Genomic DNA, 57,671 nt, shown 5'->3' on the forward strand with positions numbered 1-57,671 from the left:
TAGACCATCCAGTGTTTTGTGATCATGGAGATATGATCAAAGATATACTTACTAGTGAATTATTAACTATAGATCATGCATTTTTAGAGCAAAGACTCAAAGACGTTAAAAATGAAGCAATGTTTTTTGGTAAGAAAGCTGAAATACAGGAATTTTGCTTGGGACTTAGAAAAATTGTATTAGGGAATGATAAAACTATAGAATTACTAGATAATCAATCTTTTGCAAAAGATGAAGTAATAGCAGCTCTTAAGAAGATAATTGATATAGCTGAAGAGTCTTATAATACAGAGCAAAATAATTTTAATTCTTTACTGATGCAATTAGGCTTTAATGTTGGTGGTAATATTTTTGCTAAGCATCAGTTAGTACAGGTGATAAGAGATAAAACATTACTTAAAGAAGAACAGATAAACTATATACTAACTCACCTTGAAGTATATGAGAAATTAAGCGTAGATCATGCATTTTTAGAGCAAAGATTCAAAGACGTTAAAAATGAAGCAATATTTTTTGGCAAAAAAGCTGAAATACAGGAATTCTGCTTGGGGCGTAGAAAAATTGTATTAAGTGGTGATAAAATCATAGAATTACTAGATAATCAATCTTTTGCGAAAGATGAAATAGTAGCGGCTCTTAAGAAGATAGTTCAGATATCAGATAGCCCATCTTTAGCAGATAAAACTAGTTTTGATGCTTTACTAATAAGGTGGCCCAATTTGTCTAGACTAAAAATCAGAAATTATGAGATATAATTTGCGTTATAATATTAGCCAATAATTTTTGTTAAATACACCTGTTCTGGAGTTAAATATTCCAAGGATTGGTGCATCCTTTTACTATTATAAAAAGTTATGTAATCTGTTATAGCATTTTTTACCTCCTTGACAGTATTTAAAATTATCAAATATATTTTTTCTTGTTTTAATGAACGCCAAAATCTTTCAATAAATACATTATCTAAAGCCCTACCTTTACCGTCCATGCTAATCTTGATTTCACGTTTAACAAGTTCGTAGATGAAATTTTTTGACGTAAATTGAGAACCTTGATCGGTATTAAAAACCTCAGGTTGACCGTGCTTTTCTAGGGCTTCTTCTAGTGCGTCGATGCAAAAATCACTTTCTAAGCTAATAGAAACCTTCCAGCTCAGAATATAACGGCTAAACCAATCAATAATGGCTACTAGATATACAAATCCTTGTGCCATTCTAATATAAGTTATATCGGTGCTCCATACCTGATTTGTCTTAGTAATTTCAACGCCTTTTAAAAGATAAGGATATACCTTATGAGCTTGGTTGCGCTTGCTTAAATTCATTTTAGGATAAATGGCTTCTATTGACATTATTCCGTAATAACGACTTACCGCTTTGCGACCAATAACAATTCCAAACGGTACAAGATGCTTGGACATTCTTCTGGCCCCGAAATACGGATGCTCTGTATAGATTTCATCAATTACTTTCATTATTTCTAAGTCTCTTGTAGTTATTCCTTTTGCCTTGTAATAATAAGTAGATTTATTAATTAAAAGTAGATCGCATTGCCTAACAATGCTTAGATTTATACAATTATTATCAATCATACTTTTCCTAGTTTCCAAGTCCAAACAATGTAGATTTTTTTTTCAGCCAGTCACGCTCAACGCTTAACTGTCCTATTTGTTCATATAATTGTTTTATCAAATCTTGATTGTCTGGATCTTTTGTTGCCGGCTTAACTTGAAAACCACTAACTAAATTTTCTATACCTCTTTTTTTCCATGCTTGTATTTGAGTTGCATGAACCCTAAGGTGGCCCAATTTGTCTAGACTAAAAATCAGAAATTATGAGATATAATTTGCGTTATAATATTAGCCAATAATTTTTGTTAAATACACCTGTTCTGGAGTTAAATATTCCAAGGATTGGTGCATCCTTTTACTATTATAAAAAGTTATGTAATCTGTTATAGCATTTTTTACCTCCTTGACAGTATTTAAAATTATCAAATATATTTTTTCTTGTTTTAATGAACGCCAAAATCTTTCAATAAATACATTATCTAAAGCCCTACCTTTACCGTCCATGCTAATCTTGATTTCACGTTTAACAAGTTCGTAGATGAAATTTTTTGACGTAAATTGAGAACCTTGATCGGTATTAAAAACCTCAGGTTGACCGTGCTTTTCTAGGGCTTCTTCTAGTGCGTCGATGCAAAAATCACTTTCTAAGCTAATAGAAACCTTCCAGCTCAGAATATAACGGCTAAACCAATCAATAATGGCTACTAGATATACAAATCCTTGTGCCATTCTAATATAAGTTATATCGGTGCTCCATACCTGATTTGTCTTAGTAATTTCAACGCCTTTTAAAAGATAAGGATATACCTTATGAGCTTGGTTGCGCTTGCTTAAATTCATTTTAGGATAAATGGCTTCTATTGACATTATTCCGTAATAACGACTTACCGCTTTGCGACCAATAACAATTCCAAACGGTACAAGATGCTTGGACATTCTTCTGGCCCCGAAATACGGATGCTCTGTATAGATTTCATCAATTACTTTCATTATTTCTAAGTCTCTTGTAGTTATTCCTTTTGCCTTGTAATAATAAGTAGATTTATTAATTAAAAGTAGATCGCATTGCCTAACAATGCTTAGATTTATACAATTATTATCAATCATACTTTTCCTAGTTTCCAAGTCCAAACAATGTAGATTTTTTTCAGCCAGTCACGCTCAACGCTTAACTGTCCTATTTGTTCATATAATTGTTTTATCAAATCTTGATTGTCTGGATCTTTTGTTGCCGGCTTAACTTGAAAACCACTAACTAAATTTTCTATACCTCTTTTTTTCCATGCTTGTATTTGAGTTGCATGAACCCCGTACTTACTGCTTATTTGTGCTATTGTCATTTCAGCTTTTATTGCTTCTATAACAATTTTTGTTTTTTCCGTCGCACTATATTGCTTCGCTTTTTTAGACATATAATTTCCATTTCCTTGTTGTGAAATTATATCTCATTCTTCATTTTTAGCAGTCCAGTTTTTGGGTACCATTATATGCTGCCATCGTGTTTTTGGTAGAACATTGCTAGCCTTACTCACCCATTGATCCGTTTGTTTCTTACCACAACGAGAACAAAACCTACCTTTACAGCTGAATGCTACCGATTTATTGCGGTTACAATCACGGCAGCTATAACGTTTAAATCCTAAATATTTCGTTCCACACGATATAACTTTAGTGACGTTGAAAATAATGCCGTATCTTAGCTTGCCGTATTTTTTAGCGAAATCGAGACCAATTACCACGGTCTAGAAAAATATGTTTTATAGATATTCCTTTACCGACTATTTCCATAAATTACTTATAGTTAATGTTTTCTTACCAAGGAATCTTTCTTCCTTTGCGTTCTAAATCAAATTCTTTACAATCAGGGCAATAGTAAACAGAATTATACTTATGATTGGGAGATATTTTTCGCAACATTATCCAGAAAGCCTTGGCTATTTCCTTATCTCCTTCGGAAAAAATCTTTTTGATCCTGCTGTAAGGAATTGCTTGCTCTTTAGAAATGGCCTTAAGAGTTTTTACCGCTAATTCATTGACCAAATGCTGCTCAGAGTGCAAGTTACTCATAACTCAATTATATATTATCTTATGTATGTCTAACATTCAGTCTTTATAACTCAAGTTAAAACAAATCAAATACCAGTATTATAATCCTCCATAAATATTTATCGGTCAAGAGTATCTTCTTTTAAGCTGCCACCGATAGGTGGCTTATCTTGTCCTAGAAGATTTAAGGCTACAGTGGGCCTTGGCATTTGATGAGCGAGATCCTGTTAAGATTAGGCAAGTATTTGATAGGTTAAGGGAGGCAGCAGCTAGTGTTAAAGATTATGAGCATCAGTTTTTTAACCCATATTTTGCAACTAGATATATTGATTCTATTTTATCAATAGAAGAAATAGGATACAAACTATATGACAGAGCAAAAGGTGTTTTAAATCAGGAGTGCATAAATGATGACCCTGGATTACTTGCAAGCATGAAACATTTTGAAATCATGATTAGCAGCTGGCAAAGAAACAGACTAGAGCAATTGGCGAATGGTATCATAGATAGCAAAGATTATGATAATGGATATAAAGAAAAGGCCAAAGAATATCTTGAGGATACCCAAAGAGTATTAAATCAAAGAATAAAATTCTTGGAAAGCATAATTGATTCAGAAGATTTCCATCAAATATTGTTACTTAAAAAAGACTTAAATAACAACGGCAAGAATTGTATGTTAAAGCATATGGAATCACAATATGCCGTATTACAATTACAATTGCACCATGTAAATGGTTTAATTGAATTTATCAATAATACCAGGAATGCAGATATATGCATAAGCAGCAAGGGTAATTTAAGTGAATTAACAAAAGGAGTTAATAGCTCGGGATTCAAAATCCATGATGAGGAACTAGCTCAAATAAGGAATTTAGGTGAAGATTCTTTTTACAGATTAGATGAATTACCTATTGTTAGTGTAAATAGTCCAACAACTAGATCGGCAATAGGCCAAGTTGCCGGTTTATTTGCTAGCAGTGCCTTAAAATTCAGTTTTACCAAGAAGTCAGTTCCTACTTCAAATGATTTAATAGATACTGGTATTTTTGATATTACGAAGGTTGTTTTATCGCAGCAGGAAGAATCTGATCATTTATTGGATATACTTTCATTTGGATTTGGAAGTACGACAAAGAGTTTAAAAATCCTGCGCAAAGTGGCTCAGTACGTATCTGAAAGTATTAGTGGGAAAGTAAGTAAGAGCGGATTATTTGAATCACCTACTATGCAGATTACCAATGATGTTAAAGTTTTTGCAGAAAAGCTTGGAAATATTATGCCCAAGGGAATACTAAAGAGTGTTACTGATGAACCTGCTCTAGCCGGTAATGATATAAACGGACATGAGAATATCAACGGAATACACCACTATTTTGGTAAATATACACTAGATGCTATTAATTCCATATTAAAATTGCGGATAAAGGATGCCGGAATAGCCGATGTCAAGGTAGTAAGTAATAATTATTCATTTATAGATAGTAGTAATAATAATATGGATAAGTTATTAGTAGAATTAAGTGCAATAAATGCACCGGTGATACTTGCTCCTTTGAACTTATTTAACAAGCATGCTGCCGGGTTAATGTTTACAAAGCAGGAAAGCGGTACTATGCTTTACTATATTGATCCAGAAAACCAGCAGATACCATCTGCCTTAGCACAGATATTCAGAGAATATCGATTAGATACCAAGCAATTAACATTAGAAACTCAAAAGTATGCTAACTGCGGTCCTGAGGTAATAGAAGACTTCATGTTTTGTTTGACAGGACAAAGGCTATCTCAGGAGGAGGCTATTTCATACCATTCATTATTGGTAGAGCGTGAATTACTTAACAGTGACGCTCTAGAAAATCAATATAGTAATCTGGTAATAAATCCGGTAAGCAAGGATTTAATACCGGAAGATATGGGTATTATGGAATTTATTTGCAGTTCTTCTGATTATATGGACAATATAGGTTATATAGGGACAGAAGAATCATCTGGATCAGATTTACTGGTTGATTTTGCAATAGATATCATAGTCTAGTTTAGCACTAAGTTAGATCAAAATAAAATATTTAAAAACTACAGTAAGTATACCATTATTCCATAAAATATGTAATAAAGGTAGAGTATAATAAATAAGAAACAATTAGAGATTTATGAAAAACATGTTAAAGCAAGTAATATTCCAATTGATATTGATTATTACTTTATTACTTGGAACAATATTTGCTACATCAAATATAAATAGCGAAGCTTTACAATTTAGAGCCATTATAGGACAAAAACTGAAAACTAAGGTTGATGAGATATTTACAAGTACCCCAAAACTTCTGGAAACATATAATAGAACACAAAACACTGAATTATCAACGATAAGTAATTTACCTGAGTATCAGAATTTGCTAAATAGCAAAGAGCTTAAAGTATTAAATCATTCTCCAGAGATGCAGGAAGCCCTAAAAGAAGTAATAAACGAGATAAGTACGTTAATAGTTAGTACAAATCAGCAAATAGCTGGGATAAATTCACAAATAAGCAAACTTGAGAAAGAACTACAAGGAGGGAATCAAACAAATATATCAGTAAGTGAGATTAAAAGGAATATTTATGCTCAAGAAGCTGTAGTAAGAGGATTAAAGGTAGGAATCAATAATGCCATACAATCACTAAATCAACAAAAGCAGTTGTATTTTACCGATCCGGAAATTGCAAAAAATGTAGGTGATTTTACGCCAATACAAAAACCGGATACATTAACAACTGATACCATATTAACCGATCTGATAAGTCTCGATCAGATAATTGATACAAGAATGACATCAGTTAACTTAGATGGTTATTCAGTTTCAGCTGGTGATGAAATTACGGCAGAAGATGAAGTATGGATTAAAGGCTTAAAATCACATGCAAAACAAAGTCAATATAAGTTAGTACAAGCTTATAAATCAGATCAGCAAGGTGTAGTTGTAGGCCTGGATCTTATGGGTAATTCGGTAGGGCTTGCCTATGCATTTATTCAGGATAATGTAAAAAGCAATGATGCAAAAGAAAAGATAAATAACCATATTGCAACTGTTTATGGGTTTTATGAATTGAATAAAAATATATTTATAGATACGCAAGCTAGATATGGAAAAAGTTATGTTAATAAATCAAGGCATAATATGAACTTAAGTGGAGATATTTCGTATGCAAGAACTGAGGGGGATCTATATGGTGGTAAACTGGAATTATATTATGATCATATAACCCAAGGAAAGATTCACGTAATACCAAGCATAGGTATTACATATGATGAGTTACATATAAGGAAGTATCAAGAAAAAGGAGCTGGTTTTAACAGAGGAGTAGCAGCAAGAAAGGTAGATAAAACCACTGGGTTACTTGGCATAAAGGTAAGCAAAGCAATTGAACTGGATTCATATTTAATAATACCTGAAATACATGTGAAATATATGAATACGCTTAGTTCCAATAACGATAACACTACAATAACAATTTTAGATGGTACAGAGCCACTTATTACCCCATCAAGTAAATTACAGAAAACACTTTACAAAGTAGGTGGTTCATTAAAAATAAAAAGATCAAGGCATGTAAATATAGAAATAGGATATGATTTTGGTAAAAGTAAAAAATACTATTCACATACCGGATATATTAGCGCTATACTTCCTTTTTAGTAAAGGTGGATATTGATAATCTCGAGAGTCTTTTGAATTCATTGTGTAAATTCAGCCATAAGTACCTTAAATTCTATCCTCAAATTTTATCAAAAAATGAGCCATGGCTTCATTCCAATTTTGGATGGGCATACTCCATTTTCGCGTAATGTAATCTATAGTCAAGTACAAAGTCTTAAAAACCGATTCATCACTTGGAAAAACCCGCTTATTTTTTGTTACTTTTCTTAGCTGGTTATTCAAGGATTCTATGGTATTGGTAGTATAAATAATTTTACGGATTGCTTCAGGATATTGTAAAAATATCATTAAATTATCCCAATTATTATACCAGGATTTGGCTATCTGAGGATAATTTTTACCCCATTTAACTTCAAAACTTTCAAGAGCTTCTTGTGCCTCCTCCTCAGTAATAGCCTGATATATAGGCTTTAGATCAGCTGCCAATTTTTTACGATCTTTATATGAGACAAATTTTAAACTATTTCTGATTTGGTGCACAATACAGAGTTGATGCTCACACTTTGGATATACTGCCGATATAGCTTCCGACATACCAGTCAAATTATCGCTGCAGGCAATGAGAATGTCTAATAAGCCTCTGTTCTTCATTTCGGTTAAATTATTTAACCAGAACTTAGCTCCTTCATTATCGCTGATCCATAACCCAAGAATATCCTTATGACCCGATAAATCAATTCCTAACGCTATATATACAGCCTTATTGATAATTCGCTTATCCTGTCTTACCTTAACTACTAAACAATCAAAAAATACTATTGGGTATACAGACTCTAAAGCTCTACCTTGCCAAGATTTAACTTCATCAATTACATCGTCAGTTACTCTACTAATTAGAGATTCACTTACTTCAGCTCCGTATAATTCCTCTAATTGAATCTTGATATCTGATATACTCATACCTTTAGCATACAAGGATATTATTTTTTCATCTAAACCGTCTATTCGGCTTTGCTTCTTTTTGACAATTATAGGTTCAAATTGTCCCTTCCTGTCTCTTGGAACATTAAGTTCTATCTGACCGTTATTGGTTATTAAATTCTTTTGATAACTACCATTTCGTGCATTTTCTACCTCAGATCTACTATAGCGTTCGTAGCCTAAATGGCTTTGCATTTCTGCTTCTAAAGCATGTTCTAAAATACGTTTGCTAAGTTGTTTAATTAAACCTTCTTTCCCAAGTACATTTGATAAATCCGCATCACTTTCTATTAGCATATCTATTGCTGCATTTAGTTTGTCAGTTTGTATATTTTTAGTCATTTATCTCTCCTTAAATTATAATTTATAATGGTACCCAAAAACTGGACTGCTAAAAATGAAGAATGAGATATAATTTCACAACAAGGAAATGGAAATTATATGTCTAAAAAAGCGAAGCAATATAGTGCGACGGAAAAAACAAAAATTGTTATAGAAGCAATAAAAGCTGAAATGACAATAGCACAAATAAGCAGTAAGTACGGGGTTCATGCAACTCAAATACAAGCATGGAAAAAAAGAGGTATAGAAAATTTAGTTAGTGGTTTTCAAGTTAAGCCGGCAACAAAAGATCCAGACAATCAAGATTTGATAAAACAATTATATGAACAAATAGGACAGTTAAGCGTTGAGCGTGACTGGCTGAAAAAAAAATCTACATTGTTTGGACTTGGAAACTAGGAAAAGTATGATTGATAATAATTGTATAAATCTAAGCATTGTTAGGCAATGCGATCTACTTTTAATTAATAAATCTACTTATTATTACAAGGCAAAAGGAATAACTACAAGAGACTTAGAAATAATGAAAGTAATTGATGAAATCTATACAGAGCATCCGTATTTCGGGGCCAGAAGAATGTCCAAGCATCTTGTACCGTTTGGAATTGTTATTGGTCGCAAAGCGGTAAGTCGTTATTACGGAATAATGTCAATAGAAGCCATTTATCCTAAAATGAATTTAAGCAAGCGCAACCAAGCTCATAAGGTATATCCTTATCTTTTAAAAGGCGTTGAAATTACTAAGACAAATCAGGTATGGAGCACCGATATAACTTATATTAGAATGGCACAAGGATTTGTATATCTAGTAGCCATTATTGATTGGTTTAGCCGTTATATTCTGAGCTGGAAGGTTTCTATTAGCTTAGAAAGTGATTTTTGCATCGACGCACTAGAAGAAGCCCTAGAAAAGCACGGTCAACCTGAGGTTTTTAATACCGATCAAGGTTCTCAATTTACGTCAAAAAATTTCATCTACGAACTTGTTAAACGTGAAATCAAGATTAGCATGGACGGTAAAGGTAGGGCTTTAGATAATGTATTTATTGAAAGATTTTGGCGTTCATTAAAACAAGAAAAAATATATTTGATAATTTTAAATACTGTCAAGGAGGTAAAAAATGCTATAACAGATTACATAACTTTTTATAATAGTAAAAGGATGCACCAATCCTTGGAATATTTAACTCCAGAACAGGTGTATTTAACAAAAATTATTGGCTAATATTATAACGCAAATTATATCTCATAATTTCTGATTTTTAGTCTAGACAAATTGGGCCACCTTAATTTTTTTATTATAACTTATGAGAATTTACACAATCAATTGCACAGAACCAATCTCGAGCCTATGGTTCCGGTTTAAGGTTCGCAACGTGTTCCATATTCCCCGCCAGATTTGTTTGATTTATTTTTGATAGATTAATATACCAAATCAAGACGTAATTTCTTTACGCATTAAGATCTATTTATCGCTTCTTAGCGATTTAAGAGAAGTGTTTTATGGAAACAAAGCTTCAGCTATTTCGTATGAATCATGACCTTTCCAATGATTCTTTTAAAACAATCAATAACGTATGTACTCCGGAATTATGCATTCAAAATTTTAAAAATGGTATCGAGACTACAATATTTTTAGATACAAATATTATTTCAAATATTAGAAAATTTACTTTTAAAGAACCATCTCTCGATAGCAGAGTTTGTTTTATAATAGAGCAAATAATAGAAATTTTTAGCAAGCTCTTAAATGTCTATATCTCACCAGGCTTAGCATTTTATGAGTCATGTGACGCTCTAAAAGAGAAAAATATTATGGCTTTCAATATATTTCTTGAGCAATATCTTCCTAAATATGTAGATGCCTATAATTCCTTGGATTACCAACCATTGCAAAAGCAAGAAAGCTTTTATTTACTACATGATTGGGCTTCAATATTTCTTATACAATATGTAAGAAATAAATATTCACATTTATCGCCTTTGGAAAAGTTTAAGAAATTTTTAGATTTAGTACAAGAGCATTTAAGTTTTATAGACGGATTAATATGTGAAATAGCTAAATACTCATTTGCGGATACAAATAAGCTTTCTGAAACTCATAAAAAAATTATAAGAAATTTTATAAAAAGTGGCGATATGAAGAAACAATCTTTGAATGCTGCATATGATTTAATTTTTATACAAGTAATAGCAATGTCCAATAACAAGAAGTTATCTGATGCTTATTTTGGTAAGATAGATAGCTGGGGATTAACAGCTGATCAAGGAATAATAGAGCTTGCTAAACTTATATCTTTTAGTAATAAGGGGCTATTTATATGCGCTGATTTAAATGAATCTGAAAAACTTAGAGATTATCTTGACGAATGTTATATTCATTATAATCTAGTTATGCTACAGCGCTATTCTAATACAATAACTCAACAAAAAAATTTTGATATTGATAATATAATAAATAAATCAGAGAATCTTATTCTAAAACTTGAAAATGCAGCAATATAATAGTATTTAAAGAAATTTGTGAACCTGAATAATATAGCCTTCAAAATCATTAAGCATAGCTCTCCTGAATTTAAGAAAGCTGTAAAATTACGTGAGGAGATCTTGCGTAAACCTTTGGGACTAACTTTTTTGCCTGAAGAATTAGAAGCAGAAAAAGATCATGTTCAAATTGAGGGATTTCAAGATGATGAAGTCGTTAGCACTGCGGTTCTGATTCCTGAAGGTAAAACCTATAAGATTCAGAGGGTCGTTGAAAAAAAAGGCCTGCAAGATTCTGGTATAGGATCGTAAATGATGGAATTCTGCGAATCTTATGCAAGAGACAAAGGATTCATTCTATCTATTGTCATGTAGGAGATTCGGCTGTTAACCTTTATCTCAAAAACAATTACGCTTCTGAAGGTGATTATTTCGATAAGGACACAATCCCGCATCTTAAAATGAGGAAAGTTTTATGAATCTATATTTTATGGCTGGAGCAAGTGGTAGTGGTAAAACAGCTATCATGCCTCATTTAAAAGAACTTTGGGGCAAGAGGATTGCCGTATATGATTTTGATGAGATTGGAGTACCAAAAGATGCTGATACAAAATGGCGTCAAGAATCTACTGAAAAATGGCTGCAGAAACTGTTAAGCGATAACCAAGATGCCTGCCTACTTGGCCAAATGGTACTTGGCGAAATATTTGCCTGCCCGTCTGCTACGCAGCTTAGCAAGATCAATTTTTGCTTTTTGGACGTAAGTGACATAGAACGTATCAAGCGTCTAAGGAAACGAGGTACATATGGAGCTGATCAAAATATGCTAAGCTGGGCTGCATGGCTTCGTATGCATCTTTTCGATCCGCATTGGCATCTACAGGCCATAAAAGAGAATTCCTGGAGCGCTTTAAACTGGAGTGCTTTAGATGACCTTAGTTCCTGGACTCAGAAGGCTAATATCAAGATCATTGATACCAGCAAAGACGATGTAGCTAAAACAGCAAAGAAGATTGCAGGCTGGGTGCAAAGTAGATTAAAATAATAACTCACGAAAAAGGCTATACCACCAATAGCCGGCGAAAAAGCAGCAGCACTAATTGGAAGCTTTTGCATCAGACTTATAAATTTCTCCGCCACAAGGTCAGGATCAAAATTTTGCGCCTTACCCTCAGGGGATTTAAAACCAGAAACTACAAAATTGAATTTTGCAACTTCCATAATCTGCTTAACATTGGGTAGTAGTACTTTAGCCTTTGAGGTTTCGTCGCTCGGGTCTTTAGAGCCGGTTATCGTACCGTCATTGTCTCAAATAATTATTTTATTATCCATATCAATACCGCCTATATTTAATGCCATAGCTTGAGTTGTGAATAATATGATTGTTAAAAAAATTATTAAAAGTCAGTAATTCTGCTTAAATTTACTACATTTTATTATAAGTAAGAGAAATGTAATAAGGTTGGAAGCATAAATATTTATGCTTCCAACCACTGTACCTAAAATTTCTCTTAGCCTCCCTCTGTTTCGTCATAGTAATGACTAACTAGCTTGACGTATACATCTAGCTATTGTAAATTATGAAAAAAAATTACATTTGGTATTACAAAATTTGAGCTCACTATTGATAAATAAGATTACGGCAGATAAGGGTTGCACTAAAAAAAGCTTATTAAAACAAGCTAATTGGTCGGAAATTAAAATGTACCAGGGTAATAAGTTATGTAGTCTTATTAAGACTTTTTCTTTTCTAGCTGGGGTTCAAGAAGAGAAACTGAAATTACTATTAGAAAATGCCCAAGTAAAAAAATATAAAAAAGGTACAGTGCTTTTGCTTGAAGGTGATTATCCTTCAGCTTTTTACCTTATTTTAAACGGGTGGATAAAACTGTCAAAGATATCCTTTGAAGGGGAAGAATCTGTTGTTCAACTGTTTAGCTCCGGTAATACTTTGATAGAATCTTCCATGATTCTTAATACTCCGTCCCAGGTCAATATTCAAACAATGTCATCTACTACTTTAATAAGTATTCCGGTTGCAGCTCTTAAAAAACTAGCAGAAAATTGCCAATTTTTTGCTCTAAATATATTAAATTTATTATCTAAGCAGTTAGAAACACTTACCTCTCAAATCGGCAATATACGGCTTAAAGCTGCAGAAGAGAGAGTTGGTTGGTTTCTTTTAAATCTATTTTCTAATAATTATGCTCTCTCAAATGTATTACAGTTGCCATATAATAAGGGGATTATAGCATCTTATCTTGGGATGAAAGCTGAAACTTTCTCTAGAGCATTGAATGATCTAAAGAAAAAGGGTTTTCAAATAAAAAGTGACGTGGTAATAATGCCTAATATAAAGTCTTTATGTAGCTTTTGTGATGTTAGTATATATCCTCGCTGTCCTCGTTATAATAAGAGTGAATGCCCGTTATTACAGTAGCTCGGATTATTAACTTTATTAATGTTAAATTTTAATTATAAGGCAATTTAGGTGATGACTCTAAAAATCCTCGAGCTTTTATAATAAATTCTCTAGGCTGGTGTAATAAATTAAAATCCAGTTCCCTTTTTTGATCTGGCAAAGGAAACAATGTCTTACACTGAGTAAAGTTTTGTAAATAATAAGTACCTAGGAAATTGCGTGCCTCTAGGTCAATTATTATTTGATTAATATCATCCTCATTTAAGATACTTGTATGTACAGTAGTTCTTACCTCAAAAGGTGTATTACTGCTACATAAATAATCCAGGGTTTGGAAAACAGCTTTTTGATTTTTACATTTTGTTATTTGCAAAAATTTACCTGCTGGAGCTTTATAATCTAGGGCTATATAATCTATCAGCTTTTGCTCGCATAAACTTTTTATCATAGTTGGATTTGTCCCGTTAGTATCTAATTTGATTTTAAAGTTTAAAAACCTAACCTTTTCCAAGAATAATTTTAACCCGGGATATAGAGTACATTCTCCTCCTGATACTACCACTCCTTCTAATAGTTTTTGTCTACTCTGGAGAAAGTGCCATATTTCGTTTACATGTTTCTTCCCTTTATTTGTTAAAACGATGTCCGGATTATGACAATAAAGGCATCGAAAATTACATCCGATAAACCACAAAATACATGCACTAAGATTTGGAAAATCTTGAAGCGTAAAAGGGGTAATATCATAAATCGGCGGTTTTTTATAATAAGTAGTTTCTATTGGCATTGATGTGGGTTATCTCCTGAATTTAATTAGAGAAGCTTTGCTTAAAATAGACTCTTTGTTCGTGTTCCCCTTTTTTGCCCACATTAAAACTATCTACAGGGCGGTAGTATCCCATAACCCTTGTCCAAGTAAGGACTTTCTGACCGCAATAAGGACATTCCAATTGATTACCGGAGAGATAACCGTGTTTGTTACATGTAGAAAAAGTGGGAGAAACAGTAATATATGGTAATTTATAATTCTCAATTACAGTTTTTACAAAATTTTTACAGGCAATAGGAGACGTAAAATTTTCATTCGTATAAAGATGTAAAACAGTACCGCCGGTATACTTACATTGTAATTTATCCTGTTTTTCTAAAGCCTTAAATGGATCATCTGTAAAATGAACAGGAAGTTGGCTACTATTTGTGTAATAAATATTTTCGGAATAACCGGACTGGATAATATCAGGGAAGTATTTTTTATCTTCTTTAGCAAACCGGTAAGTAGCTCCTTCTGCGGGAGTTGCTTCAAGGTTGTAGAGGTTACCGGTTTCTTCTTGATATTTTTTTAGTTCCTTACGCATAAATTCCAGAATTTCTAAACACAACTCTATACCTTGCTCAGAAGCAATATCATAAGCGCTATCACTGAAATTTATTAACATCTCATTCATACCATTAACACCTATAGTACTAAAATGGTTTCTAAAATCTTTTAAGTATCGAGCTGTGTAAGGATATAATCCACGATTGTACATTTCCTGAACAAATTTACGTCTTTTTTCCAATACGGATTTACATAAATTCATTAAATACTTTAATTGATCAAAAAGTCCCTTTTTATCCTTTTTAAACTTATACCCTAGTCTTGCCATATTAATGGTGGTTACACCGATTGAACCTGTCATTTCTGCTGAGCCAAATAATCCGTTTCCACGTTTTACTAATTCCCTTAAATCCAGTTGAAGGCGACAGCACATACTTCTTACAGAGTCAGGGGAATAAGCTTCCGGATTAGGAATTTTGTTCCCTTTATCATCTAAAACGTATTGACTGCCGATAAAATTCTGAAAATAAGAACTACCCATTTTAGCAGTATTATCAAACAGAGCTTTAGCGGCTTTCGAATCCCAATCAAAATCTTCGGTAATATTTACTGTAGGTATAGGAAACGTAAAAGGCTGTTTATTACTATCCCCTTCCGTCATTATTTCGTAGAAAGCCTGATCTATAATTTCTATTTCAGGCTGAAAGTTTTTATAAGTTAAGTCCTTCAGAGAGTTTACATTTCTTGCATTGGCTCTTGTTAATACTTCTTTATCATCTTGTAAGTTTTCAAACAAATGCTCGTTATTAATGCAGGGAATTTGCTCCTGAAGGTCTTTTGGAATCTTGAAATCCAAGGTAATATTAGTAAATGGGCTTTGTCCCCATCGGGTAGGCATATTTAAGTCATAAATAAATTTCCTTAATAACCTTTTTACCTGATAAAAATTAAGATTATCTTTAAATACATATGGGGCAAGATAAGTATCAAAAGAACTAAGCGCTTGGGCACCTGCCCATTCAGACTGTACAACGCCTAAGAAATTTGCTATTTGACCTAATGCTTCATTAAAATGCTTTGGCGGACGACTTGAAACCCTACCTAAAACACCATTAAATCCCTCATTTAAAAGAACCCTTAAACTCCAACCAGCGCAATATCCCGTAAGGCTGTCAAGGTCATGAATATGAATATCTGCCATGCGATGTGATAACATTTCTTCTTCTGAATAAACATTATCTAACCAAAAATTTGCTATTATTTTTCCGGCCGTTTGATTAATTAATGACGCATTAGAATAACTTACGTTCGCATTAGCTTTGATTCTCCAATCTTCTTTATTGATATATTCTTCTATGGTTTCCTTACAGCTAATTTTAGTATCCGTTGCTGTCATATTAATTAGATTTTGCTCGTTTTGAAAATGAATAAAATATTCCAAAACTTTAAACAACTTCGCTTTAACTAAATTGTGGTAAATTAATGTTATATTATTTTCTGTTTCTTTTTGCTTTTTTAAGCTTGAAATTAAACTAATAAAGAACTTCTTGGGTATCCTGGTTTTAGCACTATAAAATGCTTCCTGTAAGCTATTGTATATTGAAATCGGTAAATGATTAATTAGAGATTCTTTGGTTATTTTCTTATTATCAAAGACATTCATTACGGCCTCATTAAATTACTTTCAAATTCTATTGAATACCCATCTATTAAATTCCGAACCAATTTAGCAACTATGTAAAAACAAAAAATTGATTTAGATCAAAGATTAAATAAATCTAATCCTATATTTTTATTAATAACTAAGTTGTATTAATTATTTTTATGAAAACGTTAAAACCATTAACTCTTTCTGGCCAACAAGTATTACCGTTAATTGAGGGAGGTAAAGGAATCTCAGTTAGTAACGGTCAAAGTGCCGGAGCTTGGGCATCCAGCGGAGCGGTGGGAACTTTTTCCGGCGTATACGGAGATTATTATGATGAAACGGGGAAGTTTATACCATTGATTTTTAGAGGAAAAACTAGGAGTGAACGAAGTATAGAGCTAACTAATCATGCTATAAAAGCAGCTATATCCCAAGCTAAGATAGCGTACGATCTGTCAGGAGGAGCAGGACGTATCCATATGAATGTATTATGGGGGATAAGCTCAGTTGAGTATTTTCTTCAGGAAGTGTTAAAAAATACAAAAAATTTAATTCATGGAGTAGTGTGCGGAGCTGGTCTGCCGTTTAAGTTGGCTGAAATAGCTTCTCAACACAAAGTTTTCTATTACCCTATAGTTTCTTCGGCGAGAGCTTTTAACCTATTATGGAAACGATCATATATAAATTTTAGGGAATGGCTTGGCGGAGTAGTATATGAAGATCCTTGGAAGGCTGGAGGGCATAATGGAATAAGTAATAACGAAGATTGTGACCTTCCTGAAAATCCTTACCAAAGAGTTGTAGCTATTAGGCAAATTATGAGGGAATGTGGTTTGCACGATATTCCGATTATAATGGCTGGTGGGGTGTGGTTTTTGAGGGATTGGGAAAATTGGATTAATAACACCGAAATTGGACCAATTGCTTTTCAATTCGGAACTAGAGCTTTACTAACGGTGGAAAGCCCTATTTCTGATAGTTGGAAACAGAAACTTTTAGACTTAGATCCTGCTGAAATTAAGTCTAATCACTTTAGTCCGACAGGATTTCATTCATTGGCTGTAGTAAATAACTTTATAAAAGAACTTCAAGACAGGTCGCTTAGGCAAGTATATTATTCCCTTACGCCTACCGAGGAACGAAAAATGGCTGTTGTGATTAACAAAATTAAGAATAAGGCTATTTATTTAACTGAGGAAGATAATCAAAAAGCTAATTGCTGGATAAAAGCAGGGTTTAACAAAACTATGGTTACTCCGGATTCAAGCCTAATTTTTATTACTCAGGAAAAATATGATGAAATAAGAGAGACCCAAATAAATTGTACTGGCTGCCTAGCTTATTGCCGTTTTAGCAATTGGTCTGAGAAAAAAGAACTGGCAGAAGGTAAAATTCCTGACCCACGTTCTTATTGTATCAGGAGAACTTTATACAATATTTCCCATGGAGGAGATATACAAGAAAATCTGATGTTTTCTGGAAAGTTAGCCTATTTATTTGCGCAAGATCCTTTTTACAAAAATGGTTTTATTCCTACTGTTAAAGAGCTAATTAATCGAATATTAACGGGTAATTAACGTTATAGTATATCTTAAAAGTCAGCAAATATTCTAAAATTACATATAATAACTATACTTAAATTTAATAGACTACTAAGTAAAATGTTCAATTTTGTTAAATTCTTAAAAACTATACCTCCATACTCCTATGGAATATGTTTATTAGGTATGATTTCAGGTATGACCTTTAATTTAATTTCTTTTACTATACCTTATAACTTGGCTGAAGCTAAATACTCTTCTACTTTTGTAGGGTTAATATTCTTGACCTCCTTACCATACTGTTTAAAACCGATTTTAGCCCCATTTATTGACACATATTCAATACCTTTTTTGTGTAAGAGACTTGGTCATAGGAGAGGGTGGGCTCTTGCAATTCAAGCATGCCTATTAATTTCTATATCAGTATTTTTAATAATTGAGCCTACCTATAATCCCCTTATAACTATTATTGTTATGCCAGTTATATCTCTTTGTGCGGCTCTCCAGGATATTGTTTTAGACGCTTATCGGATAGAACATGCCAAAACTGAACAGGAGCTCTCCCTTATAAGCACCTTTAGCATTACAGGATTCCGTATAGGGATGTTAATAGGGAGTGCAGGAGGATTATATATTTCCAGTATATTAAATTGGCATTATGTTTATTTATGTGCTTTCGTAGTTATTCTACTTGGGCCAATAATCATTTTACAGGTTACAGAACCTGGTATATTAAAACGTAAAACCGCAACCAGTTTATTATCTTCTACAGAATATCTCCAAGTAATTAAGGATAGTTTTAGATTATTAAAAATAAAAAATCCAAAATGGTTTTTAATAATTTTATTTATATTATTGTATAAATCGAGCGATACAGTGCCGGCTGCTATGAGTTCACTAGTACTTATAGATTTGTCTTTTACCACTACCGAGATAGCGGGCATATCTAAAGCATACGGCCTTTTATTAATGATCATGGGCGGTGCTATAGCGGGTATAATAACAGCTAAAGTAGGAATTGTGAAAAGCGTTTTTATATGTGGTATTTTTCAGTTGATGTCACCACTTATGTTTGCAATATTATCCATAATGGGTAATAATATCTTAATAATGTTTCTAACTATTACTCTGCAGAACTTTACTTCAGGCTTAGGAGGTACTGCGTTAGTAATATATTTTTCCATTCTTTGTGATAAGCAGTTGGTAGCTACACAATTTTCTATCATTTCTTCTTTCAGCTCATTTTCACGTATACTCCTTTCTTTCTTATCTGGAGTGGCTGCGTCATACTTGGATTGGACTACTTTTTTTATTTTCAACATTTTAATAAGTGCAATGTTTATACCTATATTTTTATTAATCTATAACTTAACTGTGTGTAAGAAAGTGGAAAATAGCTGATTACAATTTACATCTATGCAGGATTTAGAAGTAACAAGCAATGATATTACACTTAAAGACGTTAATCTTAATAATATAGTTATCAACGATAATAATGGTAAGAAGCAGGTTTTACATTTAAAAGGAAAAAGTTTAGTAAAAAGAAATATTAATTTTATATCTGAAAAAGGTGTTATCGTAAAAGGATCAAATGTCCAAATTAAAGGAGATATAACAGGTGCAATTATAAAAAATAATAAAGGTTATCTAAATAGCACTATCTGATATAAGGGACAGATAATATTTTTAGAACAAATAGTTATATTTCCTAGTATACTATCTTACCAGTTTTATTAGTAATAATATATATATAATAAATCTGGGGTAGGCTTATTCTTAAGAGCACTCCAATATGCCAGAGGAAATACTAAAAAAATTTAGGACTTCTCTAAATTTTTTGCTCAGATTTTTCGAAAAAACCACAACTTAGATTGAATGGCGGAGAGGAAGGGATTCGAACCCTCGACACATTGCTGTGAACACGCTTTCCAGGCGAGCGCCTTAAACCACTCGGCCACCTCTCCGAAGGGGGTTGTTTTTAGATCTTATGCAGAAAAATACACTAAAGACAAATTTTAATCAAGTAATACAATTCAAAAAGAAGCAAGAAGAAGTTGAAAGTTTAACCTTCTCAAGATTTTAGGTATGTTTGTTGAGATAAGTAAAACATTAATATAAAAAACAAGGTATTGAATAGGTATAAAAAATAATAAAATTTTTTATATGTAATCTGGTAATGATTGATATAAATAAAAGATGAGTTGTAGAGTCTTTTGAATCAATTGTGTAAATTCAGCCCTAAGAGCCCTGTTGTAAATAGAGAGGTAAGGGGATAAAATCATTGTTCCTAAGTAAAGATAGAATACTAGATTTATGAACCTATTTAAGCATCCACATTTCAAATATGAGATATAATCATCTGGGCGGTAAGATGGTACTGTAAGTATGGTATAAGTTATTGCGATTTAGAGGAAATGCGAATGTTTAAAAAAGGAAAATTCGACTTCTGGAAATATGGGCAGGGTATTTTCGGTGAAATTAGTATTATTACTGACAATTTACTTGCATAAATAAGCTTTAGGTTTTAGAGTTGTTTGTTAGGTATAGGAAAAAGATACTCATTAGCTGCCTATTAAATACTTTAACATTTTAATTCTCTATAACAAAAAATGCTTTATAGTTTCATCCATAAATTTATAAATATTTTTTCCGAGCTTACTCCTAATAAAGCAGTGTGTGAAGAATTTATAAACAAAGATGACTTACATAGAGAACCTACACGTGATTTTTATGAAGATTTAGGTAGGCCGTACTAAGAACGTATCCACAAATGGAGTTAATAGGATGACAGGGGAAGTAAGACCACTAAAGTTATTACCATTGTCATTATAAGGCTACTTCATCTTTGAAGTCCTCAGAAATAATAACCCTACCTCTGTAAAAACCTGTAAACTCATCTTTTATACGATCCCCCGCCTTATTTGTGGAAGTTATAGGTTGTTCCATTTTTTAAGCTGTTAATATTTAATTTGTAACATTAAAGAAAATAATTTAATAAATATTTATAATTTGCTTATATTCCAACTAATAAGGGGTTATTATATAATGGCGTCATTGACTGATTTTTAAATTATGGATTATTCAACATCCTGTAAATACTCACTAAGATTAACAGAAAAACTTAAATCATTAGATATTCAAAATGTGCTAGATTTCGAGTTAATTAATAAAGCTATTTACTTCGCTAGGAAATATCATGGTGACCAAAAAAGGAAATCAAGGCGAGTTATATTACACCCACCCTTTAGAAGTAGCTTATATGATATCCGACTACAATTTAAAAACGGATGTAATAGTAGCTAGTATATTGCACGACACCGTTGAAGATACAGAAGTTAGTGTAGAGATGATACAAGGTACTTTTGGCGAAAGGATAGCAGAAATGGTTGATAGGCTTACCCGTGATAGACCAGATGGAACAAAGTTAACTGTAGAGGAGGTTTTAAATAACTCTTATAAAGTAAAGGAGAGGGAAGTGCTGCTAATAAAACTATTTGATAGGTTACATAATATGCAGACTTTAGGATGTATATTGCCAGAAAAAGCAAAAAAAGTAACAGAGGAAACGCTTAATTTTTTTATTATAACTGCTATGTATATGGGCTACAAAGACTTAGAAAAAGTAATTTATGAACTTTGCTGTAATAATTTATCTATTGATTCTTCTTTTGATAAGGATTTTCAATTCAGTGAATGTAAGTCTTATTTAGATTCCTTAGAAGTATCGCATAGTCACCAGACTGTTTCTCAAGTTTTTCAAAATGTAATAAACCAAGTAAAAAACAGAAAGTAATAGGCAGGGAGATCAAAAGTATACCATACACATCAAAAAAGTTGGTTGTATAAACTAGCCCAAACGATGTTATGATATAGAGCGTTATATGTGCAAGTGCTGTAATCATGCTAGCATAACGGAATCTTTTAAAAATTGGAAAGTGCATTAAAAATATAGCTTTTGCAGGTATTGTAGAATGTCCAAAAACAACCCCAATTATTTGAATAATTAAAATTATTGAAGGCGATTCTGCTTTTGTTAGTAAAAAAGGAACTAGACAGAGAAATGGAATATAAATTATTAATTTCACTTTTAATAAAAATAAAGGATGTATTTTCTCTGTAAGTCGAATAAATATGAATAAACCAACTAAATTAAATATTGATACGAGGAAATTATGATTAATTAGTTCTGCGCTTGTATAATGAAACTGGTTTTTTAGTATTGTGGTACAATAAACATAAGAAAAATAAAAACAAAATGGCCACCCACAGAAAATTAAGAAGTAAGCTAGAGAAGTTTTAAAAGATACTTTTTCTAAGTATGCCGCATTAGTTTGTAGTGCTGAGCCATTTTCAATCGTTCTTTCAAGCATGTTACGTAACTTACGTGTTGCATCACTAAATTCCGGGGATTCACGTAATGTTACTCTTGCAGCAGAACCAATTAAGGCAATTGTTGCTCCGATCCAAAAAATAACTCTCCAGTTTATATCAAGAGATAGTACAACTTGTGCTACCATTAATGAGACAGACATTCCAACAACTCCGGCAAAACCTATATATCCCACTGCTTTGTACCTTAAAGGTGGATCTATCAACTCTGCAGTATAGAGTTCAGCGCCTATAGATTCTCCTATGGAAGACATTCCCTGTAAAGCTCTACAAATTGTAATAACCCATGAAGCAGCTATTCCTATTTGAGCATACGTTGGCACATTTGCCATAATTATACACGAGATTGCCATAACCATCGTTGTTATAATAACGGTATGCTTTCTTCCCACTTTATCACCAATATATCCAAACAGTAATGCTCCTATCGGCTTTAGAGCAAAAGTAGAACAAAATGTGAAAGCAGATAAAAGAGAATTAGTAAACGGATCAAATTTTGGAAAAAATATTTCGTTTAGTACAACAGCCATATGGACAAATAACATAAGGTCAAAATATTCCAAAAACGTACCTATTTGTAAAAGAAATATAGCTCCTTTTTGTTCTTTATTTAATCTTCTCATATAATAATCCCCAAGTTAATTATATATTAAAAAATGCAAGTAAACCCTGACGGTTCTTTGTAAGACCTCGTTGTTTTGTGAAGTGCGTTAAAACCTATATTATTTTATAAACATTTCCTAGTTAAACCAGCTATTAGAGCTATTTTTCAACTCTTTATTGTACTAGTCATGATAAATTATTGGGATTACTTGTTATTTTAATTTAGAATGTTTTAACATAGGCGATAATTTCTAGTTAATCTGATTTTAGAAATTCTAGATAATTGAGCATATAGGACAGATTTAAGATTCACTTACTGAATCTTAATACCTGATTACTCATGCCTTTAACATCCAAAGATATTACTTTTTCATCTAAACTATCTATTCGGCTTTGTTTCTTTGTAACAATTACAGGCTCCAATTTTTCTTTCCTGTTTCTTGAAACATTAAGTTCTATATGGCCTTTATTGGTTGTTAAATTCTTTTGATAACTACCTTTCCTATATCAGACCTATTATAGTGTTCGTAACCCTAAATGGCTTTGCATTTTTGCTTCTAAAGTACGCTCTAAAATACGTTTGCTAGGTTGTTTAACTAAACCTTCTTTCCCAAGTACATTTGATAAATATACATCACTTTTTATGAGAATATCTATTGCTGCATTTAGTTTTTCGGTTTGTATATTTTTAGCCATTTATTTCTTCATAAATTATAATTTATAAGAATTTACACAATCATTTGGGCAGAGCCGAATGGCATAAGTTTTTTGTTATAAGTTAGAGCCTTCATCTGAGCTTTTGGGTGAATTAAGTTTTAAATAATTAGTGCTCTAACGCTAGAAGAAGCAACTTATTAGTAGGGTTGTTTATTAACATCTCCTAATTTTTCCAACAGGGAGTTTTGTTTAAGCCTTTTCGCAAGAAGCTTAGGCTCAAATTTTTTAATATCATATTCTTGGGAAGCACAGGAAAAAATATATCCTTTATCATTATCAACTTTTTGTATACATTGTCCGCATATACCTTTCATCATACATTGCATCGGGGCTAATATACCACAAACAAACTCACTATCTTTAAATAACTGCTGCTCATATCTTTTTATTTCTTCTAGCATTTTGTTTGTAACATAAGCTATAATGTAAGCATTTTTTGACATTTTTGCTTCGTTGATCTTATTCATTAAATTGTTAATATTTTTATTACCATTGCTATTATTAGATAGTATGAACGTATAAGCCTCATCTGCTGCAGCCTTTATTTTCTCTATATAAAAAATGTCATTTTGCTGGTTATAGACAGCAAAAAATGTTACTTTTGACCCTTGATTCTTGATTTCCTGAGCAATTGGTAAGAGGGCTATATTTCTGATTCCTTCACCTATTAAAATAACATTTTGGGATGTTGGAATATAAGTTTTAGAACCAGTTGGTCCCATAAGTACGATTTCTTCTTCTGCCTTAAAATTACTGCATAACCCCGTTGATTTACCTGTTTTTAATATAACAAAGTAAATTAATCCTTGGTTTTTATCTACTTTATAAGGGCTCAAGGCAAGTGGCTTGGTAAGTTTATCCAGTGTCTCTGCAACATTTTGTAGCCTAAAAATCTGGCCTGGTTGATAGTTTTTAGCGGCTAGAGGGGATTTTACTGTTATATCTAACATGTTTAGGGCAATTTCCTTTACAGAGTAAATTTTGGATTTTAATTGCTGATCTAAAACTTTGGCGAACCGTTGAAAAGAAAAATTTGTACTCGGGTTAGATTTATTTAGCTGTTTTGTTATTTCCTTATAGCCATTTTTAGCGCTCGCAAGAGCTTTAACAACACTTCCTGAGTATTTCTGATTGCAATCACCGAAGTGGCTAAATCTACGATCATCGCTAGTAAATCCATTTATATCTAGGAATTCATTATCTTCTGTGCCAATTGCAACCAATACCGTTTTTGCATTTAAAGTAACAATATTTTTTCCCTGATCCAAAAATTCTATCTGCTTTACATAATCATATTGGTCTGCTTTAATTTCCATGGGAGATAAATTTAGCAGAAATTTTACGCCTATAGCTTTAGCATGTTCTATTTCTTCATGATTCCTTTCGTAGGCTGGAGACTCTTTGATGTCTTTTCTATAACAAATTGTTACTCCTCCAAGTTGCTGAATAATATCAAGTTTCTCTCCTATAGATTTAGCTTTTTGAAATAATTTTGCATGATTAACAAATTCTTCTGCAATTATTTTTTCCTCTTCAGATAGTTTACCTGGATTTACCGGTTTATCCTTATATGAATTTAAGAATTTTTCTACTTGGGCTTGGTAGTAATGAATTGCTTCTACAGCACTATCAATAGCGGTCAGGCCGCAACCTATTATTACTACTGGCATCCTAAGAAGTAAATTACTATTGCTTTGCGCTAGATAGCTACCGCCTTGTTGCAAATTCATTAGAAAATCAGCAGCACTTTTTACTCCTTTAATAAAGTAAGAAGCTGAATTTACATATTTTGGTTTTCCTGCTCCAAGGCATAATGCTATATGATCAAACCCAAAATCAAAAGCTTGCTTTGTAGTAATGTTACTGCCAAGCCTTACACCACCAAGTAGTTTAAAATTATCTATTCTTCTTTCCAAAATTAATCTGATCAAAGTGAGGTTATTTTTATCCCATCTATTGGTAATACCATATTCTACAACCCCTCCAAAACCTTGAGGAGACCTTTGGGATAAAGGCATTTTTATTTGTTTGTAATCTTTTACCGGTTTTGTTAAATCAATTTCTAGATCTGTGATTTTTAAGCCGTCAATTGCAGTAACGTTATGTCCTTCGTTCAACAAATAATGAGAAAGAGCAAAGCCTGCAGGCCCTAAACCTGTGACCAAAACATTATAATTAGTAGGTTTTTTAGGCAAAGGGGATTCAATATTTAATGGATTCCATTTTGTTAGTAAAATATATATTTCGACTCCATAAGGAAGATTTAAAACATTATCTAAAATCTTTGATTCGATAAGAGGAATATTAACAGAGTCCTGTTTTTGGAAAATACAGGATTTTATGCAATCATTACAAATCCTATGCCCAGTTGCAGCCACGAGCGGGTTATCAATTAAAATGACGCTAAGTGCTCCAATATTAAATCCTGCTGCCATTAACTCATTCATTTCAGAAATTTTTTGATCTAATGGGCAGCCATCTGCTTGCTGGCTTTCTTGTTTTGCGTTTTTTATACCAAAACGGCAGGAATCTTTTTGTTGATGATGACAATATATACAATATTTTGCGTTAGAAAGGGCATTCTCTAAATTAATCTCATTATCTCTATAATCAAAGCCAAGATAAATATCCTTAGCTAGCATTTGGATTCTATTTTCACGAATTAGATTCTCCGGATCTGTGGGCCTTGGGATAGTAAATAAAGGTAGGCCACTATTATTTAATATCATATAAATGGCATAATCTGCTGCAACCTTTAACTCCGATTCAAATTTTTCAGATGTGCTTAGCCACTTTATTACGTTTTCTGCAAAACTTTCCTGAGTGATTCTGCCAATTAATCCTGTTAATTTCTGTGATATTTCTGAAAAATTTATTTCCTTATTATTATGGGTATAATAATTTTTAAACACCCGTTGGACAAATTTTCTCTTACATTCATAAATTATATTAAAATCCTTCTGACTCTGTTTGAGAGTAAGATTTTCTGTTTCTATAGAAAATAATTCAGCTACGAAATCATCGAGGTATGGGGCTAACTCTAGCAAAAATTTAGAGTATTCAGTAGAGGAACTAGGTAGAGCAGGGGAGTTTCTGTACTCAGTTAATTTTTTATGTAAAATTAGGTTTTTTTGCTCTAAATAAGAGAGAAAAATTTTGTCGATTTTTTTTAAACCTTTTAGAGAATTTAAATCGCTAAAATTTACTGCAAAATTCAATTTCATATTAAGTATAGTATAACTTTTAGGATATGAATTAGCTAAACCGTTATCGTTTATTTATAGTTTATAATATTTTTGGTATGCTTGATGTTTAGCGTGCTTTATCCAATTTGATCTAAAGGATAATACAGAAGGGTAATTACAATCTATGGGCAAAGACTGGTTATCAGTTTAGCAAAACAGCTAGCTAGAGGAAGTAGAAAAACTAAACATATCATTTTAGCCTACCAAAATTTTAAAACAAATGCATAACACACAGCTATTTTTTACAACATCCAGGTAAACTGTAAGATAAACTAGGCTATAGACTAGAATTTATCCATTCCTGAAGCGCATTTTTGGGCTGTACCCCAACCTTGGTGGCGATTTGTTTACCTTCTTTAAAGAGTAACATCGTCGGAATTCCTCTTACACCAAATTTAGATGGTGTTTCCGGGTTTTCATCGATATTCATCTTAACTATCTTTACCTTACAATCCATCTCTTCCGATAATTGATCAAGAATAGGCGAAAGCATACGACATGGACCGCACCATTCTGCCCAAAAATCAATTAGTACGGGTAATTTCGAGTTGATTACTTCAGATTCAAATTCATTATCTTTAATTTGTTTGGTCATAATAATTATATAATAGTTCTATTAATTGTTTTTTGACAATTTTTCTTTTAAATTACTAATTAAAGCATCAATTCCATTATTAGAAATAACATTATCAAACTCAGTTTGCTGAGAGTTTAATATGCTAACACCTTCGGTTATTATATCCCCTACTTTATAAGGGTTTTGTTTAGCATTTGCAAGTTTATGAACTAAGTAGTCAACTGCTACCGGTGAGTCAGAGTCTTTTTTAAAAATCTCCATACTGACTAAAAATACATTATCATCAACTTTGTTTACTTTTTTAACAACTGCTTTTACGTCGCTGTAGTTTTTTGAAAGATCAGCATATGCTTGGACAATAAATTTCGAATAAACTTCTGTAAATTCCTTTATTTTTGCATCAGAAAGGCTTTTTTTATGCCGCCCTAAAGTATATTTAGCCATCCAGTCAAGGTGTAAATTAGTGCGTATTAACGTACTTGAACGTTTGACTTTCTCGTCTGCTGGTAAATTTGCGTCATTTACAATATTATATCCATCAGTAATTAAGTTATTAACATAAACTTTTAGTTTTTCTGCATCTTCATCAGCATATGCCAGCGGATTGTAAACTAAAATAGATATACATAGCAAAATTCTATTAATGACTTTCATAACTACACCTAAATTTATGTAAAACTATATTATCCCTTTTAATTTTTAATGTACATCTTTATTTAAAGGTCTGGCATTTATACCCTGCAGGGTATATTATTTTCGCTTCTCTTTGATTAAAAATGGCTTCCCTAACTGCAATATATGGATCTGAAGAATTTTTCGAAACATAATCTGTAAGAGGCATAAGTTTATAACGCATATCTATAATTGATACACCGGTTACGGTAAGCATAAAATTCTTATCTAGTGAATAAGTAAGAGGATTTAGCAAAAAATCTGAAATTAAAGGGTCTGATACATCTCTAGCATTAATTCCGCCATAGAAAGGCAGTACTATATATGGCCCGGGGCCTGTACCGTAATATGCTAAAGTGCTACCTAGAGTTTGTTGTGGAGGTTTTAGGCCAAATTTGCTTGCTACATCAAACATTCCGGCTATGCCAAAAGTTGAATTTATTGTAAAACGCCAAAAACTCTTGAGTATACCTTCAGAATTTCCTTGAAGGGTATAGTTTACTGTAGATAAAGGTTCTGATATATTATCAACAAAACTTCCTACACGATTTTTTGTATAGTCATTTGTAAATCTACCATATATTTTAGCAACTGGTCTTAATAAAAACGTATCGACCACACTATTAAAAGCAAAAATTTTACGATTTAATTTTTCGTAAGGGTCGTAAACACTGCACTTACCGTTAAATTGATTGTAATTGTATTTATACTCGCTATCCTCACTTTCCTTGGCGAAGACTTCTCCTAGTGCAAAGTTCAGGATTAATGCTGTTTGCAGAAAATATTTTATAAACCGCTTAGCTGTAATTGAACCAATACTCAATTTTATGAAACTCATATAGCTTTTAATTTTAGTTTGGTGCGGATTATAACAGTAGTTTTTCAATAATTATATTATTTTTTTTATTTAGTTTAGTTTTTTACCAACGAATATAACATAGCTATTTTTAATTAGTGGTTCTGAATTTGGTTCATCGATGATAGTAAAACCACATTTTTTTAATAGTTTGGTAATATAATGCTCCTCATAAACAAACTCTAAATATTTATCTGAGAAGTCTTTCTTATCACTTAATCTGCACGCAAAAGCAAAATACCCTCCCGAAGATAGAGAATTATAGAGTTGACCAAATAGATCGCTTAATTCTGAATTGTTGGAGAACCCGTCAAGGCTTAAGATAATGTCATATTTTTCGTCCTTGTGGTCTATTAAATAATTTTCAACAGGTAAGTTAATTATTTTATCATATACCTTATCACGTTTAGATTGTTTTTGGAGTTTGATCATCTCGGCTGAACTTTCAATACCGGTAATAGAAAACCCTTCTTGCATTCTTTTTTCGATTTCTTCACCAACGAAACCTATATTACTGCCAATTTCAAGTATAGAATATTTTTCCGGTAATTTATCAATTGCGCCTATTAGTTTTATAATTAGTTCTCTTGGTAGGTTAAGATTTTTATTGAAAAATTTATCAACAATATCTTTAGTAATTATGCCCCGATATACGGAGTATATTTCACTTGGAACTTCGGAAATATGGTCAATTTCTTTGATAAATTTTAACAACCCGATTTTATCTTCGCTTTCTCCTTTTTCTAAATAAAAAATTGCTTTCTTATATTTTTTTTTCAAAAAATAGGCCCATCCGGTCCAGTAATTTACAAAAGGATCATTTGGACGCAGAAATTTATCAACTAATATAAATCTGAATATAGCATCATTGTAATTTTGGTTGTTGAGGTGATATATACCAAGGTTTATATTTGTTTCTGTGAAATTTTTTAGGTTATATCTTAACCTTGCTGCGTTCTCTCTAATTGCAAAAAATTGATCTTTTAGCAGATTGGGAATTCCAAGTACGAACGCAAATCCTGATTTTATATAATCTACTAATTTAGAAAAAATACCCTGTGCCATCATAAATATTAAGTATTTTGATTATTGATCTTTGATTTGATTTTCAATTTATGTTCTCATATAATTCTGCACAGTTCAAACTAATAAAGCATATTGGGTGTTACTTATAAAATTAACAAAAAAATTAGTTACAAAATTATGTCATTAATCGCTACAAGATTAGGTTTTATTAAACCATCTCCGACGCTAGCCGTATCTGCAAAAGCCGCAGAATTAAAACGGAGTGGAGTAGATGTAATTTCTCTTGGTGCTGGCGAGCCGGATTTTGACACACCAGAAAATATCAAACTTGCTGCTATTGCTGCTATAAAAGCCGGTGCAACAAAGTATACTAATGTTGATGGCATGCCTGAGTTAAAGAAAGCGGTATGTAAAAAATTTAAACGGGAAAATGGCCTTGAATATTTACCGGAGCAAATAATCATTGGAACTGGTGGAAAACAAGTCATCTATAATTTGTTCATGGCTACCCTTAACAAAGGAGATGAGGTAATAATACCCGCACCTTACTGGGTATCTTACCCTGATATTGTACTACTTGCCGAGGGCAAACCAGTAATAATTGAGGCTCATCTGGAAACCGGGTTTAAAATAATGCCAGAATCTCTAGATGCAGCAATTACCGACAAAACTAAGTGGTTTGTTTTAAATTCCCCAAGCAACCCCTCGGGAGCAGCCTATTCAAAGCAGGACTTGCTACTACTTGCTAATATTTTACGAAAATACCCTCATGTCCAGATAATGTCGGATGACATATATGAGCATATTACTTTTGACAGGTTTAAATTTTATAACCTAGTAGCAGTTGCGCCGGATTTAAAAGAGAGAATATTTATAGTTAATGGAGTTTCAAAAGCTTATTCAATGACTGGATGGAGAATAGGCTATGGTGCTGGCAATAAGGATATAATAAAAGCTATGGCGTTAATCCAGTCGCAAAGTACTTCTAATCCATCGTCAATAAGCCAGATGGCAGCTATTGAAGCTCTTATCGGTATCCAAAACTATATCCCGAAAAATGCGCTTAGTTTTGAAAAAAAACGGGATTTAGTTTTTAGCTTGCTCTCTAGAATCAAAAATCTTGAGTGTTATAAGCCTGAAGGAGCTTTTTATTTGTTCATTAGATGTATGAAATTATTTGGGAAAAAGACGCCTTCCGGGAAGTTACTAAAAAATGATAATGATGTAGCAACTTATTTGTTAGAAAATGGAAATGTAGCGGTAGTGCCAGGTATTGCATTTGGCCTAGAAGGGTATTTCCGCATTTCTTATGCAACTAGTGAAGAATTACTTGTTAAAGCATGTCAGAGAATTGAGATGTGTATAAACCAATTAACTCAATGAAGAAAATAATAAAGCATTATCTAAAAAATAGTAAAATACTATTTAATGTAGTAGCCACTGCAATTTTTCTATATCTTAAAATTGCTTATTTTACTAGTAGCTGGCGTTTTATTATGCCGGAAAATCTTGACGAAGACGAGCTTGATAATGAAAAAGGGCTATTTTTTGCAATATGGCATAATAGATTAGCTTATAGCATGTATATTTTCGGTAATTATAAAAATGCTTTTGGTCTAACAAGCCCGCATTCTGACGGTAAAATTATCGGTAAATTGGTTTTAATGATGGGACACCGAATAATTGAAGGCTCAACAAATAAAAATTCTGCTGCTGCTGTCAAAGAAATTATAAAACAAATTTCCAACGGTGGTAAGATAGTGGTAACTCCTGACGGACCAAGAGGACCTGTATATAAAAATAATAGCGTAATTACAAAGATTGCTAGTAAATATGACAAAAAAGTAATACCTGTTTCATGCCATGCTTCAAAATATTTTGAACTCAAAAGTTGGGATAGAATGATGTTACCAAAATTTTTTAGTAAAATATTAGTGGTTATAGGACAGCCTTTAATCCTCAGCGGAGATGAGGAGCAGGATAAGATGCTTTTGGAGAACACATTAAATAGCTTAACTGATCAAGCACAAAATCTATTAAAATCAGCTTAATTAATATATTTTAATTATCGAGGTCGGTAAGAAGAGCTATTTTCATTCTGCAAGGCGCAATGATATATAAAAAGATACTTCGTCTTGTAAATTTGCTCCATTAGAGTCAAAAACTTCTAAGTTAGTATTTTCTTCTTCCGGTGACTTAGTTATGGTGCTTCTCATATAAAATAAATTATTTATTTTAGCGTATTCTTCGAAAGTTTCTTCTGATGGGGTATTTAGTGTATTTTTAAACTCAAAGGATACTATTTCATATTTCTTTTGGCCTATTAATACTATTGATTTGGCTATTTTTGAATTATCAGGATCAGACTGTTTGCTATTTGCAAGCATTCTGTGCGCAAGTAATAACTCACGAAGTAAAATAGAACCTTTATCTGATTTACTATCATTTTGTGTTTCGGTAGCCGATGATAAGGCTGTAATATTTACACTTAGAATAACATAGAAAATAACTGCAAAATTAATTAATAGCTTTTTTATCATAACTTACCTATTTCATTTTTATGACCATAAATTTTTCATTTTAGAGAAAAAACCGCTTTCTGAATAGTTTTGGTTAATATGGCCTAGTTCTTTATCTAACTCCTCGAGTAAGTCTTTTTGCTTTTTTGTCAAATGCTTAGGAATTTGGATGTAAATATGCGCATAAAGATCACCCCTTAAGCTAGTGCGAACTTTTGACATACCCTGGCCTTTTATACGTAATTGATCCCCTGTTTCCGATCCGGCTGGAATTGTTAACTTTACTTTTAAGCCGTCAATTGTTGGTACTTCAATTTCCCCTCCAAGAACTGCTTTTGTAAAACTTATTGGTAGCTTGAAATGAAGATTGGAATTTTCGACTTTATATATATCGTGAGGTTTTATGGAAACAAAAACATATAAATCCCCATTCGCCCCGCCTCTAATTCCCGCTTCACCTTCGGAAGCAATACGAATTCGTGTATTGTCTTCTATTCCAGAAGGGACGTTAATAATTAAGCTTTTTTGTTTTGAAATTCTGCCATTACCATGACACGTAGAGCAAGGATTCTTAATAACCTGCCCAGCTCCTCCACATTTACTACAGGTTTGTTCTATTGCAAAAAAACCTTGCTGCATCCTAACTACACCGGCTCCTCCGCACTGACTACAATTAGCAGTTGCACTTGCATCCTGTGAACCCTTGCCATTACATGGGCTGCATTTTACTTCTGTTCTAAAATTAATGTTTTTATCAGTTCCTCTAAACGCTTCTTCAAGACTAATAGTAAGTTCATACTTTAAGTCAGAACCTTTAATACTTGTCGATGTTCTGGTTCTTCTTGTGCTTCCTCCCATAAAGTCACCAAAAAAATCACCAAAAATGTCGTTGATATCATGGGTATTAAAGCCTGCTGTTCTACCGCCGCCAAATCCACTTGAGGCGCTGTTACCGTGAGCAAAGGCTGCATGGCCAAACCTGTCATAAGCTGCGCGTTTTTGTTCGTCTTTTAGAGTGTCGTACGCTTCGCTAATTTCCTTAAATTTCTTTTCAGCATCAGGATTGTTGGCATTTTGATCTGGGTGATATTTCTTGGCTAATTTTAAGTATGCCTTTTTTATTTCAGCGGTGTCTGCAGATTTTTGTACTTCCAGAACTTCATAATAATCTTTTTTCGACATAATAATTTACAGATATCTTGAGGGTAAAAAGCTTAAGTTAAATTTTTTATAATAATAATCGGCTAGTATTAAATTAAAATGTTTTTTTTAGCCGATTATTATTATTTATCTAGTGGTTTAGTAAATTAGTTATTTATTATCGGTCACATCCTTAAATTGACCGTCTACTACTTTTTCCTCCCCAGAATCTTTATGTTCATTATGAGCAGCGCCTGGTTCACCCATTCCACCACTTCCATCTGTTTTATACATGGCTTCGCCTATTTTCATACTTGCAGCAGCTAAAACATCTGTTTTTTCGTTAATTTTTTCAAGATTATCTTCCTCAAGTGCTGATTTTAATTCCGCTATTGCATCTTCAATAGATTTTTTATCATCGCTTGAAATTTTATCTCCATGTTCTTTTAACGATTTCTCGGAGGAATAAATAAGTGCATCCGCCCTGTTCCTTACTTCTATTGATTCTTTACGTTTTTTGTCTTCCGCAGCATTTTGCTCTGCATCTTTAACCATTGCTTCAATTTCTTCTTCTTTAAGACCGCCAGAAGCCTGAATAGTAACTTTTTGTTCTTTGCCGCTAGCTTTATCCTTAGCGGACACATGCACTATACCGTTAACGTCAATATCAAATGTTACTTCGATTTGAGGCAAGCCTCTTGGTGCGGGTGGGATACCTTCTAAGTTAAATTGACCAAGTAATTTGTTATGTACGGCAAGTTCTCGCTCTCCCTGAAACACTCTTATCGTTACTGCATGTTGATTATCGTCTGCAGTTGAAAAAACCTGGCTTTTTTTGGTAGGAATAGTAGTGTTCCTATCAATTAGCCTTGTAAATACTCCACCAAGAGTTTCGATTCCAAGTGACAACGGAGTAACATCAAGTAATAAAACATCTTTAACGTCGCCTTGTAGAACTCCTCCTTGAATTGCTGCTCCGAGTGCTACTACTTCATCAGGATTTACCCCCCTATGAGGTTCACGGCTAAAAAATTCTTTTACTTTTTCGATCACCTTTGGCATTCTTGTCATACCACCGACAAGGACTACTTCCTGGATATCACTGGTTTTAACACCCGCATCTTTTAAAGCCTTTTTACAAGGTTCCATAGTAGAATTAATCAAATCTTCAACTAATGACTCAAGTTTTGCTCTAGTAAGCTTGATGTTCATATGTTTTGGACCACTACTATCTGCGGTAATATAAGGCAGATTGATATCAGTTTGTTGAGTGGAAGAAAGCTCTTTTTTGGCTTTTTCTGCAGCTTCTTTAAGTCTTTGTAGGGCAAGAGGATCTTTTTTTAAGTCAATACCGTTATCTTTTTTGAATTCATCCACTAGGAAATTAAGAATTCGCATATCGAAATCTTCCCCACCGAGAAAAGTATCACCATTAGTTGCCTTAACTTCGAAAACACCGTCGCCAATTTCAAGAATGGAAACGTCAAAAGTACCACCGCCTAAATCATAAACAACTATGGTTTTGTTTTCTGTTTTATCAAATCCATAGGCAAGAGCTGCAGCTGTTGGTTCATTTATAATGCGTAGTACTTCTAGTCCGGCAATTTTACCGGCATCTTTCGTCGCTTGCCGTTGAGCGTCATTGAAATAGGCTGGTACTGTAATTACGGCTTGAGTAACAGCTTCGCCAAGATAATTTTCGGCGGTTTCTTTCATTTTTTGCAGTATATAAGCACTAATTTGGCTCGGTGAATATTTTTTACCGTCTACCTCTACCCAAGCATCGTTATTATCAGATTTAACAATTTTATAAGGTACAAGTTCCTGATCTTTTTTTACAGTTGGATCGTCCATGTTACGACCAATTAAACGTTTGATAGCAAATAAAGTATTAGCTGCATTCGTAACAGCTTGCCTTTTGGCTGGTTCTCCTACCAATACTTCTCCGTTTGCAAATGCTACCATGGAAGGAGTAGTTCTTGAACCTTCCGCATTTTCTATTACTTTAGGCTCTTTACCCTCCATAACTGCTACACAAGAGTTTGTTGTACCCAGATCGATACCAATAATTTTTCCCATAGTTATTCCCCATTGAATATAAATTGTTTGACTTAAAAGCTCTTATCTGCTTTTTTTGTTTAGTCAAATATATCTGTTGATATAGTGCAGGATAAAATTTTTACAAGATTGATAAGGTAAAAAAATGTTAAAAATAATAAAAATTTTCCTAATTGTTTTGGTCTCAACTAATGTTATAGCCGAGGCTTCAGGGACAGTAAAAATTAAAGATATAGAAAAAATAAAAAAAGCAATAGTAACAATTAATAGCCGAGTGTCTGTTTCCGCCTATCAAAATACCGGCAGTTGGTCCGGAACCGGCTTTATTGCTGATCTTGAAAAGGGTTTTATCGTGACAAATAATCATGTAGTTGGGAGGGCTGCAGTAGGTACATATTTTATTACTTTCCATAACGGTCAGCAAGCGGAAGCAAAGGTTGCTTATTATGATCAATATGCTGATTTTGCAATTTTGAAAATAAACCCTCAGGAACTACCTGGACAAGTAGAAAAAATAGAATTTAGCAATAAGGAACCAAGCTTAGGTGATGAAGTTTTTATTGTAGGCAACACGGAAGACCAGGGATTTTCATTCCATAATGGTTATTTATCGGATCTTTTTGATATTAATGGTCAAATGCCTCAAGGGTCTTATGTAATAAATATGAATACCACCGGTGGAGCAAGCGGTTCACCTGTTATAAATTCTGAGAGTAAAGCAATTGGAATTTTATATGGTGGCGGTAAAACCCATGCTCTTGCTTTAAAGAAATCATATGTAACAGACGTATTAAATGCTTTAGAAAACAATAAACCAGTACAAAGAAAGCATATAGGTCTTATCTCGGTTTTGTATTCGCTTGATAAAGCGGTAAAACACCGTAATTTTCCAGTCTCTGAAATGAAAGATTACATCAAAAAATTTCCTGATGCCCGCAATAGAGTCATTGTAGCCCGTACCATTATTGCCGGTTCTACTGCTCAAAATGTAATAATGCCAGGAGATATTATTTGGGCAGTAAATAATAAAGAATTAGGTGGTGACCTTACTATACTTGATCAAATAATGAATAACGCCCCAGAAAATATTACCCTGACAATTTTTCGAAACGGCCAAAAATTGGATAAGGAAGTTAAATTATATGATCTAGAAAAAAATAAAACTCGTAAGATGTTTGATTTTGCTGGGGCAATATTCTTTGAAGCTGACGATTATGCAGCGGCCAAGTCAGGAGTACCCATCGGTAGTGTGGCAATTGCCAACGTTCAAACTGGCGGTAGTTTTAGCAGTATTCCCGAAATGTTTGTTCAAAATTATAAAAGCGTTTATAGGTTAGTAATAGAATCTATAAATAACCAGAAGGTTGAAACATTAGATGATTTAATTAAAGCTGCGAATGAGGTAATAAAACAAAAGTTTATAAATATTACTTATAAAAATTACCAACCATATTTTACTTTTTTTGACCAAGAAAGTGGTTTTATATCGAGCCAGGAACAGTTAATGCAAGACATTACTTTCGATAGCATCGATACTAAACCAAGGATATTAAAGTATGATAATAATTTAAGTGAGTGGATATCAGAAGAGATTTAGGCCTTTACCAAATCTAATTTTTAGAATAACTGCTTAATGGTTTTAGTGGTGCCGCTAGAGAGAATCGGACTCTCGACCTCATCATTACCAATGATGCGCTCCACCACTGAGCTATAGCGGCATTTGCGTAATGCAGTCAATTAATTGACATATAATAGCTAATAGGTCAAGAGAAATTTGGAATTTTAGTAAACTTCTTTTCTTGTTTAATTTTTTGCTGCAATTTTTACTTATAAACTTCTTATCTGTGCCAAATTATTACCATTCTGTTGCTTAATAAAATTTAGAAACTGGCTTATAGAGTCTACTATATCGTCGTGTTTACCATTTGGAAAATTAGTAATCTCGGAAGTTATGACTCTACTAAAAGCTGCTTTTGCCGGTAATAATACTATCCCACTTTCAAAAAGGTGGGTAACTGATGCAAATCTTGTAATCTTATCAAGAGAAGGCTTTATGGCCTTAATATTATTAAAACCAGAAATTTTTAGGTCTTGAATCAATGATTGCCCGCTTGCCTTGTCTTCAATTAAGACAAATCGTGGTTTATACTTATGAATCTGCTTGTGGATTTCATTTTTTAAATCTGAATAAATTAGTTTTTTCCGAATCATTTGAACCAGGTAATATTTGTTTTGGATGATTCCCCAAACTGTTCCAACTGTATAATCAGATGTTTCTGATGTTTTGATTGCGGTATCCCAGCTATGAACAAAAAAATCGAACCTGTCAGGTAGGTTTTCAAAATAGTGGATATTGTGGGGGGAAAGTAAATGATAATTAGCAGGTAAAGGTTCTTGTAAAAACTGAGCGGTATAATTTCTGCTGCCGATTTCACGTTCCAAATTTTCAAGAAATTCCCTTGTATCACGGGTATTGTCTAAAATCTCGCCCTCTTTGTAAATTTTATAGAATTTGCCAAAATTATATTTAATATTTTCTGAGGCTAAAGCGGGGATTTTTAGAATTTCCCACCCTCTTGAAGATTGTAAATGAGCGGATAAATCTTCTTGATGTAACCTTTGCATAACAAGAACAATTGCTCCGTTTTTTTTATCATTAAGGCGAGTGATAAACGTCTGTTCAAACCACTCTATAACTTTATTGCGCATTTTTAGTGAATTGATCTGGGTAGGGTTGTGTGGATCGTCGATAATCAGGAAATCTCCCCCTTCGCCGGTGGCTGAGCCGCCGACGCTTGTAGCAAAACGAAAGCCGTTTTTAGTAGTCAGAAATTTACTTTTCTGGTTATGGCTTTTTGACAATTTAGTTTTAGGGAAAAGTTTTTTATACCAGCTGGAAGATACCACTAACCTTGTATCCATTGAATGCTTAATACTTAAAATCGAAGAATAACTAGCAACCATTATTCTTGTCCCAGGGTTGAGAGACAAAAGCCAAGCGGGCCAGGCAACGCTTACGCATACTGATTTTAAGGCTCTTGGGGGCATATTAATTATAAGGCGTTTAATTTACCCAAGACGCACCCCCTCTAAATATTCTGCTAGTAAGTCTATATGCCAATTAGCGTGATATTTAGCTCCTGGATTTATCGTGCTAAAAACTTTGCCGATAAAGCTTGAAAAATCCTGACGCAAAATTATTTCAAGAAATTCTTCGGTATCTTCCACTGTTTTTTATTCCTTATGTTTTGTTCTGGAGATTATACTTTTCAACGAAGCGCTTTATAATGTCCTGGTCCTCTTTATTAATTATACAATCCTCGTCTATTTCTTCCTTACTTAGCTTGTTTAATTGGATGATCAGCGCAACTAGCTTATTTAGCGTGTCGGTAATATTCTTTTTAATATTTAATGCGTTTTTTGATTTATGTGAGCTTATTTCATTGAGTTCATCTTCTAGTAATGAAACAAGCTTTGCTATAAAGCCGTATAATTTATTGACTGTATTTTTCATAGGTGTCTTTTTCTGCTTGCTTTTCTAAGTTATTACCAAAAATTTTGTCTCCTCCTTTTATGGCCTCTAGTCCTACAAATGCTCGTTTTTCATTCAAAGTCATAAAAGAGGCAGCAGTTATTTTAGACCAAAGATTTTCTCTCCGTTCTGTGAGGGCTGATATTGAATCACGATCAAAATCAATTAATAAATCCTCTTTTAGCCAGTAAGATAACCAATTACTTAGTCCATCAGCTATTTTATAGTATAGGAAATTCAAAATTTGCAACCAGAAAAATCATCAATCAGCTTTTTAAAAATTCGTTTAATAAATATGTAGTTACCAGCCACAATATTAGAAATTATCAACACTTTTACAAAAATCTCTGCCAGAATCTATCTAAAAATAGGTTCAGTTTTACAAATTATGTGGCCAAGACGTGAAAGAAGTGTTCGCCATAATGATGTTATCTAGGCGTTGATAATAATTCATTGGTTCTTATTAATAACAATGGCGGAGATAAACCGTAATAAACTTGCCGCAGATTCATACATTTATTGCAATTATAGCAAAACAGAGGATCTATTTTAAAATTCAACCAAATCATTAATCTCCAACTAATGAGCTTAGTTTTCTTATGAACGATTTGATTAATTGCCTTATATACGATAGGTAATTGTACGCCCCTAGTTCTATTAGATAAAAAACCGTAATACCTAATCATTCGAAAATAACGATCTGGTATATGCATAATCAGACTAGCTATGAACTGCATCACGGGCATAGTTATGCGATCAATTGTATTATTATAGTGATCAAGAAATTTAAACGTTACCTGCTTTCCGTCGTAATTTTCTATTCTTGTCTCGGAAATAGGGGGCGTTTTATATACCGCCCTAAATATTCTATGTTGCGTTTATGATCATCCGATGGTTTTTGTAAATAAACATACCAACTGATTTCGTATAAACTACTCATCCAGTTATTAAAATTCTCAGCATTTTGATATGCGGACGGCAACTTCAAATTACTTGAGATATATTGAAAGCGAAATAACTCAAGGACTCTATGTCTCCACATTTTTTTAATAGGTTCGGCAGGAAAAAATAATTTTTGCCACTTGCCTTTGCTATTTATACCGCCGCAAGTAACCGATAAATGGATATGAACATTGCGTTTTAAATCTCTACCGAAAGTGTGTAAGGCAGTAAATATACCAACCACAAGATTTTTCTTTGTAGCTATCTCCTTAATAATTCCTGCTGCAATACCGGAAATCAATCCAAACAGATCACGATTGAGCCAAAATATCGGCCATAAAGAGTCCGGCATTGTAAATGTAATGTGCTGCCATCGTGTTTTTGGTAGAACATTGCTAGCCTTACTCACCCATTGATCCGTTTGTTTCTTACCACAACGAGAACAAAACCTACCTTTACAGCTGAATGCTACCGATTTATTGCGGTTACAATCACGGCAGCTATAACGTTTAAATCCTAAATATTTCGTTCCACACGATATAACTTTAGTGACGTTGAAAATAATGCCGTATCTTAGCTTGCCGTATTTTTTAGCGAAATCGAGACCAATTACCACGGTCTAGAAAAATATGTTTTATAGATATTCCTTTACCGACTATTTCCATAAATTACTTATAGTTAATGTTTTCTTACCAAGGAATCTTTCTTCCTTTGCGTTCTAAATCAAATTCTTTACAATCAGGGCAATAGTAAACAGAATTATACTTATGATTGGGAGATATTTTTCGCAACATTATCCAGAAAGCCTTGGCTATTTCCTTATCTCCTTCGGAAAAAATCTTTTTGATCCTGCTGTAAGGAATTGCTTGCTCTTTAGAAATGGCCTTAAGAGTTTTTACCGCTAATTCATTGACCAAATGCTGCTCAGAGTGCAAGTTACTCATAACTCAATTATATATTATCTTATGTATGTCTAACATTCAGTCTTTATAACTCAAGTTAAAACAAATCAAATACCAGTATTATAATCCTCCATAAATATTTATCGGTCAAGGGTATCTTCTTTTAAGCTGCCACCGATAGGTGGCTTATCTTGTCCAGTAATGGAATGATATTCTCCTCCCATAGGGCAAGTCTTGCTTCCTGCATGTTGCTATAAGTATTATCACCGTTAATACCAAGAAGTTGCGGTGGAATATTAAAGGCTATTGCTATGTCTCTTGCACTTGAATCTTTTAGTTCAAGGAACTTCTCAAATTTTTCTGCATTATTAGTTTCTTGCCATTTTAAACCTCCCTCCAGAACCAGTGGTTTTCCTGAATTAGATGAACCGCTGAAATTATCATAAAATTGTTGCTGTAACCTTTCAAATTGTTCGTCAGTTAAGTAACCGTTACCGTCTTGAAAAACCAACGCACCGCTAGGTTTTACGGCATTTTTAAGAAGGGCTTTATTCCAATCCAAAGTTTTTGAGTATAAATTTATGGATTTAGCTGCCGCAGCTAGAGATGATAAACCGTATAAATGATTAGAAGGATGATAATTTTTAAAATGTAGAATACGGCTTACTCTGCTTATCCTATCGATAGGATAAAGTTTTGATCCTCCAAAGCTTTTATGTTTATATGCGGTAGGTCTATTGCTTTCGGTAACTATTTCAACTGCTTGAGGGTGTAAATTATATATTCCTGAAGCAGACGAGCCATCATAACCAGCTAAAAAAACATAGCTATTGCCATAGAGCAATAAACTAGAAATTGCTTCAGTAAAGAAATCTGCTCCTGAAGTTTCTGGGTTAGGTTTTTTAAGTAGCTTGGCAGCAATATGGTTGTCGGTAAAAACCTTTTTACTCCCTTGTTTTTTATACACTAACCAAGGTACGTGGCTTGCAGAAGAGGCTATCAGGCTTACACATCTGTGGACGATAACATTATCGAAATATTGCTCAGACCCAACAGTTTCTTCTGAAGGGAAAATAGCCTCCGGAATATCGAGTATGTTGACAGTTTTTTTTTGTCGGTAAGTACGTAATTTTTTTATATAATCTTTTAGCATAAATCTATTTTTTTATTTTTCGGTAAGCTATTTATACTTTATTAATCTCTTTCCACTAATAGTTAAAATTAATATTATTTGGATTAAAATTTGTATATTTGGGCAAGCCTTCTTTAAGTTGATTTAAATAAATATTATCTATATTATCTGGTTGTTAAGTTTATAAATTTATAAGGAGAGCTAAAATGACAGTATATATAGGTAAATTGGCGCCTGATTTTACAGCAAAAGCAGTGATGCCTGACGATTCAATAGATAACAATTTTAATTTAAAAACTTATTTAAAAGGCTATAAAGGCATTTTGTTTTTCTACCCACTGGATTTTACTTTTGTTTGCCCTTCGGAAATTATTGCTTTTAATAATAGGTTAGGAGAATTTAACTCAAGAAACACTAAGGTAGTAGCTGTAAGTGTTGACTCCCATTTTTCACACCATGCTTGGAAATCAATGTCGGTAAATAAAGGCGGAATAGGAAATGTTCAATTTCCGCTAGTGTCAGATTTGAGCAAAGAAATTTCTAAAGCTTATAACGTACTTAGTGACGAAAGTATATCGTTTAGAGGTACATTTTTAATAGATGATGATTTTAAAGTAAGGCATTATCTTGTAAATGATTTACCTCTCGGTAGAAATGTTGATGAAACACTAAGAATGGTTGATGCTTTAGACTATCATAATGCCCATGGCGAAGTTTGTCCGGCAGGATGGAAAAAAGGTGATCAAGGGATGAGTGCTACAAAACAAGGGGTTTCTGACTACTTAACCTCGCACGCTGAAGGGTTATAAAGGAGTACTTGTAGGGGTTTTAACACATGCTAGAAAATCTTTTTGTAAATAATAAAGCTCCTGCCTATTCTGATGAAACTATCGATATATTAAGGCTTATCAGAAGTGAAAATGTTGGCCCGAAGACTTTTTTTAACCTGGTAAAGTTTTTTGGTTCTGCATCTTGTGCCCTAGAAAATGTACAGGATTTTTCAGTTAAAGGAGGAAGGTCGAAGCCAATTAAGCTTTATTCTAAAGATTCTGCTTTGAAAGAACTTAGAGAACTAGAAAAAAATAATAGCTACTTAATAACTTATAAAGACCCGAATTACTCTGAATTATTATTGCAAACTCCTGATTTTCCTCCTGTTTTATCTTATAAAGGAAATATCTCATTGTTAAATCATGAGAAAATTATTGCTATAGTAGGAGCTAGGAATAGTTCAGTTAATGGTAAAGCTTTTGCAGCAAAATTATCTAAAGATCTAGTAAAAGCTGGTTACATAACGGTTTCGGGACTTGCAAGGGGTATCGATTCATCCGTTCATTCCAGTAGTTTAGACTATACGATTGCAGTAATAGCTGGCGGCATAGATCACATATATCCGCCGGAAAATAAAACTTTGTATGAAGAAATAGCAAAAAATGGTTTGATTTTAGCAGAGTTGCCTATAGGATCTAAACCGCTTAGTCAGCATTTTCCTCAACGTAATAGGATTATATCAGGACTTGCTCTGGCAACGATAGTAATTGAAGCTGGTATCAAATCCGGATCATTAATCACCGCAAATTTTGCTCTCGAACAAAATAGGGATGTTTTTGCCGTTCCGGGGTTTCCGCTGGATCCAAGATGCATAGGCAGTAATCAGTTAATAAAAAATGGTGCATATCTGCTTGAATCTGTTGATGATATCGTGACAAACGTAGTATCTAAAGATAGATTTCAAAAAGAGCTTGAAGAGAAAGCAAGTTGTTTTAATAATATAGGTCTTTATATGGGAAATAAAGGTAATATTCAAGTGACTGACAGAAATCGTACTGCAGTAGTAGAATTACTTTCAGCGTCTGAAGTAACTTTTGAAGTAGTAGCGGAGCAGTTGCAACTAGAGCTACCGATATTGTACACAATATTTCTAGAACTCGAACTTGCCGGAAAAATTACAAGAACTGCCGGTAATAAAATTTCATTAATATATTAATTTAGGTTTAAATGAAACTAGTAATTGTTGAATCTCCTGCGAAAGCAAAAACTATCAATAAATATTTAGGTAACGACTATAAAGTTATAGCCTCTTTTGGTCATATCAGAGATTTGCCTTCCAAAAATGGATCTGTATTACCGGAAAAAGATTTTGCTATGAAATACGAGATTTCAGATAAATCCTCTAAATATGTTAATGAAATTATAAAATCGGCAAAAAATGCTAGTGAAATTTATCTGGCAACCGATCCTGATCGTGAAGGTGAATCTATTTCTTGGCATGTAATGGAAGTGTTAAAATCTAAGAAAGTGATTGAGGATGATAATAAATTTAAGCGTATTGCTTTTAATGAAATTACTAAAAAAGCTGTTCTTAATTCAATTGCTCATCCAAGAGCCGTTGATGGCAATTTAGTTAATGCCCAACAAGCAAGAAGAGCCTTAGATTACCTAGTTGGTTTTACCTTGTCGCCGATTTTGTGGCGTAAATTACCTGGGTGTAGGTCAGCAGGGCGTGTCCAATCAGTTGCCCTACGATTAATTTGCGAAAGAGAGGATGAAATTGAGCGTTTTATCTCCAAAGAATTTTGGGATATTAAACTTGATATGGTTGGAAGCAAGGGGGATCTTTTTGCCGCACGGTTAACCCATGTAAATGGCAATAAACTGGAAAAATTCTCTATTACTAATCAGGTGCAAGCAGATGAAATAGTTGAGAAATTGAGTTCCCGTAAATTTCAAGTTCTAGAAGTTGAAAAAAAACAACAAAAGAGGAATCCATCTGCTCCTTTTATTACATCTTCTTTGCAGCAAGAAGCTTCAAGAAAACTTGGATTTAGTGCTAAAAAAACAATGCAAGTAGCACAGAAATTATACGAAGGAATCGATATTGGGGGCGAAACTCTAGGGCTAATTACTTATATGAGAACAGATGGTATCACGCTCGCTACTGATTCGGTAGATAGTATAAGGAAACTTATTGGGGAAAAGTACGGAGCTAAGTACTTGCCAGCCAAACCAATTATTTATAAATCTAAATCTAAAAATGCTCAAGAGGCTCATGAAGCAATCAGACCTACAGATATAAATCTATTACCTGAAAAATTAGCTAAAAATTTAGATGCTGATCAATTAAAACTTTATGATTTAATTTGGAAAAGAACTGCAGCATGCCAAATGGAAGCAGTAGTGATAGATATGGTGGGGGTTGATCTTGTTTCTGACGATAAAAGTTTTATGGCAAGAGCTACCGGTTCAACAATTGCTTTTGATGGTTTCTATAAAATCTATCAGGAAGGGGTGGATGACAACAAGGAGGAAAGCTCTAAAACCTTGCCTCCTTTAACTGAAGGAGAGGATATTGTTACTAAAAAAATTAATCCAGAACAACATTTTACGGAAGCCCCCCCAAGGTATTCCGAAGCTACTTTAGTAAAAAAACTAGAAGAACTCGGTATTGGCAGACCTTCTACTTATGCAACAATAATTTCCGTATTGCAAGACAGGCAGTATGTTACTATGGATAAAAAGAGGTTTACCCCAAGTGAACTTGGAAGATTGGTAACGGCATTTTTAGTGGGTTTTTTTGAGAAATATGTACAATATGATTTTACTGCTGAGCTAGAAACAGACCTTGATAAAATCGCCGAAGGTAGAATTGGTTGGCAATCCTTACTTTCTGAGTTTTGGAAAGGATTTAATGATAATGTTGGCAAAGTTAGTGATCGCAAAATTGGTGAAGTAATAGAATATGTTGAGAAAGCCCTTGAATACCATTTATTTGGAGATAAACATGGGAATAAAGAAATTATCGAAAAAAATAAAAAATGCCCATCATGCCTCGATGGTTTACTCAATTTGAAACTTGGTAAATTTGGCGCATTTTTGGCCTGTAATAATTACCCTACTTGCCAGTATAAAAAACAGATTTCAAAGGGTATGGATAAAACTTCTCCTGAAGACGTTCTGGTAACTGAGTCCACCAATAATAAGCAATTAGGAGCTGATAAGGATGGTAATATAGTAACGCTTCGGAAAGGTCCATACGGATGGTACGTGCAGCTTGGAGAAGCAGCTTCGCCTAAAGATAAGCCAAAAAGATCTGCTCTGCCACCAAGTATAAACCCAGATAGTTTGACTTTAGAAACTGCGCTAAAATTGCTTAATTTACCTATCTCGATTGCTCCTCATTTACCTGCCGGGGAAGAAATTTTAATGGGTATAGGCCGTTTTGGGCCATACTTAAAATATCAAAATAAGTTTATCTCTATACCTAAAAATATCGACCCTTTCAATATTGATATCAACCAGGCAAGGTCGTTAATTGAGCAAAAAAATCAAAAAGCCGATCCAGCTACCAAAAATAAGTCGAAAAGAAAAAATAATAGCTAAAAAGGTTTGCCTTAAAGCATTTCAAGGGACAAACCTATTTTAAGCAATAATGCTTGCTTATCTTGTAGTATAGGAATTTCAAAATTTGTAACCAGAAAAATTGTTAATCAAAACTTTGAAAATTCATTTAATAAATATGTAGTTACAAGCCACAATATTAGAAATTATCAACACTTTTACAAAAATCTCTGCCAGAATCCATCTAAAAATAGGTTCAGTTTTACAAATTATGTGGCCAAGACGTGAAAGAAGTGTTCGCCATAATGATGTTATCTAGGCGTTGATAATAATTCATTGATTCTTATTAATAACAATGGCGGAGATAAACCGTAATAAACTTGCCGCAGATTCATACATTTATTGCAATTATAGCAAAACAGAGGATCTATTTTAAAATTCAACCAAATCATTAATCTCCAACTAATGAGCTTGGTTTTCTTATGAACGATTTGATTAATTGCCTTATATACGATAGGTAATTGTACACCCCTAGTTCTATTAGATAAAAAACCGTAATACCTAATCATTCGAAAATAACGATCTGGTATATGCATAATCAGACTAGCTATGAACTGCATCACGGGCATAGTTATGCGATCAATTGTATTATTATAGTGATCAAGAAATTTAAACGTTACCTGCTTTCCGTCGTAATTTTCTATTCTTGTCTCGGAAATAGGGGGTCGTTTTATATACCGCCCTAAATATTCTATGTTGCGTTTATGATCATCCGATGGTTTTTGTAAATAAACATACCAACTGATTTCGTATAAACTACTCATCCAGTTATTAAAATTCTCAGCATTTTGATATGCGGACGGCAACTTCAAATTACTTGAGATATATTGAAAGCGAAATAACTCAAGGACTCTATGTCTCCACATTTTTTTAATAGGTTCGGCAGGAAAAAATAATTTTTGCCACTTGCCTTTGCTATTTATACCGCCGCAAGTAACCGATAAATGGATATGAACATTACGTTTTAAATCTCTACCGAAAGTGTGTAAGGCAGTAAATATACCAACCACAAGATTTTTCTTTGTAGCTATCTCCTTAATAATTCCTGCTGCAATACTGGAAATCAATCCAAACAGATCACGATTGAGCCAAAATATCGGCCATAAAGAGTCCGGCATTGTAAATGTAATGTGCTGCCATCGTGTTTTTGGTAGAACATTGCTAGCCTTACTCACCCATTGATCCGTTTGTTTCTTACCACAACGAGAACAAAACCTACCTTTACAGCTGAATGCTAACGATTTATTGCGGTTACAATCACGGCAGCTATAACGTTTAAATCCTAAATATTTCGTTCCACACGATATAACTTTAGTGACGTTGAAAATAATGCCGTATCTTAGCTTGCCGTATTTTTTAGCGAAATCGAGACCAATTACCACGGTCTAGAAAAATATGTTTTATAGATATTCCTTTACCGACTATTTCCATAAATTACTTATAGTTAATGTTTTCTTACCAAGGAATCTTTCTTCCTTTGCGTTCTAAATCAAATTCTTTACAATCAGGGCAATAGTAAACAGGAATTATACTTATGATTGGGAGATATTTTTCGCAACATTATCCAGAAAGCCTTGGCTATTTCCTTATCTCCTTCGGAAAAAATCTTTTTGATCCTGCTGTAAGGAATTGCTTGCTCTTTAGAAATGGCCTTAAGAGTTTTTACCGCTAATTCATTGACCAAATGCTGCTCAGAGTGCAAGTTACTCATAACTCAATTATATATTATCTTATGTATGTCTAACATTCAGTCTTTATAACTCAAGTTAAAACAAATCAAATACCAGTATTATAATCCTCCATAAATATTTATCGGTCAAGTATCTTCTTTTAAGCTGCCACCGATAGGTGGCTTATCTTGTAGTATAGGAATTTCAAAATTTGTAACCAGAAAAATTGTTAATCAAAACTTTGAAAATTCGTTTAATAAAATGTAGTTACAAGCCACAATATTAGAAATTATCAACACTTTTATAAAAATCTCTGCCAGAATCTATCTAAAAATAGGTTCAGTTTTACAAATTATGTGGCTAAGACGTGAAAGAAGTGTTCGCCATAATGATGTTATCTAGGCGTTGATAATAATTCATTGATTCTTATTAATAACAATGGCGGAGATAAACCGTAATAAACTTGCCGCAGATTCATACATTTATTGCAATTATAGCAAAACAGAGGATCTATTTTAAAATTCAACCAAATCATTAATCTCCAACTAATGAGCTTAGTTTTCTTATGAACGATTTGATTAATTGCCTTATATACGATAGGTAATTGTACGCCCCTAGTTCTATTAGATAAAAAACCGTAATACCTAATCATTCGAAAATAACGATCTGGTATATGCATAATCAGACTAGCTATGAACTGCATCACGGGCATAGTTATGCGATCAATTGTATTATTATAGTGATCAAGAAATTTAAACGTTACCTGCTTTCCGTCGTAATTTTCTATTCTTGTCTCGGAAATAGGGGTCGTTTTATATACCGCCCTAAATATTCTATGTTGCGTTTATGATCATCCGATGGTTTTTGTAAATAAACATACCAACTGATTTCGTATAAACTACTCATCCAGTTATTAAAATTCTCAGCATTTTGATATGCGGACGGCAACTTCAAATTACTTGAGATATATTGAAAGCGAAATAACTCAAGGACTCTATGTCTCCACATTTTTTTAATAGGTTCGGCAGGAAAAAATAATTTTTGCCACTTGCCTTTGCTATTTATACCGCCGCAAGTAACCGATAAATGGATATGAACATTGCGTTTTAAATCTCTACCGAAAGTGTGTAAGGCAGTAAATATACCAACCACAAGATTTTTCTTTGTAGCTATCTCCTTAATAATTCCTGCTGCAATACCGGAAATCAATCCAAACAGATCACGATTGAGCCAAAATATCGGCCATAAAGAGTCCGGCATTGTAAATGTAATGTGCTGCCATCGTGTTTTTGGTAGAACATTGCTAGCCTTACTCACCCATTGATCCGTTTGTTTCTTACCACAACGAGAACAAAACCTACCTTTACAGCTGAATGCTACCGATTTATTGCGGTTACAATCACGGCAGCTATAACGTTTAAATCCTAAATATTTCGTTCCACACGATATAACTTTAGTGACGTTGAAAATAATGCCGTATCTTAGCTTGCCGTATTTTTTAGCGAAATCGAGACCAATTACCACGGTCTAGAAAAATATGTTTTATAGATATTCCTTTACCGACTATTTCCATAAATTACTTATAGTTAATGTTTTCTTACCAAGGAATCTTTCTTCCTTTGCGTTCTAAATCAAATTCTTTACAATCAGGGCAATAGTAAACAGAATTATACTTATGATTGGGAGATATTTTTCGCAACATTATCCAGAAAGCCTTGGCTATTTCCTTATCTCCTTCGGAAAAAATCTTTTTGATCCTGCTGTAAGGAATTGCTTGCTCTTTAGAAATGGCCTTAAGAGTTTTTACCGCTAATTCATTGACCAAATGCTGCTCAGAGTGCAAGTTACTCATAACTCAATTATATATTATCTTATGTATGTCTAACATTCAGTCTTTATAACTCAAGTTAAAACAAATCAAATACCAGTATTATAATCCTCCATAAATATTTATCGGTCAAGAGTATCTTCTTTTAAGCTGCCACCGATAGGTGGCTTATCTTGTGCAATACTATAGAGAGGTATTGGTTTGATGTAACAAGAGCCAGAAATTCAGAAGCAGCTCTAAGGTTGGCATATGTAAATACGCCAAATGCCGTTATAATTAGTTCTAGACTACAGGATGTTTCAGCAATTGAAATGGCTGGTCGGTTAAAAAAAATAGAAGGCTTGCAAAGACTGCCAATAATTTTTTTGGTTAATCAAGGAGAATCGGTCCAGCATTATAATATCAATGGTGATAATTCTCATAAAATTTTATTTAGGCCCTTCACCCCCAATGAGCTTATGATTACTGTTAAATCTCTCCTTAGAAAATCTAATCCTGTATTTCAAAATAAATTTGTTAAAAATAAAAATATTACCATGGATTTAGCTGTTTATAAAGTTTTTCACGGTCAAAAACAGGTCCATTTTGGACCTACTGAGTTTAAGCTGTTGCAGCTGTTTATAACAAATCCAGATAATGTTTATTCCCGTAGACAAATAATTGATTATGTATGGGGCGTAGATAAAGAGATATCTTTTAGAACTGTTGATGTGCATATTAACCGTATTAGAAAAATGATGAATTTAAATGATGGTAATCAAGTAATTAGAACTATAAGAGGAGCTGGTTATTGTCTGGAGTAGACTTGATAGCCTTATAAGCTTAAAACTATTAGGGGATAAAATATGAGGATGCTTAATATTTTATTTATTGCCTTATTGAAGAAATAGTTATAATTAATAAAACGCTCTTTATCCATCAAACATATTTAATAATGTTGCAGCAAAATCTTAAATCATCAGCGGTAATAAAAAGACTTTTGGTTAACCATGTTAAACCTTATAAATCTGAAATATTTATCGCTATTTTTTTCATGGTTGTAGTAGCTACGTGCTCTGCGGCAGTGGTTTGGTTAACTAAACCGGCAATTGATAAAATATTAGTTGCTCGCAATATGCGCATGCTTGTTATCATCCCGCTTTTAATGCTTGGAGTATATGTAATAAAGGGCATAGCTGAGTATTATCAGGGTTATCTAATAAAATATGTCGGTCAGAAGATATTGACTGACATGCAAATACAAATGTATGAACATCTATTATATGCTGATCTTGCCTATGTTCAGCTGGTTGATTTGCTTATTATAGAAATAAAGAGTAACTGCAAGCTTTTTTTTATAAAACTTACTTGTAAGTTTTATTTTTGAGTTTGACTTTTTTAAATAGTATTTATATAATCAGCAAAAAGTTAATTTTAAATGCTAATTAGGTATAGATAGAGTGACTAAAATCATTAAGGCAAAGTATAAGGCAAGTAGAAGACTAGGTAAAACTGTATGGGGAGACGCAAAAGATCCTTTTAATACAAAAAATTACCGCCCAGGTCAGCATGGTCCTAATGGACGCCCTAAAACTTCAGATTATGGCACTCACTTACAAGCAAAACAACTTGTTAAAGCTCATTACGGTAGAATAACTGAAAAACAGTTTAGAAATACTTTTACTCTCGCCAATAAAATGAAAGGTAATACGGCAGAAAATTTTGCAGGGTTACTTGAAAAAAGAATAGACATGGTAGTTTACAGGTTAAATCTTGCACCTTCGATATTCACTGCTAGGCAGTTGGTATCACATAAGCATGTTAAATTAAATGGTAAAAAAGTCAATATACCAAGTTTAAGAGTAAAGGAAGGTGACGTAATTGAACTTAAGGATTCTTCAAAACAAATAGTAATTTGTGCAGAATCTGCCCAGAAGCTGGATCGGTCAGTTCCTACTTACTTGTCTTTAGATGCTGATTCTATGTCCGGTACTTTTGTAAGAACACCTTCAATTTGTGATATTCCTTATCCATTTGAAGCTGACTTTAACAAGATAGTTGAGCTTTATTCTCGCTAGGAAATTTTTAGGTCTGTTTTATATCTTGTTGTTCCAAAAAATCTTAGTTTTTGGAACAACTTGGTCATTAGTAGATCTAAATGGTTATAAATTAACCATTTAGATCTCGCTCTCTAAGGATAATTTCTCTTGTATAAGTCCGGCCATTTGAGCGCATATATCTTCTTCTCCCAGATATTCCAAAGTAAGATTAACTATAGTATCGTAATCACTAGAGAGATATTCTAATATTAGTTCACATGGTCGGGTATCTGTGAGTTCCTTAAGTAATTTTTTTATGCTCGGTTTTTCACTAAAAGACTCTTCTAATAATTCTACTCTAGAACCTAATATAGTGCTACTATCATCTAAGCTTTCATCTACTTCATAGGATGGTAAACATTGTTTAGTTTTAATGTATGAGTAAGTATTTAGTAAATCCCAATAATCATGGCTAATTTGTAGTTTTATGGATAATAATTCTTGGCTTGCTTCCTCTGTTACTTGGCTGTAAAGCTTGGCCAATCGATTGAGCATTAAGACCGCTGTATTTATATTTGTAATGCTTTTCCAGGCATTAGTAACAGGAATAGATTGGCTAAGGAGGTACTTTGCATATTTTAAGCATGAATCTGGAAGTTGTTCATATATCATTTGATATGTGTTTTTCCTACCTACCAAGCTCTCAAATTCATCCATGGGGTCACTAGTGTGGCAAAGCTCAATAAAATATTCTGTAATATTATTTTTTATTGCTTTATCGATCAGTAAGGTGTTTTTACTGGATTTAATTGCCAGTTGTAATGCCTGATCATAATAATTATGACCTTCCTTAAAGTGTTTTTGAAGATTTTCTACATATCCCATATTGTATAGAGCATCCACACTTTGACCTAGTGCGTTAGATATACTTAAGTTCTTAAGGGCGTTTGGAAAATCTCTTTCGGCTATGTACACCAGCGCCAGGTTATAACATAGATCTTTTTGTGTATGTAGTAGTATTGATAAATCAATATATTGCACATCTCTCAACAGAATATATGTATTAAGAGCCTCTAATGCCTCTCCGTACTTTCTATTATAGTATAGCGTAGTAACCCAATTGCAGATAGCATTTGTGTAATTACTCTTACTTATGGATACTCCTCCATGTATTGCTATCTCAAAATAGTCTACAGCTTGTTTATAAACCTCCGCAGCTTCTGCGTAATCTCCTAATTCAAACTTCTTATTAGCCTCCCTTAAATAGCGAGTAGCTAATACATTATTAGGAGGCATTGCCTGAAGAGTTTTAGCACTAACTTGTTTCTCCTTTCCCTTTTCATCATCTCGTTTCATATAGAAAAATCTCTCTAATGTAGCAGTGCTATAATAATGGCTAGTTAAAAATAGAACAATATAATATTACTATTATAAATTATATAGAAAAGATGTAGTAAAACTCTTATTTTCAACTGTGCGACCAACACCATAGCTTGCCTGAATTTTGAAATGCATAACTTTTTCTTGTACGATACTTAAACTTACACCTAGTTTAAACTTAGGGTTTTTACGCAGTAAATATTGATTTTCTATGCAACCGTAATTATCCTGTGTAATTACTATACTATTAGACAAATATTTTCTATTGACTAAATTTTCTATTTTTACATAAAAAATCGGTTTTATAATGATTCCTTGGTATGTTAAAAATTTTTTAAAACTAAATTTAGAGCTATTAGACAAGAACTGAGCTCTTCTTCCTGGTATAAACACTTCAATTTCTTTATTTTTTTTATAAAATTTATAAATATCGAAATGTGAATATGTAGTACGAAAGGATGCCTTAATTATTACATCGTTACCCAATCTAAGCATATTAGCACTTTCTATACCCGCTTTGAATATTTTACCACGTGATCGAGTTTTAATAGAGGGCTGATAATCTATTGTATGCTGTAGCAATAATTCTCCATATTGCACGTTACTATTAACCATAACCTTATCTGTCAGGGTAAGGGAGTTGTATAATATCAGAGAATTTATTTGTGAATTCTGTATAGTTTTCGTTTGATCATAAAAATTGGTGTGCGAAATTCCTTTAAAAAGTGCTAACCCTAATGTCACCTTTTCATTTAATTTTGTATCAAATCCATTAATGTAGCCCTGTTGTTTATTACTAAAAATAGTAATATTACTTAAACCTTTTTGCTTTGTTTTGCCCTTTAAAAATCTACGCCAAAACTTTTTTCGGTCTAACATTTCGATTTCTGCTTTTTTCTCAAATAAATTACTAAGTCTATTGCTAACTGCAATTGAGATTATATCAAAGTCCTCTATGAGGCAGTTCATAACTGCAGTTGGTTTTTGAATGGTACTATTAGCATAATTACTATCTACCTGAGTTTCCGGAGGAGGCTGCGGAGGGGAGAGCGCAATAGGTGGTACTTGGACAGGAGCTGGAACGTGAGCGCAAATCTCCTGTACCTCTGCATGTTCCAGCTCATGTACCTCTGCATGTTCCAGCTCATGTACCTCTGCATGTTCCAGCTCATGTACCTCTGCATGTTCCAGCTCATGTACCTCTGCATGTTCCAGCTCATGTACCTCTGCATGTTCCAGCTCATGTACCTCTGCATGTTCTACCTCATGTACCTCTGCATGTTCCAGCTCATGTACCTCTGCATGTTCCAGCTCATGTACCTCTGCATGTTCTACCTCCTGTACCTCTGCATGTTCTACCTCATGTACCTCTGCATGTTCCAGCTCCTGTACCTCTGCATGTTCCAGCTCATGTACCTCTGCATGTTCCAGCTCATGTACCTCTGCATGTTCCAGCTCATGTACCTCTGCATGTTCTACCTCATGTACCTCTGCATGTTCCAGCTCATGTACCTCTGCATGTTCTACCTCATGTACCTCTGCATGTTCCAGCTCATGTACCTCTGCATGTTCCAGCTCATGTACCTCTGCATGTTCCAGCTCATGTACCTCTGCATGTTCTACCTCATGTACCAGTCCATGCTGAACATAAGGCATTGGGGATATTTCCCCTAGAGCATTTTCGCCGTCAATAGGGAGGGTGGGTTGAACCTCAGTTCTAATGTTCATCGGTCTTGACGGTATTGGTGCTATTTCCTCTAGAGCGTTTTCTCCGTCAGTAGGGAGGATGGGTTCGACCTTAGTTCGAATGCTCATCGGTCTTGGCGGCATTGGTGCTATTTCCTCCAGAGCATTTTGGCCGTCAGTAGGGAGGATGGGTTCGACCTTAGTTCGAATGCTCATCGGTCTTGGCGGCATTGGTGCTATTTCCTCCAGAGCATTTTGGCCGTCAGTAGGGAGGATGGGCTCGACCTCAGTTCTAATGTTCATCGGTCTTGGCGGTATTGGGGATATTTCCTCTAGAGCATTTTGGCCGTCAGTAGGGAGGATGGGCTCGACCTCAGTTCTAATGTTCATCGGTCTTGGCGGTATTGGGGATATTTCCTCTAGAGCATTTTGGCCGTCAGTAGGGAGGATGGGCTGAACGCCGGTTCTAACATGCATAGGTCTTGACGGCATTGGTGCTATTTCCTCTAGTGCATTTTGGCCGTCAGTAGGGAGGATGGGTTCGACCTTAGTTCTAATGTTCATCGGTCTTGGCGGCATTGGGGATATTTCCTCTAGAGCATTTTGGCCGTCAGTAGGGAGGGTAGGCTCAACTCCGGTCCTAATATGCATAGGCCTTGACGGTATTGGTGCTATTTCCTCCAGAGCATTTTGGCCGTCAGTAGGGAGGATGGGCTCGACCTCAGTTCTAATGTTCATCGGTCTTGGCGGTATTGGGGATATTTCCTCTAGAGCATTTTGGCCGTCAGTAGGGAGGGTGGGCTCAACTCCGGTCCTAATATGCATAGGCCTTGACGGTATTGGTGCTATTTCCTCCAGAGCATTTTGGCCGTCAGTAGGGAGGATGGGTTCGACCTTAGTTCGAATGCTCATCGGTCTTGGCGGTATTGGGGATATTTCCTCTAGAGCATTTTGGCCGTCAGTAGGGAGGATGGGCTCGACCTCAGTTCTAATGTTCATCGGTCTTGGCGGTATTGGGGATATTTCCTCTAGAGCATTTTGGCCGTCAGTAGGGAGGATGGGCTCGACCTCAGTTCTAATGTTCATCGGTCTTGGCGGTATTGGGGATATTTCCTCTAGAGCATTTTGGCCGTCAGTAGGGAGGATGGGCTGAACGCCGGTTCTAACATGCATAGGTCTTGACGGCATTGGTGCTATTTCCTCTAGTGCATTTTGGCCGTCAGTAGGGAGGATGGGTTCGACCTTAGTTCGAATGCTCATCGGTCTTGGCGGCATTGGTGCTATTTCCTCTAGAGCATTTTGGCCGTCAGTAGGGAGGATGGGCTGAACGCCGGTTCTAACATGCATAGGTCTTGACGGCATTGGTGCTATTTCCTTTCGTGCGTTTTCTCCGTCAATAGGGAGAGTGGGTTGAACCTCAGTTCTAATGCTCATCGGTTTTGGCGGCATGGGGGATATATAGTATATATAAGGTACATTTCCAATTCCAGAAGCTGAACATAAATTAGTATAACACCAAAATAATATTATTAATAAAAAGACCTTGTTAGGCTTAAAAGTTTTAAAAGAGTGGACTTTAAAATCGACCATTAAATAATTTTTAATCTTTTTAATTAACAGTTGATAAAATAGTAGTATTTTTTTCTAGCTCAAGAGATATGTTATTTTTGTTATTTAATATAGGAATTTAAAGAAACTGATCCTGTATTAGTTTTCTGGACACATTTTGTGTTAAAATAAAGAGAGAGCTAATATGAAAAAGAAAATCGAAAAACACACCTCTGACTTCAGGAAAGAAGCAGTTAGACTAGTATTACAAACTGATCAGCCAAAAGCTGTTATAGCAGATGAACTCGGTATAAACAGGAATACTTTATATACTTGAATACAAAAAGCAATGCAAGAAAGAGCAGATTTATCAGAAACTAAAAACCATGTTAAATATCAAAACCTTGAAGAAGAGAATCGAGCTCTACGAGCTAAAATAAAAAGGATAGAGCAGGAGCGCAATATATTAAAAAAAGCCGCAGCGTATTTTGCAAGCCAAGATCTGTAAGATACACTCTTCGGAATAATTATCGTAATCAAATTTTACTTGAGAACTGTCTTAAAATATTTTAATAAGCATATTGCAAATGACTTAAAAATGATGTTATATATGAAATTTGGTACGCATTTTGTTTGCGTTCTAATTAAACCTAAAAGTTAAGGAGTTTATTATGTTAAAAAATTTGTTGTTGGAACGACAATCATTGGTAATTAATGGCAGTAATGCTGCAAATAAAACATTCAACCTTACTACCACCTCCATGTTTCCCTTTATTATGCTCTGGTCATATCATCCGGCACGCTAATACCTTTCGTTACTTTTAAAATTTTTACTACTATTT

52 protein-coding genes, 2 tRNA genes and 5 pseudogenes (1 of these 59 running past the window's edge) are annotated in these 57,671 nt (G+C 33.7%); 25 read left to right on the plus strand and 34 right to left on the minus strand.

Going from position 1 to position 57,671, the window contains the following annotated elements:
* Positions 1-755, plus strand: the 3' portion of a protein-coding gene (locus N3Z16_RS07295) for a hypothetical protein (protein ID WP_282485977.1). It extends 427 nt beyond the left edge of the window; the window shows 755 of its 1,182 coding nt (coding positions 428-1,182); the start codon falls outside the window, past its left edge; the stop codon is at positions 753-755.
* Positions 756-769: 14 nt separating this feature from the next.
* Here the strand turns inward: N3Z16_RS07295 and N3Z16_RS07300 are convergent, their stop codons facing one another.
* The 6 genes from N3Z16_RS07300 to N3Z16_RS07325 all read right to left on the minus strand — a co-directional run bounded on the left by N3Z16_RS07300 (position 770) and on the right by N3Z16_RS07325 (position 3,635).
* Entirely contained in the window at positions 770-1,588 is an 819-nt protein-coding gene (locus N3Z16_RS07300; RefSeq protein ID WP_282485683.1) for an IS3 family transposase, read from the minus strand.
* Positions 1,589-1,595: 7 nt separating this feature from the next.
* A complete protein-coding gene (locus N3Z16_RS07305; protein ID WP_282485978.1) occupies positions 1,596-1,805 on the minus strand; it encodes a hypothetical protein in 210 nt (69 codons plus the stop codon).
* A gap of 51 nt (positions 1,806-1,856) precedes the next feature.
* The gene (locus tag N3Z16_RS07310; protein ID WP_282485683.1) at positions 1,857-2,675 is read right to left on the minus strand and encodes an IS3 family transposase; all 819 of its coding nucleotides are present in this window, start codon (positions 2,673-2,675) and stop codon (positions 1,857-1,859) included.
* A complete protein-coding gene (locus N3Z16_RS07315) occupies positions 2,672-2,980 on the minus strand; it encodes a transposase (protein ID WP_282485964.1) in 309 nt (102 codons plus the stop codon). The genes N3Z16_RS07310 and N3Z16_RS07315 overlap by 4 nt, the downstream gene beginning before the upstream one ends.
* Positions 2,981-3,013: 33 nt before the next feature.
* A complete protein-coding gene (locus tag N3Z16_RS07320) occupies positions 3,014-3,307 on the minus strand; it encodes a transposase zinc-binding domain-containing protein (RefSeq protein ID WP_282485979.1) in 294 nt (97 codons plus the stop codon).
* Between the two features lie 73 nt (positions 3,308-3,380).
* A complete protein-coding gene (locus N3Z16_RS07325) occupies positions 3,381-3,635 on the minus strand; it encodes a hypothetical protein (protein ID WP_282485543.1) in 255 nt (84 codons plus the stop codon).
* A gap of 181 nt (positions 3,636-3,816) precedes the next feature.
* On the opposite strand from N3Z16_RS07325, the gene N3Z16_RS07330 reads away from it, so the two are divergent.
* Positions 3,817-5,652 (plus strand): hypothetical protein, encoded by a 1,836-nt coding sequence (locus N3Z16_RS07330; protein ID WP_282485980.1) that lies wholly within the window; start codon positions 3,817-3,819, stop codon positions 5,650-5,652.
* Positions 5,653-5,776: 124 nt separating this feature from the next.
* Positions 5,777-7,294, plus strand: coding sequence for an autotransporter outer membrane beta-barrel domain-containing protein (locus tag N3Z16_RS07335; RefSeq protein ID WP_282485981.1), 1,518 nt, complete (start codon positions 5,777-5,779; stop codon positions 7,292-7,294).
* Positions 7,295-7,360: 66 nt separating this feature from the next.
* Here N3Z16_RS07335 and N3Z16_RS07340 read toward each other — a convergent pair whose 3' ends face one another.
* Entirely contained in the window at positions 7,361-8,578 is a 1,218-nt protein-coding gene (locus N3Z16_RS07340) for an IS256 family transposase (RefSeq protein WP_282485982.1), read from the minus strand.
* A 99-nt stretch (positions 8,579-8,677) separates the two neighbouring features.
* Here N3Z16_RS07340 and N3Z16_RS07345 point away from each other — a divergent pair, with 99 nt between their 5' ends.
* The 6 genes from N3Z16_RS07345 to N3Z16_RS07370 all read left to right on the plus strand — a co-directional run bounded on the left by N3Z16_RS07345 (position 8,678) and on the right by N3Z16_RS07370 (position 13,502).
* Positions 8,678-8,977 (plus strand): transposase, encoded by a 300-nt coding sequence (locus tag N3Z16_RS07345; protein ID WP_282485684.1) that lies wholly within the window; start codon positions 8,678-8,680, stop codon positions 8,975-8,977.
* Positions 8,978-8,984: 7 nt separating this feature from the next.
* A complete protein-coding gene (locus N3Z16_RS07350) occupies positions 8,985-9,803 on the plus strand; it encodes an IS3 family transposase (RefSeq protein ID WP_282485683.1) in 819 nt (272 codons plus the stop codon).
* A 278-nt stretch (positions 9,804-10,081) separates the two neighbouring features.
* Positions 10,082-11,083, plus strand: a complete 1,002-nt coding sequence (locus N3Z16_RS07355) for a hypothetical protein (protein ID WP_282485983.1) — start codon at positions 10,082-10,084, stop codon at positions 11,081-11,083.
* An 18-nt stretch (positions 11,084-11,101) separates the two neighbouring features.
* Entirely contained in the window at positions 11,102-11,374 is a 273-nt protein-coding gene (locus N3Z16_RS07360) for a GNAT family N-acetyltransferase (protein ID WP_282485984.1), read from the plus strand.
* A 163-nt stretch (positions 11,375-11,537) separates the two neighbouring features.
* Positions 11,538-12,107: a hypothetical protein gene (locus N3Z16_RS07365; protein ID WP_282485986.1), complete on the plus strand. Its 570-nt coding sequence runs from the start codon at positions 11,538-11,540 to the stop codon at positions 12,105-12,107.
* A 657-nt stretch (positions 12,108-12,764) separates the two neighbouring features.
* Positions 12,765-13,502, plus strand: a complete 738-nt coding sequence (locus N3Z16_RS07370) for a Crp/Fnr family transcriptional regulator (RefSeq protein ID WP_282485987.1) — start codon at positions 12,765-12,767, stop codon at positions 13,500-13,502.
* Positions 13,503-13,533: 31 nt separating this feature from the next.
* Here N3Z16_RS07370 and N3Z16_RS07375 read toward each other — a convergent pair whose 3' ends face one another.
* Together N3Z16_RS07375 and N3Z16_RS07380 are read right to left on the minus strand one after the other, a co-directional pair.
* Positions 13,534-14,271 (minus strand): anaerobic ribonucleoside-triphosphate reductase activating protein, encoded by a 738-nt coding sequence (locus N3Z16_RS07375; RefSeq protein WP_282485988.1) that lies wholly within the window; start codon positions 14,269-14,271, stop codon positions 13,534-13,536.
* Between the two features lie 22 nt (positions 14,272-14,293).
* Positions 14,294-16,465 (minus strand): ribonucleoside triphosphate reductase, encoded by a 2,172-nt coding sequence (locus tag N3Z16_RS07380; protein ID WP_282485990.1) that lies wholly within the window; start codon positions 16,463-16,465, stop codon positions 14,294-14,296.
* A 161-nt stretch (positions 16,466-16,626) separates the two neighbouring features.
* Here N3Z16_RS07380 and N3Z16_RS07385 point away from each other — a divergent pair, with 161 nt between their 5' ends.
* From N3Z16_RS07385 to N3Z16_RS07395, 3 genes are all read left to right on the plus strand, one after another.
* Entirely contained in the window at positions 16,627-18,027 is a 1,401-nt protein-coding gene (locus N3Z16_RS07385) for an NAD(P)H-dependent flavin oxidoreductase (RefSeq protein WP_282485991.1), read from the plus strand.
* A gap of 84 nt (positions 18,028-18,111) precedes the next feature.
* Complete coding sequence (locus N3Z16_RS07390; protein ID WP_282485993.1) at positions 18,112-19,392, plus strand: MFS transporter; 1,281 nt, start codon at positions 18,112-18,114, stop codon at positions 19,390-19,392.
* Between the two features lie 15 nt (positions 19,393-19,407).
* Positions 19,408-19,656 carry a hypothetical protein gene (locus N3Z16_RS07395; RefSeq protein WP_223938515.1) on the plus strand — a complete coding sequence of 83 codons (249 nt, stop codon included), beginning with the start codon at positions 19,408-19,410 and terminating at the stop codon, positions 19,654-19,656.
* Positions 19,657-19,867: 211 nt separating this feature from the next.
* Here N3Z16_RS07395 and N3Z16_RS07400 read toward each other — a convergent pair.
* Positions 19,868-19,955, minus strand: a tRNA-Ser gene (locus tag N3Z16_RS07400).
* Between the two features lie 349 nt (positions 19,956-20,304).
* Here N3Z16_RS07400 and N3Z16_RS07405 point away from each other — a divergent pair.
* Positions 20,305-20,408, plus strand: a pseudogene (locus N3Z16_RS07405) (IS6 family transposase); the annotation flags it as partial.
* Between the two features lie 779 nt (positions 20,409-21,187).
* A complete protein-coding gene (locus N3Z16_RS07410) occupies positions 21,188-21,784 on the plus strand; it encodes an HD domain-containing protein (RefSeq protein WP_282485995.1) in 597 nt (198 codons plus the stop codon).
* Here the strand turns inward: N3Z16_RS07410 and N3Z16_RS07415 are convergent.
* The 7 genes and pseudogenes from N3Z16_RS07415 to N3Z16_RS07445 all read right to left on the minus strand — a co-directional run bounded on the left by N3Z16_RS07415 (position 21,678) and on the right by N3Z16_RS07445 (position 30,118).
* A complete protein-coding gene (locus tag N3Z16_RS07415; protein ID WP_282485997.1) occupies positions 21,678-23,003 on the minus strand; it encodes an MFS transporter in 1,326 nt (441 codons plus the stop codon). The two genes, N3Z16_RS07410 and N3Z16_RS07415, sit on opposite strands and share 107 nt — an antisense overlap.
* Before the next feature lie 316 nt (positions 23,004-23,319).
* Positions 23,320-23,679, minus strand: a pseudogene (locus N3Z16_RS11735) (transposase); the annotation flags it as partial.
* Between the two features lie 158 nt (positions 23,680-23,837).
* Complete coding sequence (locus N3Z16_RS07425; RefSeq protein ID WP_282486000.1) at positions 23,838-26,924, minus strand: FAD-dependent oxidoreductase; 3,087 nt, start codon at positions 26,922-26,924, stop codon at positions 23,838-23,840.
* A 298-nt stretch (positions 26,925-27,222) separates the two neighbouring features.
* Positions 27,223-27,540 carry a thioredoxin gene (gene trxA / locus N3Z16_RS07430; protein WP_282486002.1) on the minus strand — a complete coding sequence of 106 codons (318 nt, stop codon included), beginning with the start codon at positions 27,538-27,540 and terminating at the stop codon, positions 27,223-27,225.
* A 21-nt stretch (positions 27,541-27,561) separates the two neighbouring features.
* On the minus strand, positions 27,562-28,176 hold the full coding sequence (locus N3Z16_RS07435) for an MlaC/ttg2D family ABC transporter substrate-binding protein (RefSeq protein WP_282486003.1): 615 nt from the start codon (positions 28,174-28,176) through the stop codon (positions 27,562-27,564).
* A 58-nt stretch (positions 28,177-28,234) separates the two neighbouring features.
* Positions 28,235-28,972 carry an MlaA family lipoprotein gene (locus tag N3Z16_RS07440; protein ID WP_410519644.1) on the minus strand — a complete coding sequence of 246 codons (738 nt, stop codon included), beginning with the start codon at positions 28,970-28,972 and terminating at the stop codon, positions 28,235-28,237.
* Between the two features lie 129 nt (positions 28,973-29,101).
* Entirely contained in the window at positions 29,102-30,118 is a 1,017-nt protein-coding gene (locus N3Z16_RS07445) for a methyltransferase domain-containing protein (RefSeq protein WP_282486007.1), read from the minus strand.
* A 135-nt stretch (positions 30,119-30,253) separates the two neighbouring features.
* On the opposite strand from N3Z16_RS07445, the gene N3Z16_RS07450 reads away from it, so the two are divergent.
* Complete coding sequence (locus N3Z16_RS07450; protein WP_282486008.1) at positions 30,254-31,459, plus strand: pyridoxal phosphate-dependent aminotransferase; 1,206 nt, start codon at positions 30,254-30,256, stop codon at positions 31,457-31,459.
* Positions 31,456-32,127 carry a lysophospholipid acyltransferase family protein gene (locus N3Z16_RS07455; RefSeq protein ID WP_282486010.1) on the plus strand — a complete coding sequence of 224 codons (672 nt, stop codon included), beginning with the start codon at positions 31,456-31,458 and terminating at the stop codon, positions 32,125-32,127. Before N3Z16_RS07450 ends, N3Z16_RS07455 begins: the two co-directional genes overlap by 4 nt.
* A 42-nt stretch (positions 32,128-32,169) precedes the next feature.
* Here the strand turns inward: N3Z16_RS07455 and N3Z16_RS07460 are convergent, their stop codons facing one another.
* The 3 genes from N3Z16_RS07460 to dnaK all read right to left on the minus strand — a co-directional run bounded on the left by N3Z16_RS07460 (position 32,170) and on the right by dnaK (position 35,814).
* Positions 32,170-32,616, minus strand: coding sequence for a hypothetical protein (locus tag N3Z16_RS07460; protein WP_282486011.1), 447 nt, complete (start codon positions 32,614-32,616; stop codon positions 32,170-32,172).
* Positions 32,617-32,634: 18 nt separating this feature from the next.
* The gene (gene dnaJ, locus N3Z16_RS07465; RefSeq protein WP_282486012.1) at positions 32,635-33,777 is read right to left on the minus strand and encodes a molecular chaperone DnaJ; all 1,143 of its coding nucleotides are present in this window, start codon (positions 33,775-33,777) and stop codon (positions 32,635-32,637) included.
* Between the two features lie 129 nt (positions 33,778-33,906).
* Positions 33,907-35,814 carry a molecular chaperone DnaK gene (gene dnaK, locus N3Z16_RS07470; protein WP_223939541.1) on the minus strand — a complete coding sequence of 636 codons (1,908 nt, stop codon included), beginning with the start codon at positions 35,812-35,814 and terminating at the stop codon, positions 33,907-33,909.
* 124 nt (positions 35,815-35,938) lie between these two features.
* Between dnaK and N3Z16_RS07475 the strand changes: the two genes are divergently transcribed.
* A complete protein-coding gene (locus tag N3Z16_RS07475; RefSeq protein WP_282486014.1) occupies positions 35,939-37,390 on the plus strand; it encodes a trypsin-like peptidase domain-containing protein in 1,452 nt (483 codons plus the stop codon).
* A gap of 46 nt (positions 37,391-37,436) precedes the next feature.
* On the opposite strand, the gene N3Z16_RS07480 is transcribed toward N3Z16_RS07475, so the two are convergent.
* The 8 genes and pseudogenes from N3Z16_RS07480 to N3Z16_RS07515 all read right to left on the minus strand — a co-directional run bounded on the left by N3Z16_RS07480 (position 37,437) and on the right by N3Z16_RS07515 (position 42,322).
* Positions 37,437-37,511, minus strand: a tRNA-Thr gene (locus tag N3Z16_RS07480).
* Positions 37,512-37,620: 109 nt separating this feature from the next.
* Positions 37,621-38,715 (minus strand): phage terminase large subunit, encoded by a 1,095-nt coding sequence (gene terL, locus N3Z16_RS07485; RefSeq protein WP_341850331.1) that lies wholly within the window; start codon positions 38,713-38,715, stop codon positions 37,621-37,623.
* Between the two features lie 147 nt (positions 38,716-38,862).
* The gene (locus N3Z16_RS07490; protein ID WP_282486016.1) at positions 38,863-39,021 is read right to left on the minus strand and encodes a hypothetical protein; all 159 of its coding nucleotides are present in this window, start codon (positions 39,019-39,021) and stop codon (positions 38,863-38,865) included.
* A gap of 13 nt (positions 39,022-39,034) precedes the next feature.
* Positions 39,035-39,307, minus strand: a complete 273-nt coding sequence (locus N3Z16_RS07495) for a hypothetical protein (RefSeq protein WP_282486017.1) — start codon at positions 39,305-39,307, stop codon at positions 39,035-39,037.
* Between the two features lie 40 nt (positions 39,308-39,347).
* Positions 39,348-39,557, minus strand: a pseudogene (locus N3Z16_RS07500) (phage portal protein); the annotation flags it as partial.
* Positions 39,558-39,753: 196 nt separating this feature from the next.
* Positions 39,754-40,883 (minus strand): annotated as a pseudogene (locus tag N3Z16_RS07505) (IS91 family transposase).
* Between the two features lie 73 nt (positions 40,884-40,956).
* Positions 40,957-41,211, minus strand: a complete 255-nt coding sequence (locus N3Z16_RS07510; RefSeq protein WP_282485543.1) for a hypothetical protein — start codon at positions 41,209-41,211, stop codon at positions 40,957-40,959.
* Between the two features lie 121 nt (positions 41,212-41,332).
* The gene (locus N3Z16_RS07515) at positions 41,333-42,322 is read right to left on the minus strand and encodes a phage portal protein (RefSeq protein ID WP_282486018.1); all 990 of its coding nucleotides are present in this window, start codon (positions 42,320-42,322) and stop codon (positions 41,333-41,335) included.
* Between the two features lie 185 nt (positions 42,323-42,507).
* Here N3Z16_RS07515 and N3Z16_RS07520 point away from each other — a divergent pair, with 185 nt between their 5' ends.
* From N3Z16_RS07520 to topA, 3 genes are read left to right on the plus strand one after another with little or no spacing between them, the layout of a single operon-like run.
* Positions 42,508-43,110: a peroxiredoxin gene (locus tag N3Z16_RS07520; RefSeq protein WP_223939537.1), complete on the plus strand. Its 603-nt coding sequence runs from the start codon at positions 42,508-42,510 to the stop codon at positions 43,108-43,110.
* Positions 43,111-43,136: 26 nt separating this feature from the next.
* Entirely contained in the window at positions 43,137-44,288 is a 1,152-nt protein-coding gene (gene dprA / locus N3Z16_RS07525) for a DNA-processing protein DprA (RefSeq protein ID WP_282486019.1), read from the plus strand.
* Between the two features lie 11 nt (positions 44,289-44,299).
* On the plus strand, positions 44,300-46,681 hold the full coding sequence (gene topA / locus N3Z16_RS07530; protein WP_282486020.1) for a type I DNA topoisomerase: 2,382 nt from the start codon (positions 44,300-44,302) through the stop codon (positions 46,679-46,681).
* A gap of 269 nt (positions 46,682-46,950) precedes the next feature.
* On the opposite strand, the gene N3Z16_RS07535 is transcribed toward topA, so the two are convergent.
* The 4 genes and pseudogenes from N3Z16_RS07535 to N3Z16_RS07550 form a co-directional block, all read right to left on the minus strand.
* Positions 46,951-48,081, minus strand: a complete 1,131-nt coding sequence (locus N3Z16_RS07535; RefSeq protein ID WP_282486021.1) for an IS91 family transposase — start codon at positions 48,079-48,081, stop codon at positions 46,951-46,953.
* A gap of 122 nt (positions 48,082-48,203) precedes the next feature.
* On the minus strand, positions 48,204-48,410 hold the full coding sequence (locus N3Z16_RS07540) for a hypothetical protein (protein ID WP_282486022.1): 207 nt from the start codon (positions 48,408-48,410) through the stop codon (positions 48,204-48,206).
* 353 nt (positions 48,411-48,763) lie between these two features.
* Positions 48,764-49,893: pseudogene (locus N3Z16_RS07545) on the minus strand (IS91 family transposase).
* Between the two features lie 73 nt (positions 49,894-49,966).
* Positions 49,967-50,221: a hypothetical protein gene (locus N3Z16_RS07550; protein ID WP_282485543.1), complete on the minus strand. Its 255-nt coding sequence runs from the start codon at positions 50,219-50,221 to the stop codon at positions 49,967-49,969.
* 149 nt (positions 50,222-50,370) lie between these two features.
* Between N3Z16_RS07550 and N3Z16_RS07555 the strand changes: the two genes are divergently transcribed.
* The 3 genes from N3Z16_RS07555 to rpsD all read left to right on the plus strand — a co-directional run bounded on the left by N3Z16_RS07555 (position 50,371) and on the right by rpsD (position 52,254).
* A complete protein-coding gene (locus tag N3Z16_RS07555; RefSeq protein WP_282486023.1) occupies positions 50,371-51,000 on the plus strand; it encodes a winged helix-turn-helix domain-containing protein in 630 nt (209 codons plus the stop codon).
* A 131-nt stretch (positions 51,001-51,131) separates the two neighbouring features.
* On the plus strand, positions 51,132-51,563 hold the full coding sequence (locus N3Z16_RS07560; RefSeq protein WP_282486024.1) for an ABC transporter transmembrane domain-containing protein: 432 nt from the start codon (positions 51,132-51,134) through the stop codon (positions 51,561-51,563).
* Between the two features lie 73 nt (positions 51,564-51,636).
* A complete protein-coding gene (rpsD, locus tag N3Z16_RS07565) occupies positions 51,637-52,254 on the plus strand; it encodes a 30S ribosomal protein S4 (RefSeq protein ID WP_223939534.1) in 618 nt (205 codons plus the stop codon).
* A gap of 99 nt (positions 52,255-52,353) precedes the next feature.
* On the opposite strand, the gene N3Z16_RS07570 is transcribed toward rpsD, so the two are convergent.
* Positions 52,354-53,571: a tetratricopeptide repeat protein gene (locus N3Z16_RS07570; protein ID WP_282486025.1), complete on the minus strand. Its 1,218-nt coding sequence runs from the start codon at positions 53,569-53,571 to the stop codon at positions 52,354-52,356.
* A gap of 72 nt (positions 53,572-53,643) precedes the next feature.
* Positions 53,644-56,715, minus strand: a complete 3,072-nt coding sequence (locus N3Z16_RS07575) for an autotransporter domain-containing protein (protein ID WP_282486026.1) — start codon at positions 56,713-56,715, stop codon at positions 53,644-53,646.
* A 319-nt stretch (positions 56,716-57,034) separates the two neighbouring features.
* On the opposite strand from N3Z16_RS07575, the gene N3Z16_RS07580 reads away from it, so the two are divergent.
* A complete protein-coding gene (locus N3Z16_RS07580; RefSeq protein WP_282486027.1) occupies positions 57,035-57,166 on the plus strand; it encodes a transposase in 132 nt (43 codons plus the stop codon).
* A 12-nt stretch (positions 57,167-57,178) separates the two neighbouring features.
* Complete coding sequence (locus N3Z16_RS07585; RefSeq protein ID WP_282486028.1) at positions 57,179-57,337, plus strand: hypothetical protein; 159 nt, start codon at positions 57,179-57,181, stop codon at positions 57,335-57,337.
* Positions 57,338-57,671: the final 334 nt, after the last annotated feature.

The organism is Candidatus Megaera polyxenophila (genome assembly GCF_029982035.1).
Taxonomy (GTDB): domain Bacteria; phylum Pseudomonadota; class Alphaproteobacteria; order Rickettsiales; family Rickettsiaceae; genus Megaera; species Megaera polyxenophila.

What these genes read in the sequence shown, in the direction of transcription:
- N3Z16_RS07375 (WP_282485988.1), bottom strand. Translation starts at nt 14,271, where the DNA reads ATGCCAATAGAAACTACTTATTATAAAAAACCGCCGATTTATGATATT.
- trxA (WP_282486002.1), bottom strand. Translation starts at nt 27,540, where the DNA reads ATGACCAAACAAATTAAAGATAATGAATTTGAATCTGAAGTAATCAAC.
- N3Z16_RS07435 (WP_282486003.1), bottom strand. Translation starts at nt 28,176, where the DNA reads ATGAAAGTCATTAATAGAATTTTGCTATGTATATCTATTTTAGTTTAC.
- N3Z16_RS07365 (WP_282485986.1), top strand. Translation starts at nt 11,538, where the DNA reads ATGAATCTATATTTTATGGCTGGAGCAAGTGGTAGTGGTAAAACAGCT.
- N3Z16_RS07315 (WP_282485964.1), bottom strand. Translation starts at nt 2,980, where the DNA reads ATGTCTAAAAAAGCGAAGCAATATAGTGCGACGGAAAAAACAAAAATT.
- N3Z16_RS07515 (WP_282486018.1), bottom strand. Translation starts at nt 42,322, where the DNA reads ATGCTAAAAGATTATATAAAAAAATTACGTACTTACCGACAAAAAAAA.
- N3Z16_RS07345 (WP_282485684.1), top strand. Translation starts at nt 8,678, where the DNA reads ATGTCTAAAAAAGCGAAGCAATATAGTGCGACGGAAAAAACAAAAATT.
- N3Z16_RS07300 (WP_282485683.1), bottom strand. Translation starts at nt 1,588, where the DNA reads ATGATTGATAATAATTGTATAAATCTAAGCATTGTTAGGCAATGCGAT.
- N3Z16_RS07520 (WP_223939537.1), top strand. Translation starts at nt 42,508, where the DNA reads ATGACAGTATATATAGGTAAATTGGCGCCTGATTTTACAGCAAAAGCA.
- terL (WP_341850331.1), bottom strand. Translation starts at nt 38,715, where the DNA reads ATGGATACAAGGTTAGTGGTATCTTCCAGCTGGTATAAAAAACTTTTC.
- dnaJ (WP_282486012.1), bottom strand. Translation starts at nt 33,777, where the DNA reads ATGTCGAAAAAAGATTATTATGAAGTTCTGGAAGTACAAAAATCTGCA.
- N3Z16_RS07370 (WP_282485987.1), top strand. Translation starts at nt 12,765, where the DNA reads ATGTACCAGGGTAATAAGTTATGTAGTCTTATTAAGACTTTTTCTTTT.
- N3Z16_RS07570 (WP_282486025.1), bottom strand. Translation starts at nt 53,571, where the DNA reads ATGAAACGAGATGATGAAAAGGGAAAGGAGAAACAAGTTAGTGCTAAA.
- N3Z16_RS07335 (WP_282485981.1), top strand. Translation starts at nt 5,777, where the DNA reads ATGTTAAAGCAAGTAATATTCCAATTGATATTGATTATTACTTTATTA.
- N3Z16_RS07575 (WP_282486026.1), bottom strand. Translation starts at nt 56,715, where the DNA reads ATGAGCATTAGAACTGAGGTTCAACCCACTCTCCCTATTGACGGAGAA.
- N3Z16_RS07580 (WP_282486027.1), top strand. Translation starts at nt 57,035, where the DNA reads ATGAAAAAGAAAATCGAAAAACACACCTCTGACTTCAGGAAAGAAGCA.
- N3Z16_RS07415 (WP_282485997.1), bottom strand. Translation starts at nt 23,003, where the DNA reads ATGAGAAGATTAAATAAAGAACAAAAAGGAGCTATATTTCTTTTACAA.
- topA (WP_282486020.1), top strand. Translation starts at nt 44,300, where the DNA reads ATGAAACTAGTAATTGTTGAATCTCCTGCGAAAGCAAAAACTATCAAT.
- N3Z16_RS07410 (WP_282485995.1), top strand. Translation starts at nt 21,188, where the DNA reads ATGGTGACCAAAAAAGGAAATCAAGGCGAGTTATATTACACCCACCCT.
- N3Z16_RS07350 (WP_282485683.1), top strand. Translation starts at nt 8,985, where the DNA reads ATGATTGATAATAATTGTATAAATCTAAGCATTGTTAGGCAATGCGAT.
- dnaK (WP_223939541.1), bottom strand. Translation starts at nt 35,814, where the DNA reads ATGGGAAAAATTATTGGTATCGATCTGGGTACAACAAACTCTTGTGTA.
- N3Z16_RS07310 (WP_282485683.1), bottom strand. Translation starts at nt 2,675, where the DNA reads ATGATTGATAATAATTGTATAAATCTAAGCATTGTTAGGCAATGCGAT.
- N3Z16_RS07425 (WP_282486000.1), bottom strand. Translation starts at nt 26,924, where the DNA reads ATGAAATTGAATTTTGCAGTAAATTTTAGCGATTTAAATTCTCTAAAA.
- N3Z16_RS07445 (WP_282486007.1), bottom strand. Translation starts at nt 30,118, where the DNA reads ATGATGGCACAGGGTATTTTTTCTAAATTAGTAGATTATATAAAATCA.
- N3Z16_RS07585 (WP_282486028.1), top strand. Translation starts at nt 57,179, where the DNA reads ATGCAAGAAAGAGCAGATTTATCAGAAACTAAAAACCATGTTAAATAT.
- N3Z16_RS07355 (WP_282485983.1), top strand. Translation starts at nt 10,082, where the DNA reads ATGGAAACAAAGCTTCAGCTATTTCGTATGAATCATGACCTTTCCAAT.
- N3Z16_RS07385 (WP_282485991.1), top strand. Translation starts at nt 16,627, where the DNA reads ATGAAAACGTTAAAACCATTAACTCTTTCTGGCCAACAAGTATTACCG.
- N3Z16_RS07550 (WP_282485543.1), bottom strand. Translation starts at nt 50,221, where the DNA reads ATGAGTAACTTGCACTCTGAGCAGCATTTGGTCAATGAATTAGCGGTA.
- N3Z16_RS07510 (WP_282485543.1), bottom strand. Translation starts at nt 41,211, where the DNA reads ATGAGTAACTTGCACTCTGAGCAGCATTTGGTCAATGAATTAGCGGTA.
- N3Z16_RS07450 (WP_282486008.1), top strand. Translation starts at nt 30,254, where the DNA reads ATGTCATTAATCGCTACAAGATTAGGTTTTATTAAACCATCTCCGACG.
- N3Z16_RS07560 (WP_282486024.1), top strand. Translation starts at nt 51,132, where the DNA reads ATGTTGCAGCAAAATCTTAAATCATCAGCGGTAATAAAAAGACTTTTG.
- dprA (WP_282486019.1), top strand. Translation starts at nt 43,137, where the DNA reads ATGCTAGAAAATCTTTTTGTAAATAATAAAGCTCCTGCCTATTCTGAT.
- N3Z16_RS07460 (WP_282486011.1), bottom strand. Translation starts at nt 32,616, where the DNA reads ATGATAAAAAAGCTATTAATTAATTTTGCAGTTATTTTCTATGTTATT.
- N3Z16_RS07395 (WP_223938515.1), top strand. Translation starts at nt 19,408, where the DNA reads ATGCAGGATTTAGAAGTAACAAGCAATGATATTACACTTAAAGACGTT.
- N3Z16_RS07455 (WP_282486010.1), top strand. Translation starts at nt 31,456, where the DNA reads ATGAAGAAAATAATAAAGCATTATCTAAAAAATAGTAAAATACTATTT.
- N3Z16_RS07495 (WP_282486017.1), bottom strand. Translation starts at nt 39,307, where the DNA reads ATGAAAAATACAGTCAATAAATTATACGGCTTTATAGCAAAGCTTGTT.
- N3Z16_RS07325 (WP_282485543.1), bottom strand. Translation starts at nt 3,635, where the DNA reads ATGAGTAACTTGCACTCTGAGCAGCATTTGGTCAATGAATTAGCGGTA.
- N3Z16_RS07380 (WP_282485990.1), bottom strand. Translation starts at nt 16,465, where the DNA reads ATGAATGTCTTTGATAATAAGAAAATAACCAAAGAATCTCTAATTAAT.
- N3Z16_RS07340 (WP_282485982.1), bottom strand. Translation starts at nt 8,578, where the DNA reads ATGACTAAAAATATACAAACTGACAAACTAAATGCAGCAATAGATATG.
- N3Z16_RS07390 (WP_282485993.1), top strand. Translation starts at nt 18,112, where the DNA reads ATGTTCAATTTTGTTAAATTCTTAAAAACTATACCTCCATACTCCTAT.
- N3Z16_RS07540 (WP_282486022.1), bottom strand. Translation starts at nt 48,410, where the DNA reads ATGAGTAACTTGCACTCTGAGCAGCATTTGGTCAATGAATTAGCGGTA.
- N3Z16_RS07475 (WP_282486014.1), top strand. Translation starts at nt 35,939, where the DNA reads ATGTTAAAAATAATAAAAATTTTCCTAATTGTTTTGGTCTCAACTAAT.